We start from the raw sequence: 57,671 nt of genomic DNA, 5'->3' as shown, positions 1-57,671 counted from the left end.
AAATTGAGAAAAAAACAAGGTTTTATAAGTCTGCTTATTCACGCCGGCAATCAAGTTAAAACCCGAAAAGATTATATAATTATGACAAACAGCAAGATCGTGAATATAACAACCCAACGGCGTCGAGAGCTAAACAAAACATATATTTTATAAACATTTGAACCTTACGGGCTCTTTATAATAATTAATAATCCTTGGTTCCAAATTCTTTAAAAAATAAAGGTAATCAGTTTAAATCCCGAAGGGATTACATATTTATAACAATAGGTTTCAAAAAACACTCGACCCTAACGGGGTCGAAAGCTAAACAAAACATATACTCTATAAACATATGAACCTTACGGGGTCTTTATAATAATTAATAATCATTAGTGCCAAGTTCTTTAAAGAACAAAGGAAATCAGTTCAAATCCCGAAGGGATTACATATTTATAACAATAGGTTTCAAAAAGAAACACTCGACCCCAACGGGGTCGAATACACCCGCCTTACATATTTATAGAAATTTTAACTATAAGGTATCTGAATTTTAGGCAAGAGTTTCAAATTGAGAAAAAAAACAAGGTTTTATAAGTCTGCTTATTCACGCCGGCAATCAAGTTAAAACCCGAAAAGATTATATAATTATGACAAACAGCAAGATCGTGAATATAACAACCCAACGGCGTCGAAAGCTAAACAAAACATATACTCTATAAACATATGAACCTTACGGGGTCTTTATAATAATTAATAATCATTAGTGCCAAGTTCTTTAAAGAACAAAGGAAATCAGTTCAAATCCCGAAGGGATTACATATTTATAACAATAGGTTTCAAAAAAAAACACTCGACCCCCAACGGAGTCGAAAGCTAAACAAAACATATACTCTATAAACATATGAACCTTACGGGGTCTTTATAATAATTAATAATCATTAGTGCCAAGTTCTTTAAAGAACAAAGGAAATCAGTTTAAATCCCGAAGGGATTACATATTTATAACAATAGGTTTCAAAAAAAAACACTCGACCCAAACGGGGTCGAATACACCCGCCTTACATATTTATAGAAATTTTAAATATAAGGTATCTGAATTTTAGGCAAGAGTTTCAAATTGAGAAAAAAACAAGGTTTTATAAGTCTGCTTATTCACGCCGGCAATCAAGTTAAAACCCGAAAAGGTTATATAATTATGACAAACAGCAAGATCGTGAATATAACAACCCAACGGCGTCGAGAGCTAAACAAAACATATATTTTATAAACATTTGAACCTTATGGGCTCTTTATAATAATTAATAATACTTGGTTCCAAATTCTTTAAAAAACAAAGGTAATCAGTTTAAATCCCGAAGGGATTACATATTTATAACAATAGGTTTCAAAAAAACACTCGACCCAAACGGGGTCGAATACAATCGCCATAAATATTTTCTACAAACACCTGAACAACTTGGAGCTAATAATCAATCCATTTAAAAAGATAATCTTCTTTAAAATCAACGTTAAATTTCTTCATAAATAAAACATATTCCTCCCGAAATGATAATTTTTTATGATGTTCCTTCTGTCTTTGAATATATGCAATTACATTATCTAACGCAGAATGGCTATAAGAAAAAGCACCATATCCTTCTTGCCATTCAAATTTATATTTGATAAATCTTTTTTCGTTTATAAACTTATTAGAAGATTTTTTGATTTCTCTTACTAAATCAGATAGACAACAAGATGGTTTCATTCCAATCAAAAAATGAATATGATCATGAACCCCATTAATAGCCAGCATTTTTTGATTTTTGTTTTGTACTATTCCTGTAATGTATTTATATAATTCATCTTCCCAAGACGGCAATATCAAACAGTTTCTACCTTTTACGGCAAAAACAACCTGAATATAAATTTGAGAAAAAGTCCCGGCCCCCATGGAATTAAATTTACTTTTTAAAAATACATCATTTAGTTTAATTCCGAAATATTCAATAGCTTAAATTAAAGATAACACCTTAAAATCGTGACTATTAGAATTAATCACTACAATTAACCTTTTTTCTAAAAACATTTGAACCTTTAGTGTTAGAAATAATATTATGAAAACTAATTCTTAAAAATTCATTTTTATAATTACTGTCAATCATTTGAATAAGTATTATTTTAAACACTTGTGCCAATTATAAAAACACATGATTAACTAAAAAAGCTTTACTTAAAATAAATCCCAAAGGATTAAATATTTATAAACCACCGTAAAAGCATAAAAATACGACCCCAACGGGGTCGGATACCATTACTAACCATATTTCTATAAACATTGGAACCCCAAGGGTTCTTAATCAGAAATTTTAATTGGTACTAAACCCAAATTTTGAAGAAAAATAACGTCAACTATTTGCACGTCTAATCAATGTAAATGCAGTTTATTTAAATCCCAAAGGGATACTATATTTATAATAATAGGTTCCAAAAAAATCACGCGACCCCAACGGGGTCGAATATCATTTCTAACATTTTTCTATAAACATTGGAACCCCAAGGGTTCTTAATCAGAAATTTTAATTGGTACTGAACCCAAATTTTGAAGAAAAATAACGTCAACTATTTACACATCTAATCAATGAAAAATGCAGTTTATTTAAATCCCAAAGGGATTAAATATTTATAAACCTCCGTAAAAGCATAAGAATACGACCCCAACGGGGTCGGATACCATTATTAACCATATTTCTATAAACATTCGAACCGCAAGGGTTTTTAATCAGAAATTTTAATTGGTACTAAACCCAATTTTTGAAGAAAAATAACGTCAACTATTTACACATCTAATTAATGAAAAATGCAGTTTATTTAAATCCCAAAGGATTAAATATTTATAAACCTCCGTAAAAGCATAAGAATACGACCCCAACGGGGTCGGATACCATTACTAACCATATTTCTATAAACATTAGAACCCCAAGGGTTCTTAATCAGAAATTTTAATTAGTACTGAACCCAAATTTTGAAGAAAAATAACGTCAAGTATTGAACTCGTTTAATCAATGAAAAATGCAGTTTATTTAAATCCCAAAGGGATAATATATTTATAATAATAGGTTCCAAAAAAATCACGCGACCCCAACGGGGTCGAATATCATTTCTAACATTTTTCTATAAACATTCCAACCACAAGGATTCTTAATAAGAAATTTTAATTGGCACTAAATCCAAGTTTTGAAGAAAAATAACGTCAACTATTTACACATCTAATCAATGAAAAATGCAGTTTATTTAAATCCCAAAGGGATAATATATTTATAATAATAGGTTCCAAAAAAATCACGCGACCCCAACGGGGTCGGATACCATTACTAACCATATTTCTATAAACATTAGAACCCCAAGGGTTCTTAATCAGAAATTTTAATTGGTACTGAACCCAAATTTTGAAGAAAAATAACGTCAACTATTTACACGTCTAATCAATGTAAATGCAGTTTATTCAAATCCCAAAGGGATTAAATATTTATAAACCTCCGTAAAAGCATAAGAATACGACCCCAACGGGGTCGGATACCATTACTAACCATATTTCTATAAACATTGGAACCCCAAGGGTTCTTAATCAGAAATTTTAATTGGTACTAAACCCAAATTTTGAAGAAAAATAACGTCAACTATTTACACATCTAATCAATGAAAAATGCAGTTTATTTAAATCCCAAAGGGATAATATATTTATAATAATAGGTTCCAAAAAAATCACACGACCCCAACGGGGTCGAATATCATTTCTAACATTTTTCTATAAACATTCCAACCACAAGGATTCTTAATCAGAAATTTTAATTAATACTAAACCCAAATTTTGAAGAAAAATAACGTCAAGTATTGAACTCGTTTATTAAATTAAAAATGGAGTTTATTCAAATCTCGATTGAAATATACAATTATAAAAACCGCGAAAGCCCTACCTAACGGAGTCAAATACCTATAAGTTAATTTATCCTAACCTTATTGCTGCTCCAACTCTTCCTTTGTATAGATGTTGGGTAATGAAAGTCTAAAGTATACTGCCAGCAAACGAACTATAAAAACGATCGAACCTGATATTATTACAATAAAGTCTAAAGGAATTACCGTTTTCAACAATATAAAATAAACAACCCCTCCTATAATACAGGCAGTTGCGTAAATTTCTTTTCTAAAAATAATTGGGATTTCATTACATAGAATATCTCGCAATACTCCACCAAAACATGCTGTCATTGTTCCTAAGGAAATACATATAATTGGAGAAAAACCTGCAGCTATACCTTTTTCTACACCTACAATTGTATAAAGTGCTATCCCTATCGTATCGAATAAGAACAAAGATCTTCGAATATAACCTAGTCTTTTTCTAAAAATTACTGAAAAAACTGTAGCTCCAAAAATTACATACACATAAGTTAAGTCTACCATCCAAGCAATTGGAGCGCCTATTAAAACGTCTCGCAATGTTCCCCCACCTACGGCTGCAACGAAAGCAATTATTAAAATCCCAAATGGATCTAGCCTTTTATGAAGTGCTGTAAGCACCCCAGAAATTGCAAAGGCCAATGTTCCTATTATATCTAAAACTAATATTAAACTCACATGTTTTGTGTAAAGTGGTTATAATCTTTTAGTACGGTATCAATATACTGTTTATCGTATAAATCTGATGATGTTCCTAATACGCTTTCAACTTTATTTCGAAGTAATTTCAAGGTATTGAAATCATTAGATTTTAATGCAATAATATAGGTTTCTTTTATTAGTCTCACATCCTTATCTGTAAGATCAGTAACATTCAAGAACTTTGGATGATAGTTGTCCTCAATTTCTTCTAAAATTGTATGACTAATATTTACTTTATTTTTTGTGCTTATCACGACAGTTCCGGCAGCATGGTCTCCAACTCGTTGTCGCTTGTCTGAAAAAATAATAGATAATAAACCAATTGAACCCAAAAATATCCATAAATCCACCAATCTGAGCATCCATAGAATCAGGTAATCACTCCAATGAGCAGGACTACCATCAACCTTTACAACCTTAGTTTTCATTGCCATCTTCCCTACTGTTCTACCATCAAAAAGGATATGCATGTACAAAGAATAAAACATTACTGGTAAAAACAATAGTTGTTGTAGCCCAAATACAGTCCATTGATCACTAAATGCCATATGCATTGCATTTGTAATTAACTCTATAATATAGAAATACACAAAAAATAGAAAGATATCTATCAAAAAAGCTAGAATCCTCTCACCTACACTTACAATCTTGTAGTCTAGATTTACGTTTTGAGAAGTATTTATTTCTAGGTTTGCCATTTAAAAGCAAGTGGTTATATTTATCAAAAAATTAAAAGATGCGCGAGGCAGCATTCGTCAAGCAAAATAAGGCAAAATGGATTGCATTTGAAAAAGCAATTACACTTAATTCAAAAATAAATCCAGATCAGCTTGCCGACGACTATATTCAGCTTACAAACGACCTTGCTTATGCGCAGACATATTACCCTGATAGCAAAACACTTCAGTATTTAAATTCATTAGCTTCACAAGCTCATCAAAAGATTTATAAAAATAAAAAAGAATCCAAAAATCGGCTTGTAAGTTTTTGGAAGGACGAGTTTCCTTTATTCTTTTACCAGCACCACCGAATGCTATTTTATTCGTTTTTACTATTTGCAGTAGCAACGGCTATTGGAGTGATTTCAGCAGTAAACGACGATTCTTTTGTTCGACTAATCCTCGGGGATTCCTATGTAAACGAAACAATAAATAATATTGAAAAAGGCGATCCTACTGCTATTTACAAAAGCGGAAGCGAGATAGGCACGTTTTTAGGAATAACCATCAATAATATTCGGGTTGCGTTTTTGGCTTATGCATTCGGAGTTATCACCTCGGTGGGAACTGCGTATGTGCTGTTTAGCAATGGCGTAATGCTAGGAGCTTTTTTTACTTTTTTCTATAACCGAGATTTACTCTTTGAAGCGTCAAAAAACATTTGGCTCCACGGAACTATTGAAATTTCTGTAATCGTTATTGCTGGATGCGCAGGAATGGTAATGGGAAATAGCATACTTTTCCCAAAAACGTATTCGAGGAAAATTTCATTTTTAAAGGGTGCAAAAGACGGACTTAAAATCGTGGTTAGCACCATACCCTTTTTTATTATAGCTGGATTTATTGAAGGCTTTATTACACGTTATAGCAATATGCCTGTATGGTTAGCATTGACAATTATTTTCTTGTCTTTGATTCTGATTATTTACTATTACATTATATATCCAATTATCCTACATAAAACAAATGCTAAAAAAATACATACCGCTTAAACAACAACGAGATGTAGGTGAAATTATAACTACTTACTTCGATTTTTTTAAACAGAACTTTAAACCCTTTTTAAATATTTTCATTAGTTATAATGGAATATTTATTCTTGGTTTTTTAGGAGTGAGCTACTTGATGGTTACAGGCTTTGTAGGAAGTCTTTCATCCAACACAATTGGGTCTGACTCTTCAATTTATAACATCTATATAGCGCTTGGAGCTCTTGGTTTCCTTTTTCTATTTCTACTTACAGCAATTTTAAACTACAGTTTAGCCGCTGTTTATATTATTCAATATGAAGGAAATAAAGGAAAAGAAGTTGTAAAAAGAAAAGTTTGGGAGGTAGTAAAAGGTAACCTGGGGAAAATTATACTCTTCATTGTAATAATGATGTTGATGTATCTAGTTCTAGTAATCGTAGGTGTAATTATTTCTTTTATCCCTTTATTGGGTACACTCGCTTATTATCTTATGATTCTAGGTTTTACCAGTTGGAGTGGACTTTCTTTTATGGCGTTAATTAACGACAATCGAGAGGTCACTGATGCCTTTGGTGAGGGTTGGAAATTATTAAAACTGTATTTCTGGAAATGTGTATTATCAAATTTAATAATTAGTATTCTCCTTAGCTTACTAATGATGGTTGTACTTATTATCCCAGGTGTTTTAATTAGCGTTTACGCATTTCATTCCCTAGATTCAGGTGTAGATTTAGCAAATTCGGCTCTAGCTAATGTTGTTTGGACAATTGCCCTATCTATTGTACTCATATTATATACACTTAATCAATCAATGCTTCAATTTATAAACGGTATTTTATATTATTCCCTTCACGAAGAAACCTACAATGAAGCAACTCGCGAACGTATAGATCAAATTGGAGCAAGTGAATAGATTTATTTTCATATCATTTTTTTTACTGAATTCATTTGCCGCAACTGCATTTGTAAAAGATTCTCTATCCGTAATTGTCGAAAATGAAAATGTTGTCCGAAAGCAATTTTCTGAAGGCTTATCTGATAAATATTCAGGCAGAGATTTTGATTATGATAAAATTGAAGGAGAAGCCGAGAATTATTTAGGCCGTGCAATCAATTGGTTTTTCAAAACTCTAGGCGAAATTTTTGGATTTGAACTTTCACCTGAAATGTTCGAGCTTATAAAGAATTTCATCTATGGATTATTGATATTTTTTGCTATTTATATTGTTGTTAAATTACTAGTTGGTAATAATGCTTCTTCATTATTCAGTAGAAAAAAGCAAGTAATAGCACCATTAAATATTAAAGAGCAGCATATTGAAAACGTCGATCTTGATAGCTATATAAAAAATGCTCTTCAGGAAGAAAATTACCGACTGGCAATCCGATATATGTACTTAAAATCTTTAAAACTGCTTTCACAAAATAATATTATCGATTGGCACTATGAAAAAACCAACAGCGACTATTACCGAGAGATTGAAAATCAAGGACTAAAAGAAGATTTTAAAAAAGCATCCTACCTATACGACAATATTTGGTATGGAGAGTTTGCACTTAACAAAACTGGATTTTTAAGTGCCCAAAGAGATTTTGAACGTTTAAATCAAAACTTAAATAATGCTAGATAAACGTTCAAAAAGAGTACTATGGATATTTGGGCTAACATTATTGTTAATCCTAATTACAGAAATTGTAAGGCCAAAACCTATCGATTGGAGACCGAGTTACACCTCAGTAGATAAAATCCCTTTTGGTAGTTTTGTGTTTTTTGAAGAAGCTACTTCGCTGTTTAAAGATTCAGAAATAGAAAATATTGACAAAGATCCTTACTCGTTTTTAGTCGATAGCACCTACAACAAAAACTCAGCATATATATTTATAAATGAAGAGTTGAACTTTGATAAAAGACAAACTCAAATATTATTAAAATACGTTGAAAAAGGAAATACAGTTTTTATTTCTTCACGTAGTTATGGGAATATTTTACAGGATACATTAAAAATTAATTTAAATACAAGCTACAGCGTTTTAGAAGAAGAGGTTACTCCAACATTCTTTTCACCTTCTTTAAAAGAAAAACAATTACCAAAATTTAAAAAGGGAATATTTAAAACTTCATTTACAGCAATAGACACCTTAAAAACCAAAGCTTTAGGTTACTATGATTCAAATAAAGATAAATTAGACGACTTAAACTTTATAAAAGTAAAATATGGCAACGGTGCTTTTTTACTTCATACTTTGCCTGAAGCTTTCACCAACTATTACCTCCTTAAAAACAACGAGCAATACGCTGCAAATTTGATATCGTATATTGAAGCAGAGCATATATATTTAGATGAATATTTAAAGTCGGGTCGAAAAATTGTTACTTCACCTATGCGATTTGTGTTAAATCAAGAACCCCTTACTTGGGCATACTACGTTTTAATTTGTGGGTTAATAATTTTCGTTCTTTTTAAAGGTAAACGTGAACAGCGCATTGTAGAAGTGATTGAACCACTAGAAAATACTTCAGTAGAATTCACCAAAACAATTGCCGATTTATATTTTCAGCATAAAGATTACAGCGATATAATTGCTAAAAAAATAAAGTACTTTTCAGAAACACTTCGAGCAAAATACTTTTTGAATACCAATGACATTACAGAAGATTTAATCAAGAAATTAGCTTTAAAAAGTGGAAACACTCTAGAAGACACTCAAAAATTGATGCATCTTATTAAAAACTTAAAAGCAAAAACTGTTCATAGCGAATCCGACTTGCTTGCGCTAAACAAACAAATAGAAGAATTTAGATTGTAAAACTATGGAAGATACACAAGAAAATCCGTTAGAGTTTAACTCGCGAATTGATTTAAAAAATTTACAGGAAGCCACCGAAAGAATAAAAACGGAACTGAGCAAAGTAATCGTTGGACAACACGATATGTTGGAAATGCTAATTATTTCGATACTTAGCAACGGTCACTCATTAATAGAAGGTGTGCCAGGAGTCGCAAAAACTTTAACTGCCAAGCTCTTAGCTAAAACAATGTCGGTAGACTTTAGTAGAATTCAGTTTACACCAGATTTAATGCCTAGTGATATTCTAGGTACTTCAATATTCAATGTAAAAACCAACGAGTTTGAATTTAAAAAGGGTCCTGTTTTTTCCAATATTATTTTAATTGATGAAATAAACCGTGCACCTGCTAAAACTCAAGCCGCCCTTTTTGAAGTAATGGAAGAACGTCAAGTTACTATGGACGGAAAAAAGTATGAAATGAATCCTCCTTTTTTGGTTTTCGCCACTCAAAACCCAGTAGAGCAAGAAGGAACATACGCGCTACCTGAAGCGCAATTAGACCGTTTTCTATTTAAAATAAATGTGCCCTACCCTAGTCTAGAAGAAGAAGTTCAAATTTTAGAAAACGAACACAGTCGTAAGGATAAGCTGGTTTTAGACAATATTTCACCCATACTTAATGCACAAGAAATCGCCGAGTATCAAGACACAATTAAGCAAATAATTATCGAGAGTAATTTACTTAAGTATATTGCCGCTATCGTTGATAATACGCGTTCTAACTCAAACTTATATCTAGGTGCATCGCCAAGAGCTTCTCTAGCAATTATGAATGCTTCCAAGGCACTTGCAGCTATAAACGGGCGTGATTTTGTTACTCCAGACGATATAAAGAAAATCGCTCCATCGGTACTTCGACATAGAATTATGCTTACCCCAGAGCGCGAAATGGAAGGAATTACAGCAGACAAAGTGGTGCAACAGATTATAGAAACTATTGAAATCCCAAGATAGTCTTAAGAACTATTTCACTAAATCTTACTAGCACAAAATGCCCTTTGTAAGTAAAATGAAAATAATAAAATAGAAACCCTGATTAAATTTATAAATTGAAGAAATTCCTTAAAAGCTTATACTTACAACAGCGATTTTTTATCGTGCTGTTCTCACTTGCAGTTTTGTTTGTGGGGGCGTATTTCTTTCCAGAATTGTTTGGTGTAATTAGGCTGTTTTTTTATTTGTTTATACTAGCAGTCATTTTTGATATTTTCTTACTTTATCGAAATAAAATTGGAATTCAAGCTGACCGAGTATTACCTGAAAAACTTTCCAATGGCGACGAAAATCCGATTGAAATAAAGATTATTAATCGATATCAATTTAAAGTTTCACTTAAAATTATTGATGAATTACCCGTACAATGGCAGATTCGTGACTTTAAAATTGAAGCGATATTAAATCCTTCTGAAGAGAAGATTTTCACCTATGAAGTTAGACCTACAGAGCGTGGCGAGTATCACTTCGGAAACTTGAATGTATTTACTTCATCGGTATTAGGACTAGTTGCACGAAAGCAGCAGTTTTCGGCAGAAGGTATGGTTCCTAATTACCCGTCGTTTCTTCAGCTTAAAAAATATGATTTTATAGCTTTTTCCAATAAACTAAAGTTGTTTGGCCTTAAAAAAATAAGGAGAATTGGCCACACTATGGAATTTGAACAAATTAAAGACTATAATATTGGAGACGACATTAGAAACATTAATTGGAAGGCTACTGCCAAGCGCAATAATCTAATGGTTAACCAATTTCAAGATGAAAAATCACAGCCAGTTTATTCTGTAATTGATAAGGGAAGGGTAATGAAAATGCCTTTTAACAATTTAAGCTTGTTAGATTACGCTATAAATTCGACTCTTGTAATTTCTAATATTGTATTAAAGAAGCACGATAAAGCTGGAATGTTCACTTTTTCAAGAAAAGTAAGTGATAGAGTTATAGCCCAACGTAGAAATGCGCAAATGCATTTAATTTTGGAAACACTTTACAATATAGAAACAGATTTTTCAGAAAGCGATTTTTCTCGTTTATATGTAGATGTAAAGCGACACATTAAGCAGCGAAGCCTTTTATTACTCTACACAAACTTTGAAACCATGGATGCGCTTCATCGGCAGTTGCCGTATCTACAGGCAATAAACAAAACGCATCTGTTGGTAGTTATTTTCTTTGAAAACACCGAATTAAAATCATTTTTAAATAAAGAAGCAAAAACCACGCATCAAATTTTTGAAAAGACAATTGCCGAAAAATTCATTTTTGAGAAGAAACTTATTGTAAATGAGCTTCACAAATACGGAATTCAATCAATTTTAACTTCACCTGAAAATCTTACGGTAAATACTATCAACAAATATTTAGAGATTAAAGCCCGAGGAATGATTTAATTGATAATTTCAATTTTGAATATTTATTCACTTCATTATAACTAAGCCTGCTATTATCTTAAGGTGGAAATAGAAATATTTGATAATAGATATATATTTGTATAAATAAAGTTAACGATGACAATCACTCAATTAAAATATGTCTTGGCTGTAGCAGAGAGCCAAAATTTTACAAAGGCCGCCGAAAAAACCTTTGTTACTCAGCCTACGCTTAGTATGCAGATTCAAAAATTGGAGGAGGAACTTGAAATTCAAATTTTTGATCGTACAAAAAAGCCGATTGAACTTACTTCTGTAGGTCAAAAAATTGTAGAACAAGCCCGAAATATCGTTAATGAATCTGAGCGAATGCAGGATGTTGTAGATCAGGAAAAGGGTTTTATTGGTGGTTCTTACAAACTTGGTATTATTCCTACTGTTATGCCAACCTTGTTGCCAATGTTTTTAAAAACATTTTCAACTCGTTATCCAAAGGTTCATTTAAAAATCGAGGAGTTGAATACAGATGAAATAATCACTAAAATTAATGATGGATATTTAGATGCGGCTATTGCTGCAACTCCTTTAAAACAGGAAAGAATCAAAGAACGCCCTATTTATTACGAGCCGTTTGTAGCCTACATCCCAGAAAATCACCGATTAGCATCTAAAGATACTATAGAAGCGAAAGATTTAGACATTGAAGATGTATTATTATTAGAAGATGGTCATTGTTTTAGAGATGGTATTATTAACCTGTGTAAAGCTTCGAAAAATGGTAGCTTCGAAAAATTTCAACTTGAAAGCGGTAGTTTTGAAACGCTTGTAAAACTTGCTGACGAAGGTTTAGGAATGACACTTCTACCCTATCTTCACACATTAGATGTTTCCCCTAATCAAACCAAAAATTTAAAATACTTTAAAGAACCATCTCCTGCTCGTGAGGTTAGTTTAATTTACAGTAAAAGTGAACTTAAAATGCAAATCACTAATGTTCTTTACGACGTTATTTCAGGTATAATTCGCGGTGCGATAGCATTTCAAGATGTTAAGATAATTAGTCCTTTAAAGAAATAATAAACAAACACTTCTAAACTAAAAAGTCCATTTGAAACTAATCAAATGGACCTTTTTGGCTATATAAAAACAATTAATTGTTGAAATAAATTCCACCAGGAACTATTCCTGTTTGAAAATCTTGTATTTGTTGATTTGTAGAAAGGTCATAAATATATAAAGAACCTTTACTAGCAAAATCACCTGCGTCGGTAGCGTAAAGCTTACCATTATTAGCTTGTAGTGCATAAAAGTATCCATCAATAATTTCTGTTCCTGGTAATGTTACTGATGAAGTATTTACTTTGTAAACTTTGCCATCTAAGCTGTATAATAAGTTATCACCATCAATTGTTAAATTACTTGGGTGTTGTGTTGTTTCAAAAGCAAAAGTTTCTGAAACCTGACCCGATGATAGGTCTATTTTCACTAACGAGCCTGCAGTTTCAGTTCCTGCATAACTAGGCATTCCTCCACAAAGTACATATAGATTGTTGTCTTTAACTACCATCGAATTTGGAACATCGCCTACAGTAATAGTACTCTCTACAGAAGTTCCAGAAATTACAGAAATTAAATTATTTTGTCCATAACCTCCTTGGTGAGCTACATATACTTTATTGTTGTGAGAAATCATTTTTTCTGGTCCAAATGCTACTGAAATATTTGCAGAAATTTCGTTAGCTCTCAAATCAACAACGGCAACATAATCGTCTGAGTTGTCGTTTGGATCTCCCCAGTTTGTAACGTATCCCTTATTCCCGTCTATACTTTCAAAAAATCGTGGATTAACAAGGCCTGTTGTAATAGAGTCTATAGCTTCAAAACTATAACGGTTAGCTACCATAATTTTATTCGAATTATTTACTACTATGTAAGCGTTTTCGTTGTTAAAACCCATTGATTGTACAATATTCCCAAGTTCTGTACCATTTACAGTTCTGTAAATATTTTGTGAAACAGTTGCATAATCATTAGATATATAAGTTATTGATCCGCTTCCATTCATAAATGGACCTTCGTTAGTAACTAGAACCCCATTCTCATATGCAGCAGGTTCGTAAACCGGCTGATTGTCATCATCACTACTACAAGCGACAAAAAATAATGTTGATAAAGCAATTAAGAGTGATCTTTTTATTGTTTTCATTTAGTTATATATTAAAGTTTAAAAATATTTCGATACTTCGTGAAGGCATTGGTCTATAGGCTACATTTTCATAATATTTATTGAAAACATTTTTTACTCGACCGCCTAGTTTTATATTCGGATTGAAAGGAAATGCGTAATCTGCACCCAGATTCAACAAAGAATACGCATCCACAACATCACTGTTATCGGTAGTTGTATAAGCTTCTCCATTAAACAATCCTTGTAAATAAATTGAAAGCTTTTTATAGCTATATGTTATTGATCCAGCTGCTTTGTTATAAGGTACGTAGATTAATTGTTTCTCTTTTTTTAAATCCTCAGCTTTAGTATAGGAATAGTGGGCATTCAAATATAAAATCTGTGATTTACCTACTTCCACAGTATAATCAAAAGTAACTTCAGCTCCAAAATTTCTAGTTTCACTTATATTTTCAGGTTCCCAAATACCACCACTTCTTGGCGTCCATTTTATTAAATCCTCAGATTTGATGTAATAAGCAGCAACATCAACATTTAGTTTTCCAAAAAAAAATTCTTGTCCAAGTTCTACTTGATATGAAGTTTCTGGTTTTAAGTCAATATTTCCACCAGCATACCAATAAAGGTCGTTAAATGTTGGGATTCTGTAGTTTTTAGAACCATTTATTCGAAGTGCATAAAAGTCGGAAACCTTATATTTTGCATCTGCTGAATACAGAATCGGATTGTCATATTCATTTAGAAACTCTTTTCTAATGTTTAATCCATAATTAAAATCATCCGAAACTTTATGATTTAACAATAAAACTGCAGCCAAGGTTCTACGGGAGTTATCGCCAACATTATCACCGTTTCCGTTTAATAAAGTGTATTCAGCTTTTCCGTTTAATCGAATATTATTTTTAAATAACACCTCTGTCTGCAATCCACCAATAAAGCTGTTTGCTTGTCCTTTGTCGTAATTTGATTTTTCACTATCTGGAATATACCTAAACTGTTCGTACAGGTGTGCGAAACTAGCTTTTGTATTAAATATTCCAATTTGTTTTTGTAACTGCCATAAATTTCTCGTTGTAATATCTTTATAAGCATCCTTTCCTATGGTATTTAAGCTACCTGAAAAGTTTCTATCGTTATACACGTACTCCGAATTCCAAGTAACAACACCATTTCTTATACGTCGAGCTTCATTTACTTTGGCCGAAAAACGTAAAAACTGCCCGTGTTTATTCATTTTATCCTTTCCTACATAGTAGTAATCATTTTCTGAACGTAAAAAATCTACACCTATATTTAGATAATGATTATCCCAAGTTTGAGTAGTATTTGCATTTGCAGCTATCGTAGAAAAGCTTCCGTAGCGCAATCCTACATTGGTTTTATTTGTCTTTTTAAAAGTATAAGTATTGTTTAGATGAATACTACCACCTACTGCTCCACTTCCATATTGAACTCCACCACCACCACTTCTGATTGATATATCATCGTAGTTTAAAGGAGAAATTACATTAAAATCAGTTTGACCTGTAAAAATTGAATTTATATTAATTCCATTCCAAATAACAGCTGTTTGTGACGCATTTGTTCCTCTAAAGGAAGGAGATGAAACCATCCCATATCCATTTTCTTTAAAATAGATTAAAGAGTTATATGTAAGGGTTTCAGTTAATGACGTAGCGTTTCGTTCAACAATCGAATCATTTACTTTTTCTATTTTGAATCCTTTAGAAAAGTGTACAAGTTTTGCGTCGGTAAGCAATACTTCAGGTAACTGCTGAATAGTATCCAATTGTGCCACAACTGAAGTTGAACACAAGAAAATAGCCAAGATGATATGGTAATGTAAATTTTTCATAATTCAACCTTTATCCCGAAAGTTTGATGATTTTATGTTATGAATCTGGCAGGTCTCCTGGCTTGTCTTTTGTGCTACCTTCCCATCCTAAAAATTATCAAGACAGTGGTTTTGAAGTATGCACGCCTCAAATTGTATCAAGGCCGACTCACAGTTGCGGGAACAGCATAGGATTATTGATTATTTTATAATGCCGAATTAAACATTCGAATAAAAAGCATTAAAATCGTTTACCTATTTCCCTTTTAAGAGCACTTTTAAATATGCTCACCAAAATTCGATGCAAAGATAGTCGTTAATTTCAGCGTTGAAAAGAAATTACTGTAAAGATTAAGGATTGGCATTTCTGAATAATATTTTAAAAAGTGAGCTATTGATTCTTTCTACAACTTTGTGATACCTTTGCGCATCTCAAAACCATTAAACAGCCAATAATGCCAAGTTTTAAAAATCATATTGTTTTATTCTTTTTCACTTTAGTATTTATCTCCTGTAAAAACGAAACTAAAGAAACTATAGAAAGTGTCTCAATTGAAGGCAAAAAACTGGAAGTAAAATACGCTAAGGGCTTTGAAATTGAAGCATTTGAAGGTTATAAGACAATTACTTTAAAAAATCCTTGGCCAGGAACAGATAAAACTTTCACCTATGCTTTAGTTGAGAGAAATGCCTCCCTTCCAAATCCAGAAAGCTATGATGCAGTGGTTGAAATTCCTATTAAGCAAATAGTTGTAACTTCTACTACTCACATTCCCTCCTTAGAAATGTTAGGAGAAATAAATTCTTTGATTGGTTTTCCTAATTTAAACTATATCTCTTCGGAAAAGACTAGAAACCGAATTGCAAACAATGAAATTAAGGAGTTGGGTAAAAACGAAGACATAAACACTGAAATCCTTATCGATCTTTCTCCCGATGCTGTTATTGGTTTTGCTGTTGATGGTAATAACTCTGCGTTTTCAACAATACAAAATGCAAGAATTCCTGTTCTTTATAATTCAGACTGGACAGAGGTTTCTCCTTTAGGAAAAGCTGAATGGATAAAGTTTTTTGGTGCACTTTACAACAAAGAAAAAGAAGCCGACAGCATTTTCAGTAAAATTGAATCGGAATATATTTCAGCTAAAAGTTTAGCTTCTGAAGCTAAAAATAAGCCTACCGTAATTAGTGGTGCTATGTACAAGGATGTTTGGTATATGCCACAGGGAAATAGTTGGGGAGCACAGTTTATAAGAGATGCTTACGGAGATTACCTCTGGATAGATTCTGAGGGAACTGGAAGCCTTTCTTTAAGTTTAGAATCGGTATTAGACAAAGGTATTGAAGCAGATGTTTGGATTGGTCCAGCGCAATTTAATTCTCTAGAAGAATTAAAAGAAGGCAGTAAAGCTTATACCCAATTCAAAGCCTATAGAACTGGGGAAGTATATTCCTATAGTATGAAAAAAGGTGAAAAGGGAGGTGTAATTTATTACGAATTAGCTCCAAATAGACCAGATTTAGTATTAAAGGATTTGATTAAAATTCTACACCCTGAAATGTTGCCAAATCATAAATTTCATTTTTTCGATAAACTAAATTAATGCAGACTTCGCCATCATATCGAATTCATTTTTTGGTAGTTCTACTAATACTGCTCGCTGCATTTTTGGTGAATTTGAGTATGGGTTCTGTTTCAATTCCACTTACAGAAATCATTTCGGTATTCGTTGGAAATGGCGCAACAAAAGCTACTTGGGAATATATACTAATTGATTATCGACTCCCAAAAGCATTTACCGCAATGCTAGCAGGAGGCGGATTAGCAATTTCAGGATTGTTGATGCAAACCTTGTTTAGAAATCCTCTAGCAGGTCCATTTGTTTTAGGTTTAAGCAGTGGAGCAAGCTTAGGAGTTGCTATTTTAATTTTAGGCGCAAGTGCATTTGGAGGCTTTTTTGGAACAATGTTACTAAGTCAGTGGAGCTTAGTTATCGCTTCTGCTTTAGGTAGCTTTTTAGTGTTGTTGGCTGTGCTAGCTGTAACATTTAGAATAAAGGATACTATGGCTATTTTAATTATCGGTCTTATGTTTGGGAGTGTAACTACTGCAGTAGTTTCGGTATTATCATACTTTAGTAATGCAGAGCAATTACAGCAGTATATATTTTGGTCGTTTGGCAGCTTAGGAAATCAATCTTGGCAAGGTGTAACTATATTAAGCATTTGTTTTTTAGCTGGGCTAATCTTAAGCATCATAAGTAGTAAGTCTTTAAACACACTATTATTAGGTGAAAACTATGCGAAAAGTATGGGAATTCACATTAAAAAAACAACCTTTATAATCATATTAGCAACAAGTATTTTGGCAGGTGGAATAACGGCTTTTGTTGGTCCGATTGCCTTTGTAGGTTTAGCAGTACCACATTTGGTGCGACAGTTTTATAAAACTTCAAATCACCTAATTTTACTTCCGGCTGTTTTACTTTGTGGGAGTTTGTTAATGTTAATCTGCGACACTATTGCTCAATTACCCTTTAGCGAGTTCACTTTACCAATTAATGCAATAACCTCATTAATAGGCGCTCCGGTGGTGATTTGGCTATTAGTTCGTAAACGAAAATTATTTTTTTAATGGCTTCAGTAGAAAAAAATATCATTTTAGAAGCTAAAAATCTTGCTGTTGGATACTCCAACAAAAAGAGCGATTCTGTTATTGCTAAAGAGATTAACTTTTCAATTAAAAAAGGTGAATTAGTCGGACTTGTAGGCGCAAATGGCATTGGAAAATCTACACTTTTACGTACATTAACTGGAATGCAAAACCCTTTAAAAGGCGATGTATTTCTGAATGAAAAACACATTAATAGCTATACTTCTTTTGAGCTTGCAACTGAATTAAGTGTTGTGTTAACTGAAGCTCCAGCCTCTAAAAATTTATCAGTTTTAGAAATGATTTCCCTAGGTAGGCAACCTTATACCAATTGGATTGGCACCCTAACAGGAGAAGATAAAAATGCCATAAATTTTGCTTTAGAAGCAACTGAAACCACAACTCTAGCCCATCGAAAATGTTTTGAACTAAGTGATGGACAGATGCAACGAGTGGCAATAGCTCGAGCTATAGCGCAGGATACACCTATAATAATTCTAGACGAACCAACCACACACCTCGACATCTATCATCGCGCTTATGTTCTTAAATTATTAAAGAAACTAGCTTCAGAAACCCTAAAAACGATATTCTTTTCTACCCACGAAATAGATTTGGCAATTCAGCTGACAGATAAAATGGTGGTAATGACAAAAGATGAAAACCATTTTGAAAGTCCGTGTAAACTAATTGAATCGGGGAAATTCGATGCATTATTTCCAAAAGAAACCATTGATTTTGATAGAGAAACAGGGCGTTTTATTATTAAAAGTTAATGATTTTTAATATTTCCGATTAGCTTTTAACTTCTTATCTTTATTCAAAATCAAAAAAAAACTGAAACATCGTTTTCATAATAACTTAATTCTACAAAATTGAACGAAACCCTTGTATTCTTATTTATTGCAGTAGCCTGTCTATTTATTGGAGCACTAATTGGTGGCTATTTTGCTCGTTTAAAAAACAAAGTTGAAACTAGTAAAATTGAAGAAAGACTTCAAAATGCTGAGAAGCTAGAAGATCAGTTAAACGAGAGGTTAAATACCCTTACTTCTGAGAAAGAAAATCTACAAAAAGAAAAAGAACAGCTGAACATTCAGCTATCTCGTCAAAGTGCAGAGTACGATGCACTTTATGCCGAATTGAATAAGGAAAAGGAACGTTTCAAAAACTTCGAGAAGGATTTTGAAGCTAAATTTTCAGTGTTAGCCGATAAAATTTTGATTGATAAAACCGAAAAATTCACTGAAGCCAACAAAGAAAATATTGAAGGAATACTAAAACCATTGAATCAAAAAATTAAGGAATTTGAAGAGAAAGTTGGGAAAAACAATATTGATTTTGTAAAAACACATGCAGAATTAGGGAAACAACTTCAAATACTTAATGAACAAAATATAAAAATAAGTCAAGAAGCCGATAACCTTACTAAAGCATTAAAAGGCGATTCGAAAATTCAGGGGAATTGGGGTGAAATGATTTTATCTAGGGTTTTAGAAGAGTCTGGTTTAGAGAAAGGTCGCGAATACACAATTCAAGATAGCCACGATAATCCAGAGGGTGGCAGATTGCAAACCGATGTTATCATTCATCTTCCCGATGGTAAGAAAATGATAATCGACAGTAAAGTTTCACTTACCGATTTTGAAAGATATGTTTCAGAAGAAGATGAAAAAATGAAACCTGTTTACCTTAAAAAACACATTGAGTCCATAAAAAAACACATCATTACCCTAAGCGAGAAAAAATATTATCACGCTATTAATGATAGCCCAGACACTATATTTATGTTTGTTCCTATTGAACCAGCATTTGCAATTGCAGTTGCCAATCAAAAAAATTTGTACCAAGAAGCTTTTAAACGAAAAGTTATGATTGTTACCCCTTCTACTCTATTAGCCGCTTTGCGATTAGTAGAAAACTTATGGGAGAACGACAACCAAAAGAAAAATACTCTTGAGATAGCAACAGAAGCCGGTAGACTTTATGATTCGTTTGTTAGTCTGTTAGAAGAGCTAAACAAGATAAAACGGCAATTAGGCACCGTTCAAGGCTCTTTTGACAATGCATTGGTAAAACTTGAGGGGAAAGGAAATTTAGTGAGAAGAGTTGAAAAGCTAAAAAAGCTTGGCGCGATTACAAGTAAAAATATTGATCAAAAATTATTGAAAAACTCTGAGGAATAAATAAGGCGGTAATGTTAAATAACACTATATTTTTTTGACAAATATCCTCTTTTAGTCCACACAAAATTTATGTACATTTATTGAATGAAAAAAATTCTATTCATAATTCTAGGAAGTCTAACGGCATTGTTTTTACTATACTTTGCATTTTTGTACTATGTACCGTATAGTGAAGGAACTCGTGCCGGAGAGTTAATAAAATTTAGCAATCGTGGTGTGGCAATAAAAACCTGGGAAGGTGAGATTAGCCAAGGTATAAGCGGCGCTCAGATATTTTCATTTTCTGTTTTAGATAAAGACAAAGAAGTTATTGAAAAGCTAAAAGAATATCAGGGCAGCTACGTTAAGGTAACCTATATCGAACGCTATGCTTCGTTTGCTATTTGGGGAGACACAAAATATTTCATTACGAAAGTAGAAAAAGAAAATTCGCCCCATTTTAACCGAAATTAAACTGAGGCGAATTTTAATTATTTAATCTTTAGTTGTCTATTTTTTAGCAATCTTCAAAGTTGTTTGCATACTTCCTGAAATTATTTTCAGAAAATAAAACCCACTGTTTAGTCTACTCATATCCACTTGAACGTAATTACTCCCTCCTTTTCCTTCAGAAATTAAGGATCCTAAAACATTGTAAATTTGATAACTATCTACTTTAAAAATTGAAGCAATAGTCAAATCTGTTTTTACTGGATTTGGATAAAAGTTCAGGTTTTTAATAAACTTATCTTCAGTTGAAAGTTTATTTACTACCGTTACCTTGCCGCGTAATGTCGAATTACCGTGACTTTGATATTCGGTTACACCCGTTTTATTGAAGGTATATGAAAATCGGCTTTTTGAATCGGTTAATAACCCACTATCAAATTCTTCACTTCCTCCGTAAATACTAGTAACACTTTTTTGAGAATTATCTTTCCAAGTCCACAAAACTGTATCACCAACTTCTATAGTAGGACTTGCAACAGATTCATTAATCCCTTGTCCCCATGGAATTTCCACAACATTCTGCGCAGTGAGAATGTTTACGGTTAAAAAAAATAAGAACAAAGTAATTTTCTTCATAAAAGTTTGACTTGACGGGTTAACAATCTAATTTAATCAAAAAAATTAACATAAAAAATAGATATTAAAGAAGAATACAGGTTCTATTTACTTAAATACATTTTTCTTCTTGCGTATAAATCGTAAAAAGCATCGTCTTTTAAGCTATCAATAAACAAGATACTCTCTCCTGTACTTTTCATTTCAGGCCCTAGTTGCTTATTTACATTCGGAAACTTATTAAAACTAAACACAGGTTGCTTAATAGCAAATCCTTCAAGTTTTGGGTTAAAGTCAAAATCAGTTACTTTATTATGACCTAGCATTACCTTAGTAGCATAGTTTACATAAGGTTCGCCGTAAGCCTTCGCAATAAATGGAACCGTTCTAGATGCACGTGGGTTTGCTTCAATAATATAAACTACATCATCTTTTATTGCAAACTGCACATTTATAAGTCCTACAGTCTTCAAAGATTTCGCAATTTTAATTGTGTGATCTTTTATTTGCTGTAACACAAATTCTCCAATATTAAACGGAGGCAATGTTGCGTTAGAATCTCCAGAGTGAACTCCACAAGGCTCTATATGCTCCATTATCCCTATAATATATACATTTTCACCATCACAGATTGCATCTGCTTCGGCTTCAATTGCACCATCTAAATAATGATCTAGAAGTAATTTATTATTTGGAATAGTACGAAGTAAATCTACAACGTGCTCTTCTAATTCTTGTTTATTGATTACAATTTTCATCCCTTGACCTCCTAACACGTAAGAAGGACGAATTAACAATGGGAAGTCGAGTTCATCAGCAAGTTTTAGCGCTTGATCTGTAGTTTCAGCTACTCCAAACCTTGGATAAGGAATATCATTTTCTTGTAAAAGTTTTGAGAAACTTCCACGATCTTCAGCCAAATCAAGTGATTGATATGTTGTTCCAATTATATTGATTCCATATCTGTCAAGTTTTTCAGCAAGTTTCAGTGCAGTTTGCCCACCTAACTGAACGATTACTCCTTCAGGTTTTTCATGACGAATAATATCGTAAATATGTTCCCAGAAAACTGGTTCGAAATACAATTTATCAGCAACGTCGAAATCTGTAGATACAGTTTCTGGGTTACAGTTAATCATTATTGTTTCATATCCACATTCTGCAGCAGCTAAAACACCATGCACACAGCAGTAATCAAATTCAATACCCTGCCCTATTCTATTTGGACCTGAACCAAGAACAATAATTTTCTTTTTGTCGGTTACTATACTGTCATTTTCAGCATAAGGCTTCTCGCCTTCACGTTGCATATCATTCTCAAAAGTTGAGTAATAGTAAGGAGTTTCAGCTTTAAATTCTGCCGCACAAGTATCTACTAATTTATAAACGCGTTGAATATTCATCTCCTCACGTTTTGTATAGATTTGGCTTTCTAAGCATTTCAACATATGAGCAATCTGACGATCCCCATAACCTTTTTGCTTAGCTTCCAATAACAGTTCTCTTGGAAGTGTATCTAAAGTGTAACTAGAAATTTCTTTTTCAAGCAAGAATAGCTCTTCATATTGACGAAGGAACCACATATCAATTTTAGTGATCTCGTGAATTCTACTTAATGGAATTCCAATTTGAATAGCGTCATAAATCACAAAAACACGATCCCAGCTAGCATTTTTCAACTTATCTAGAATCTGCTCGTAGTTGGTATATCCTTTTCCATCAGCTCCAATTCCGTTTCGTTTAATCTCAAGAGATTGGGTAGCTTTATGAAGTGCTTCTTGGAAAGATCGGCCAATACCCATAACTTCTCCAACAGATTTCATTTGAAGCCCTAGAGTACGGTCAGAACCTTCGAATTTATCGAAATTCCAACGTGGTATTTTCACAATTACATAATCTAAAGTAGGCTCAAATAAAGCTGAAGTAGATTTAGTAATCTGGTTGTTTAATTCGTCTAAGTGGTAACCAATCGCAAGTTTTGTAGCAATTTTAGCAATAGGATAACCTGTTGCTTTAGAAGCTAAGGCAGATGAACGTGAAACACGAGGGTTGATTTCAATTGCAATAATGTCCTCATCATTATCTGGGCTAACTGCAAACTGCACATTACAACCACCGGCAAAATCACCGATACTACGCATCATATGAATTGCCATATCACGCATTTTTTGGAAAGTGCGATCGTTTAGTGTCATTGCAGGTGCAACTGTAATAGAGTCACCCGTATGGATTCCCATTGGATCCATATTTTCAATTGTACAGATAATTACAACGTTGTCGTTATTATCACGTAACAATTCTAATTCGTATTCTTTCCAGCCTATTAAAGCTTTGTCTATCATTACCTCGTGAATTGGAGATATTTCTAGACCTTGCGATAATAGTTCGTCAAAATCTTCTTCTTTATGAACAATAGACGCTCCAGCCCCACCAAGAGTGTATGAAGCTCTAATAACTAAAGGAAAACCAAATTCCTGAGCTATTTCCTTACCTTCTAAATAAGAGGTTGCAGTGGCCTGTGGTGCCATACCAACACCAATCTTCTCCATCAATTCTCTAAACTGCTCTCTATCTTCAGTAATATTTATAGCGTCTATATCCACACCAATAAGTCTTACATTGAAATCCTTCCAAATTCCTTTTTCGTCGGCTTCAATACACAAGTTTAATGCTGTTTGCCCACCCATAGTTGGCAATACTGCATCAATTTGAGGATGCTCCTTTAGAATTTTTATAAGTGATTTTGTGGTAAGGGGTAGTAAATAAATATGATCGGCCATTGAAGGGTCGGTCATAATTGTGGCTGGGTTACTATTAATTAAAATAGTTTCTATACCATCTTCACGCAAAGAACGTAAGGCTTGCGAACCAGAGTAATCGAACTCACAAGCTTGTCCAATTACGATAGGCCCAGAACCAATAATTAAAACGGATTTAATGGAGGGATTTTTAGGCATTTTTTAAAAGGTTTTATTTAGTGCCGCAAAATTACGACGCTCTTGGGTATAAAAAAAGGTGTTGCTTAGATAAACAACACCTTTTTATTTATAACTTATAAACATTATTTTTTGTGACGGCCTTCTGATGAAACAGAAAGTTTCTTTCTGCCTTTCGCTCTGCGGGCAGCTAATACTTTTCTTCCGTTTACAGAAGCCATACGCTCTCTAAAACCGTGTTTGTTCTTTCTTTTTCTCTTTGATGGCTGAAATGTTCTTTTGCTCATTTTAATATGCTTTAACTTCTGTAATATTTTTTTTTAAATACCACTTTACTTAAAGTGGGCGTGTTTACCATAGCTTTTTATCTGCTTAGGCGGGTGCAAATATACAATCAATTTTTATTTTCCCAAATCTAAATATCAATTTATTTTTATTTGTTTTTCATACCTTTGTCGGCCTTTACAAATTCTCATAATTTCAACCAATGAAATCAATCTACTACTTAGTCTTTTTTTTAAGTTTTGTAAGCTTACACAATGTAGCTGCACAAGAAATAATCCAATACAACTTTAAAAAGGGAGATGTATTTATGATTGAGCAAAACGCTATTCAAAATATAACTCAAAATATTGACGATAACGAACACCTTATGACCAATACCTTATACGGAATTTTTAAGATGGAAGTTGTAAATGTTTTAGGTAGTAAATTTGTGTTGGATGTTAACTTTGAAACTTTCAAATTAAAAATAGACTCCAATCTATATGGTGTGTTAACGGATATTAACACTAGTATTCCTGCAAATGAGGACGATGTTGAAGCAAAAATTTTTGAGGGCTTAGTGGGACCAAAGTTTCAAATGATATTATTGCCAACCGGTGAAATAGAATCTATTACTGGAACTGAAAACCTTGTTGAAGGTATGATAAATAATGTTGAAGATATAGATGATTTCACCAAAGCAATGATGAGAAAAAGTGTTGAAAAGGAGTTTAACAACCACGATATGGTTGAAAGCATGCAACAGTTTACATTTATTTATCCTGAAAAGTCAGTAAAAACTAATGAAACTTGGGAAAACACTTACACTGGTGACTTTACAGCAAATAACACATGGAAGTTGATGAATTACTCAAAAACAAACATCAACCTTGAATCTGATGCGATAATTAAACTAAATACCACTGAGGATTCTGTAATTATGGAATTGTCTGGCAATCAAAAAACAAAAGCTATTACAAACACAGCTACTGGATTCATTGAAACGATGACCGTTACTCAGCAACTAGAAGGAGTGTCTATTGCTTTGGAAATGAATAACATAAAAATACCGACTACCCTAACATCTACGATAACTTACAAATCATTATAAAATGTTCAACAAAAACATAAAACTAGTTTTAGCTGCATTAATTATAGGAGCAGCAGTATGGCAATTTACAGAAACAAATATTGGAAATGGAATTATGCTTATTCTCCTCTCTTTAATATTCGTTTTTCTATATTTTAAAAATGAAATTATCCTACTTGCATTTCTTAGACTGCGTAAACAAGATTTTGCGGGTGCCAAAAGTTGGCTAGATAAAATTAAAAACCCTTCAAGCGCATTAGTTCCTAAACAAGAAGGCTACTACAACTACTTAAACGGGTTGATGGTTTCCCAAACCAATATGGTTGAGGCTGAAAAATACTTTAAAAGAGCTGAAACTTTAGGTCTAAATATGGACGCAGACATGGCAATGACAAAGTTGAATCTTGCTGGAATAGCGATGACAAAAAACCGCAAGAGAGACGCTGAAAAGCTCATGGAAGAAGCAAAAAGACTTGATAAACACAATATGCTAGACGATCAGATTAAAATGATGAAACAGCAAATGAAAAAAATGGGGCAGCCAAGACAACAATTTGGAGGCGGTCGTGGAAGAGGCGGAAGACGCTTCTAAACCCTCACAAGCAAACAAACTACTTTTAAGTTTTAACAATATAAATGAACTTAACTCAATTATATTGTTAAAACTTTATTTTTTCATTACCTTTAAGCAAAGCAAATGCTTATGGGTAGAAATCTACTATATCTCCTCTTTTTATTTTCTTTCATCGCACAATCACAGGTTGAGCAACACACCTATTTATCTGAAGCGATTGGAAAGAACATTAAAAAATACACGAAAAATTCTGAAAAAGCGTATTACGATCAGGATTTTAAACGTGCGGACTTCTTATTTGACTCCCTCATAAAGCACGTAGTTACCGGTAGCTATTTAGACAACTTTAAGGTTAGAAAATTATCGGGAAGGAAAACTCAACTTCATAAGTTCGAAAAACCAATGTTTTTAATGACTTATGCTTCTTGGTGTACACCTGGTTCAGGTGAAATCCCTGCATTGAATGAAATCGCTGAAGAAAACAAAAACACTATTGATTTTGTTATTCTGTTTTGGGATTCAAAAGAAAATGTCCGCAAGGTTGCAAAAGCGTACTCAAAAAATATAAACATCATATATATAGACGAAAAAGAAAACACGAACAACCATATTATTGAAGTAATGAAGCACAGTTTAGGCTTCCCTACTTCATTTTTTATGGACAAAAATAAACGCATAGTCGATGTTCGTAGAGGTACACTCCACCCCTACAATGAAAAATATGAGATTTCTTATCAACTAAATTTTAATTCATTCTTAAACGGAATTACCCTACTTAAAAATTTCAATATCGAAGATAATCAACAATTAGTGGTAAAAGAAAACCCGTAAAGTTATTTTACGGGTTCCTTTTAGTTTTCTACTTATTGATGTTATTGATAATAACCATTTTCGGGAATTTCAACAAAATATTCTTTTCCTGAAGCGTTTTTTAAATATGTATCTCTAAGCCAAGGATTGTGAATTTTCAAAATTTTATAATTAATACCATAAGGCTTAACCCATTCAGCCCAATCTTCAACTGGAGTATCAACCATTACTTTGTAAGTGGGAATCGTTTGATATAAATCCTTTTCTCTAAAATTGAATCCATACTTCTTAGGGTTACTCATAATTTCTTTGATAGCAATTATCCTAAACACATATCTACTCGTTTCATCGTTTAACAGCAAGTCGTAGTAACTAGTTTCTTTCTGTCTGTTAATTTGCTTATTCATTCCTCCTACACCTGCGTTATAAGATGCAGCTGCCATAGTCCAACTCCCAAAACGTTTTTTAGACTTTTTAAGGTATTCTGCTGCAACCATAGTAGCTTTTTCTAAATTGTAACGCTCATCCACGTAATCGTTAATTTCAAGTCCATATTCCAAACCCGTACCTTTCATAAAGTGCCAAATACCACTAGCGCCAGCAGGAGAACTCTTATACTCCAAAGCACTTTCAGCTACTGCTAAATATTTAAAGTCATCCGGTAATCCATACTTTTCCAATAATGGTTCAAGTAACGAGAAATACTTATTTGCTCTTTTAAAGAGCAACAAACCATTAGATTGCCAATATGCGTTCACAAGTAATTCTCTATCTATTCTTTCTCGAATATCAGGATTGTGTAAAGGAACTTCTTCTCCTGCAAAATCCAATTTTTCTGGAATTGGCAATGCATAAACATTGTAATCATTTATTATCTTTTTCTCTAAACCTTCATCTGTTTGAGCGTCTTGAACAGCATTGATACTAACAGCACTTACTGCTAAAATCACAACTCCTAAACCTATTTTACTAATCAATTTCATAATGTTATAATTTTCGTTAAAGATACTGAAATAAGAAACCTTCAGAAAATAAGAATCTATTATTCTTTAATAAGTTCGTAGAGTATTTTTGATATTTTTCTTGCTTTATTTAATATCATAATATGAGTTCCCCCCTTAATAATAATTGAGCCATTGATATATTTAATAGGAAACACAGGGTCTTTTTCACCGTGAATATGAATAATCCCTTCTCTTGCCTCTGTGTTATCCCACGTAATCATTTTTTCTAATGCCCAATCTAAATATCGCTTATCTCGAACGTGAAGATATTCTTGGTAAAGCGTTAATCGTTTTTTAGATTTTGGACCTACAGAGAGTTTTGTTAGATCATCTACACTTAACACTAAACTTGTAGGAATTAATTTATAAGCTTTTGTTAGACTAGCCAATTTCATTCTACGCGGAAGTTCTTTGCTTGTTTTAACACTAGATATTATTATTATTATTTTAGGAGTGTAGAAACTGCACATTTCTTGCACCACTACTCCTCCAAAAGAAACACCAATAAGAATCGCATCTGGCACTTTAATACGACTAGCCATCCTCTTAGCATAATCTGCTAGCGATTCCTCTTTCTCAGGAATAAGCCACTCCAATACGTGTGTTTCATAATTATCCGGAAATGTAAGGTTTTTGAAGATTTCGGCTCCAGCGGCCATTCCTGGAACAAAATAAATGTGATTTTTTTGATAACTCATAAGTCTTTTAAGAAGAAAATGGTAAAGCCCAAAGATATTTCGTAAATTTACACATACCAATTTATCATTCTTGCGAAGGATCTGTTAAACTAATTATATTTCTTACAATAGGTTACTTTGAAAACAACTCTAACCAACTTAAATAAGATTTTATTAAAACCTCATTCTATTCTGTGATTTGTGGTGGTAAAGATATTTAACAAACATAATAATTCTTGATATAATACTTAAATAACTCTGTATGACTGAAGATGTAGCAATTACCGACAACGAATTTTTAAGACAATTTGAACTTGAAATCGAAGGCAAAATGGCGCGTATTGAATACGCACTTCAAGACCGAAAAATATTCCTAACAAAATACGAAATGCCTCAAGAGTTAGAAGAAAAAGGGTATCGTGAAGTTTTTATTGAAGCTGTTTTTAAAGAAGTAAAAGACAGAGAAATAAGCTTAGTGCCTACAAGCCCTGAGATTGTTGGATTTATGCGTAAAAATCGTAGAAAATACAAATCATTACTTCCTGTAGGAATTAATATATAACCCGAATAAAAAAAGTTGCGCTAGCGTTTTAAAAATGCTAGCGCAACTCTTTTTATTATATTCCAATTTAGAAATTTAAATGTCTTAAAGTGTTGTATTTGCAACTTCATGTACAACATTCTCAAACCTCACTAATCCATCTTCATCAATTTGTGTTAGTGTGATTTCTTGTAATGTATTTACCAATTCAGGATTCCATGGTGCTTTTACTTTTACGTAGTTTTCAGTAAACCCATGAATATAGCCTTCTTTATTTTCTCCTTCAAAAAGTACGGTGTGCGTAGTCCCAAGCTGGCTTTCATAAAATGCTCTTCTCTTCTTAGCTGAAAGACCTCGCAACATTTTACTGCGCTTATTTCTCACCTTTTTAGGTACAACACCTTCCATTTCGGCAGCAGGAGTATTATCCCTTTCAGAATAAGTAAAAACGTGTAAATACGAGATATCCAATTCGTTTAGGAAGTGGTACGTTTCTAAAAATCGCTCATCTGTTTCTCCTGGGAAACCAACAATAACATCAACACCAATACAAGCATCTGGCATAACTTCGCGAATCTTTGACACTCTTTCAGTATATAACTCACGCATATACCTACGACGCATAAGCTTTAAAATATCATTGCTTCCACTTTGAAGCGGTATATGAAAATGAGGTACAAAAGTTCTCGATTTTGAAACAAACTCAATAGTTTCATTCTTAAGTAAGTTCGGCTCTATAGAAGAAATTCGCAGTCTTTCAATCCCTTCTACCTCATCTAATGCCTTTACGAGATCCAAAAATGTGTGTTCGTGTTTTTTATTTCCAAACTCACCTTTCCCGTAATCCCCAATATTTACTCCAGTTAAAACAATTTCTTTAATTCCTTGTTGTGAAATTTCAAAAGCATTCTTTAAAACGTTTTCTAAAGTATCACTTCTTGAAATCCCTCTAGCTAAAGGAATTGTACAATACGTACATTTATAATCACACCCATCTTGAACTTTCAAAAAAGCACGAGTTCTATCTCCAATAGAATAAGATCCCACATAAAAATCTGCCTCTTCAATTTCGCATGAATGCACTTCACCCGCACCCCTACTGCGCTCTGGGCGCGATAAAAGATCGTTTAAATATGATGTTAATTTAAACTTTTCAGTAGCCCCCAAAACCAAATCCACACCATCAACATCGGCCAATTCGTGTGGTTTAAGTTGTGCGTAACACCCTATCGCAGCAACAAATGCATCCGGATTAACTTTCTGCGCTTGTTTTACAATGGTTTTAAAACGCTTATCTGCATTTTCAGTTACACTACAAGTATTAATCACATAGATATCAGCTTTTTCTGAAAAATCTACACGTTCAAATCCTTCCCCTTCAAAACCTCTCGCAATAGTAGAAGTTTCGCTGAAATTTAATTTACAACCTAGGGTGTAGAAGGCGACTTTCTTATTTTTTTCCATCATGAAAATTATTACGGCAAATATACGGTATTCTGTTTTAATTAGTAGATGATGGATGCGGGGGTTGAAGGATGATTTTAGGTTTAATTGTGTACACAAAGCTGAGTTATATTTGCAAAAAGCAAGTTCATGAGCTTTAGATTTGAAAACCTTGATGTTTAGAAAAGAGCAATTACTTTAGGTGAAGAAAGGAACACAATAGCAGAAGCATTTGCAAAAAAGTGGATTTAAATCTTAAAATTGAATTAAAAAAAGCTGCAGACTCAGTCGCATTTAATACATCAGAAAATTCTATTCTTCAATCAAATCTTAAACACCACTTTGATTTCTCCCATTTTAATCCCAAAAAAAGGCAATAAACATCTATATTCGTGCATTCGTGGTGACATTTAGTTATGATTAGAGCTCTCTTATTTTTTACAATTATATTTTCAATTCTTTCTTGCCAAAATAAAGCAGAAACAGAACGTGATCATCTTGTATTTCGCTATAATGAACACGGAAACATTCCCACTTTAGATCCTGCTTTTGCTCGTAATCCGCAAGCAATTTGGCCAGATAATCAACTTTACAATGGCTTAGTACAACTAGATGATTCATTAAATATTAAACCCGACATTGCAAAGCGTTGGACTATTGACGATTCAACCAACACCTATATTTTCCACCTTCGTACAGATGTTTATTTTCATCAGAATAGAGCTTTTGCACAAGAAGGAACCCAAAATTCAAAGAGCTATACAAGAAAAGTAGTAGCTGAGGATTTTGTTTATAGCTTCGATAGACTGTTGGATGAAAGCGTTGCCTCTTCTGGAAGCTGGGTTATGAATAACGTAGAAAGTTATAAAGCTGAAAACGACTCAACCTTAATAATAAGTTTAAAAAAACCATTCCCTGCATTTCTGGGATTGCTTTCAATGCGCTATTGTTCTGTAGTCCCTAGAGAAGCTGTAGAATATTACGGAAACGAATTTAGAAGAAATCCTGTAGGCACCGGTCCTTTTCAATTTAAGATGTGGGAAGAAAATGTAAAATTAGTTTTTACTAAAAACCCGCTTTATTTCGAGCGTGATAAAAATGGAGAAAGACTCCCTTATCTTGAAGCTGTTGCAATTACATTTCTTCCCGATAAACAAAGTGAATTCTTGCAATTTGCTCAAGGTAAATTAGATTTTATCTCCGGTTTAGATGGAAGCTATAAAGATGAGTTATTAACTACCGAAGGAAAACTGCAGTCAAAATATAACGATATGGCTTATATGATTACGGGGCCATATTTAAATACAGAATACTTAGGTATTTTTCTAGGGAGCAAAACAACCGAAATACAAAACAAGGCCTTACGCCAAGCCATAAATTACGGTTTCGACCGTGAAAAAATGGTTACCTATTTACGAAACGGAATGGGTATTCCTGCCATTCACGGTTTTATCCCAAAAGGGCTACCAGGTTATGAAGAAATAAAAGGATATACTTACCAACCTGAAAAAGCAAAGCAATTAATAGAACAGTACAAAACAGAAACCGGCGATTCTAAACCTGAAATAACCATTGGTACAAACAGTCAATATCTGGATATATGTGAATACGTTCAACGGGAATTAGAGAGAATTGGGATAAGCGTAACCATAGATGTGATGCCTCCTTCCACCCTTAGACAAATGAGAAGCAGTGGAGAACTTGATATTTTCCGAGGTAGTTGGATTGCAGATTATCCTGATGCTGAAAACTATTTATCGCTTTTTTACAGCCAAAACTTCACACCTAATGGGCCAAATTATATGCACTTTAAAAATGAAGTGTACGATAGTCTTTATGTAAACTCACTTTCTGTTTCAAATATTGACGAACGCAAACTACTTTACACAAAAATGGACTCCATTATAGTTGAGGAAGCACCTGTAGTGCCGTTGTTCTACGATATGGCTGTACGTTTTGTAAATAATAAAGTTTCTGGTTTAGGCATTAATCCTCAGAACTTTTTAATTTTAAAAAAGGTCAAAAAAGAAAAGTAAATGGGATTTGGAAGTTCAGGGATGATTCAATCTATTCGCAATAATGCGAAGCAGCTCGTCAAACGAAAAAGTTACTTTGAAAAAGATGTTGATTCTAAAAGTTCTAACTCAAAGAAAATTGTAGATCATAAAAAAATGTCTCCTGCTCAGTTTGTGGCTTTTAAACAGCAATTAAAAGAAAACGAATTACGCCGCCAAAAACGGTTAATTGTGATCTTTGGCGGCGTAATGACTATAATATTAAGTGCAATTATTTACTTCTTATTTTATTATTAATCCTTTCTCCACTTTGCTGTTTCTTCAAATACGTGTTCTAATATTTTTTCATCTGTTTCAGTAAACTCAATATTTCTACGACTCATTACTACTTTAGCTACTTCAAAAGCTTTACTTGTTTTATAAGTTGTAAAACCACTGCTTCCACCCCAACTAAAACTTGGCACAAAATTTCGTGGAAATCCACTGCCAAAAATATTTGCACTTACACCTACAACAGTTCCTGTGTTAAACATTGTATTGATACCACATTTACTGTGATCCCCCATCATTAAACCACAAAATTGCAACCCTGTTTTTGCAAATCCTTCTGATTCGTAATTCCATAGACGAACTTCAGCGTAATTATTCTTTAAATTTGAATTATTAGTATCGGCACCTAAATTACACCACTCTCCTAAAACAGCATTACCTAAAAACCCGTCGTGACCTTTATTTGAAAAACCGAAAATTACTGAGTTACTCACCTCACCTCCCACTTTACTATGTGGACCTATAGTTGTATCTGAATATATTTTAGCGCCCATTTTTAAAGTCGCGTGTTCGCAAAGTGCAAAGGGACCACGAACTAACGAACCTTCCATGATTTCGGCTTCTTTACCTATATATATAGGACCATTAGATGCATTTAGTGTACAAAACTCAACTTTTGCTCCTTCTTCAATAAAAATATCCTCTGGATTTTTTGCCCAAACGCCATCCGGGATTGGTTGTGATTGTCTTCCTTCCGTTAGCATTTCAAAATCGCGTTTTATCGCTTCGCCATTTTTAGAAAAGATATCCCAAGTGTTTTCAATTCGTAACACATCCTTGTGCTCGTATTGGATAACGTCATAAGTATCAAAATCTACTTCTTGACCATCCGAAGTGAAAAAAGCAAGCGGTTCATCATCAAAAAATACGGCTTGATTCTCCTCTAAATTTTTAATAATATTCACTAAATTTTGTGAAGGCAGAAAAGAAGCGTTTATAAAAATGTTCTTGTCTAATTCTAGAAACGGATATTTATCTGAAAGATAATCTTCAGTTACTGTTGTTGTAGTAAAACCTAAATAATGCTCCCATTTTTCACGAATGGTTAAAATTCCAACTCGAATATCGGCTACTGGTCGGGTAAAAGTAAATGGTAAAAGCTGATTGCGGACGTTTCCGTCGAAAAGAATATAGTTCATTTTGATTTTAGATTTTCGATATTAGGTTTGCGATTCTTTAAAAATCGTAGCAGTAAAAATACAAAACCAATTTTACTTAAAAATCTGCAAGAGTCAATTAAATATAACAAATCAAAAAAGCCTTCGATTTCTCGAAGGCTTTTGTAAATTATCTATTTAGAGTGGATTGACTAATTTCAATAAATGATTCTGACCTGTATCAGCATCAATATTAAAATTGAATCGAAACCTACTCTTCAGTTTTTTCTGCTGCTTTTGCAGGTTTTTTAAACTTGTCGTATTTGTTTTTGAATTTATCAATACGTCCAGCAGTATCAATAAGTTTTGCTTTTCCTGTGTAGAAAGGGTGTGATGTACGTGAAATCTCCATTTTTACTAAAGGATATTCAACACCATCAACTTCAATAGTTTCTTTAGTATCAGCTGTTGACTTAGTAAGGAAAATTTCTTCGTTACTCATATCCTTAAAAGCAACTACTCTATAATTATCTGGGTGGATACCTTTTTTCATCTCTGTAAAATTATTTTTTATAAATGGACTCTTCCGACCTTTCGGAATTGAGTTTGCAAATTTAATCAATAATTAGAAAATAGCAACAAAATATTGCACTTTTTTAATTCACACTAAATTCAGTTGCAAATGTAACGTTTTACTATCTTTGTTTACTAACAAACCGAACCTTTTCTACCACCAATTTTGGTAGATTTTTAAACCAATTTATAATTATGGAAAATCAAACCGCATCATTAAAAAAAATCGCTCTTAACTTCGGGGTGCTTTTAGCTTTACTTTCAATCGTATTACAAGTTATATCGTTTGTTCTTGACGCACATATAGATAGACCTTGGTGGCTTACCATTCTACAATTAGTAATATCTATAGGTGTACTTGTTTACGGAATTAAAGCGTTTAAAAATGATAATGCTGGGTTTCTTACTATCGCTCAAGCTTTAAAAACAGGACTAGCAATTAGCCTTGTTGCAGGTATTATATCAGTTATCTTCAATTATATTTTCATCAATTATATAGATCCTGATTTTATCCAGAAAACATTAGATTTCTCTAGAGAGCAAATGATTACTGATTTCCCAAATATGACTCAGGAGCAAATGGAAAATAGTCTTGAAATTTCAGCTAAATTTATGACCCCTACTATTATGTCGGCGATGGGGATTTTAGCAACTTTGTTTTTCGGTTTCATAATATCGCTTGTTGCAGGTATGATTTTAAAGAAAAACCCACCACAACTTTAATTTACTGAATGAATATTTCCATAGTCATCCCACTTCTTAACGAAGAAGAGTCTCTTAATGAACTTTACCGCTGGATTACAACTGTAATGCAAGCAAATGGTTTCGCATACGAGCTAATTTTTATCGACGACGGAAGTACTGATGGTTCTTGGGATATAATCGAGAAAATTTCATCTGAAAATTCGGACGTAAAAGGTATTCGATTTCAAAAAAATTACGGAAAATCACAAGCGCTACACGCTGGTTTTGCTATGGCAAAAGGCGATGTAATAATCACCATGGATGCCGATTTACAAGATAGTCCTGAAGAAATTCCTGAATTATACAAAATGGTTACCGAAGAAGGTTTCGATTTAGTTTCAGGATGGAAAAAGAAACGCTACGATTCTGTAATTAGTAAGAATTTACCTTCAAAGCTATTTAATTATGCTGCTCGAAAAACTTCAGGCGTAAAGTTACACGACTTTAATTGCGGACTAAAAGCGTATAAAAAAGACGTTGTAAAAAGCATTGAGGTAACTGGAGAAATGCATCGTTATATTCCAGTTTTGGCTAAAAACGCAGGTTTTACTAAAATTTCAGAAAAACCAGTTATTCACCAAGCTCGTAAATACGGTACTACAAAGTTTGGCGCTGAACGTTTTATTCGTGGATTTTTAGACTTAATAACCATCTGGTTTTTATCTCGCTTCGGCAAACGCCCAATGCACCTATTTGGAGCTTGGGGGGCTTTAATGTTATTTATCGGGTTTTGTTTTGCGCTGTATTTAGGTATAGACAAGCTGTTCTTAAACCCGACTGGTAGATTAATAGCAGAACGTCCAGAGTTTTTTATAGCTTTAACCGCGATGGTGCTAGGCTCACAACTTTTCCTAGCAGGATTCTTAGGAGAGTTGATTCTTAGAAGCAAAAAAGAATCAAAAAACTATATAATTAAAGAAGTAATAAACACTTAATATTTGTTAAAGGACAAAGTACTTAGAGTATGGAGAGATCCAACTTTAAGTACTTTTTAACTTTAGCAGACTTTAGGCACTATATTTATGCCTATTTTTGCACTTTTAATTTAAGAAAATGATTTACGTAGATCCGAAAATTTTAGACCGCGTTAACCAGTGGCTCACCCCTTTTTTCGACGAGAAAACTCAACACGATATTAAAGAAATGATCGCAAACGATCCTGAGGGGTTGGAAGACAGTTTCTACAAGAACCTTGAGTTCGGAACTGGTGGAATGCGAGGCATTATGGGGCTTGGCGACAATAGAATTAATAAGTATACCCTAGGGAAAAACACTCAAGGTCTTTCTAACTACCTAAAAGAAAAATTCCCTAACCAAGATATAAAAGTAGCAATTGCATACGATTGCAGACACAATAGTAAAACATTTGCAAAAGTTGTTGCTAATGTTTTTTCGGCAAATGGAATAAAAGTTTTCCTTTTTTCAGACTTACGCCCTACTCCAGAGCTTTCATTCGCAGTAAAACACCTAGGATGTCAAGCAGGAATTGTACTTACCGCTTCACACAACCCACCAGAATACAACGGATATAAAGTGTATTGGGAAGATGGCGGGCAATTAGTACCACCTCAAGACGGAGAAATTATTTCTGAAATTAATTCCCTTAAATACGAAGACATAAAGTTTGAAGCAAATGAAGGTTTGATTCAGAATATAGATTCAGAAGTTGATGAAGCTTTCGCCAAGGCATCTGTTGAAAACGGAACTTTTAATACTTCAGAAGAAGCACGTAAAAACCTGAAAATCGTTTTCACTTCACTTCACGGAACTTCAATCACGATGATTCCAAAGGTTTTGAAACAAGCTGGCTATAACAATGTATTAATTGTTGAAGAGCAGGCAGAGCCAAATGGAGATTTCCCTACAGTAAAATCACCAAACCCTGAAGAACCTGCAGCCTTAAAAATGGCTTTGGAACTCGCTGAAAAAGAAAATGCAGATATTGTTATCGGAACAGACCCAGATTGTGATCGATTAGGGATTGCAGTTAGAAATAGCAATAACGAAATGGTTCTTTTAAACGGAAACCAAACAATGGTTTTAATGACGCATTTCCTTATTGAACAGTGGCAAAAAGCAGGAAAACTGAACGGAAATCAGTTTGTAGCTTCTACGATAGTTTCCACTCCAATGGTTGAAAAAATCGCTAATCACTACAACGTGAAATATCTTGAAGGTCTAACAGGCTTTAAATGGATAGCAAAAATGATTAAAGACAATCCTGAGTTAGAATTTATTGGCGGCGGGGAAGAAAGTTTTGGGTATTTAGTTGGCGATTTTGTTCGCGATAAAGATGCTGTTACCGCTACTCTTTTAGCTTGTGAAATTGCAGCCCAGAAAAAACACGCTGGCAACAGTATGTTTCAATACCTCAATGACGTTTACAACCAATTTGGAAATTATCGCGAACATTTAATTTCTCTTACAAAAAAAGGTAAACAAGGTGCTGAGGAGATTTCAAATATGATGAAAGAACTCCGCGCTAATCCATTTAAGGAAATTGCCGGAAGTAAGGTTTTGAGAATGGATGATGTTTCTAAAAATGAAACTACAGACTGCATCAAAAATGAAACTTCAACATTAAATCTTCCAAAATCTAATGTATTAATTTTCTATACTGAAGACGGAAGTAAAATTGCAGCAAGACCAAGTGGTACTGAACCAAAAATAAAGTTCTACATTAGCGTAAATACTTCAGAGAAAGAAAATTTTGAAGGGATTCTTAAAAAGAAAATAGAGGCTATTGCAGCACAACTAAACATTAGTTAATGAATTATTTCAAAAAAATACTGCGTTACGCCTACCCTTACAAGAAATATGCATTCCTCAATATATTTTTCAACATATTGTATGCGTTATTTAGTACACTTTCATTTGTAGCATTAATCCCAGTTTTAGAAATTATTTTTAGCAACCAACGTACACTTGGCCCAAAGCCAGTTTACGAAGGCATTACCAATTTAAAAGATTATTCGCAGGAATACCTTAATTACTTTATTATAGAAAGTATAAACAATCTAGGAGAGTTTAAGGTGCTAATGTATATGGTAGGAATTATCATTTCGCTATTCTTATTGAAGAACTTAAGCAACTACTTAGCTTTGTTTTACGCAACCTTTCTTCGGAATGGGGTATTAAAAGATCTAAGAAATGCTCTTTACAGTAAAGTTGTAAGTTTTCCTTTGGCGTTTTATTCTGAAAAAAGAAAAGGTGACACTATATCTAGATTAAGTGGTGATGTAGATGAAGTTAAAAACTCCGTTCTTTCAGTATTAGAAATGATTGTGAGAGAACCACTAACCATTATTGCATCGCTAATATTTATGCTTTTTATTAGTGCCAAACTTACCCTTTTCGTTTTCTTGTTTTTACCTATTTCAGGATTTTTCATTTCAAAAGTTGGAAAAACATTAAAGAAAAAGTCCTTAAAAGTTCAACAAGAACAAGGTGTTTTCCTTTCTATTTTGGAAGAAACTATGGGAGGTCTTCGCATTATTAAAGCCTTTCACGCCGAAGAACTTTTTCAGAAAAAATTTGAAGACAGCAACGAACGATTCTACAAACACTCTAATCAAGTAATGAACAGGCAAAACCTGGCTTCACCTTTAAGTGAACTTCTAGGGATTATAACAATCGGAATCTTGCTAGTTTACGGAGGGTATTTAGTTTTTATCGACGAAACATTAGAAGCTAGTTTCTTTATTGGGTATATTATGCTTGCTTATAATATTCTTACGCCGGCAAAGGCGATCGCTAAAGCTAGTTACTCTTTAAAGCGTGCAAACGGTTCTGCGGAGCGTATATTAGAATTGTTAGAAGCCGAGAATACAATTACCGATATTGAAAACCCTGTTCAGAAAGAAGATTTTGACAGCACAATTTCGATTAAGAATATTTCGTTTAAGTACGAAGATCAATACGTGCTTAAAGACTTTTCGTTAGAAATTCCTAAAGGAAAAACTGTTGCACTGGTTGGACAATCTGGTAGCGGAAAAAGTACAATCGCCAATTTGTTAACACGTTTTTACGATGTAAACAAAGGGAGTATAGAGATTGATGGTGTTGACATTAAAAATATTTCGAAAAAATCTTTACGCGGTTTAATGGGAATTGTATCACAAGATTCTATTCTCTTTAATGATTCCGTTGCCAACAACTTAAAGCTTGGGAAACCTTTAGCTACCGATGCAGAATTAATGGAAGCTGCTGAAATTAGTAATTCGTATGAATTCATTAAAAATTTACCCGATGGCTTTAATACAAATATTGGTGATAGCGGGAATAAATTAAGTGGAGGCCAAAAGCAACGATTGAGTATTGCTAGAGCTGTACTTAAAAATCCACCAATTATGATATTGGATGAAGCTACCTCGGCCCTAGACACAGAAAGTGAGCGTTTGGTTCAAGATGCATTAGAAAAAATGATGCAAAATAGAACTTCGATTGTTATTGCGCATAGACTTTCTACCATTCAAAATGCAGATAATATAGTGGTACTTTCAAAAGGTGAGATTGTGGAACAAGGTAAACACCAAGAACTATTAGAGAAAAAAGGAGTTTATTACAATTTGGTTGAGATGCAATCGCTAGCGTAATTTAAATAATTAATATCTTCGTATCCCGAAACTTCGGGAGTGGTCGAACCTTCAGAAAAAGAATAAATGAAACTAAAAGCCGAAAACTTAGTAAAATCTTATAAAGGCCGAAAGGTTGTAAAAGGCATCACAGTTGAAGTAAACCAAGGAGAAATTGTTGGTTTGTTGGGGCCGAATGGAGCTGGTAAAACCACCTCGTTTTATATGATAGTAGGGTTAATTAAACCCAATGGCGGAAATATTTATTTAGAAGGAACAGAAATTACCAAATACCCAATGTACAAACGCGCTCAAAATGGTATTGGTTATTTAGCGCAGGAAGCTTCAGTTTTTAGAAAACTAAGCGTAGAAGATAATATTTTAAGCGTTTTACAACTCACTAAACTCTCTAAAAAAGAACAACGTGCCAAAATGGAATCGTTAATCGAAGAATTCGGTTTGGGACATATACGCAAAAACCGCGGAGATCTTTTAAGTGGTGGAGAAAGACGTAGAACTGAGATTGCAAGAGCATTAGCAACCGACCCTCACTTCATTCTTCTAGATGAACCTTTTGCAGGAGTTGACCCTGTAGCTGTAGAAGACATACAACGTATTGTAGCGAAGCTTAAAAACAAAAACATCGGAATCCTTATTACCGACCACAACGTTCAAGAGACGCTCGCTATTACAGACAGAACCTACCTTATGTTTGAAGGAAGTATTCTAAAACATGGAGTTCCAGAAGAATTAGCTGCTGATGAAATGGTACGTAAAGTATATCTAGGTCAAAACTTTGAGCTTAGAAAGAAGAAGTTGGAATTCTAATTTTTCAATCTACCTTATATTAATCTTTACTGATGGAATTTTAAACTTCAATTATAGGTTTAAAGTATAATCATCCTATTTTTCAATTGAAAACTCAATAATCCTTACGAGCAAACATCAAATCTTTTTCCCTAGTAATTTAGCTTTTCCAGAACATTGAAAGCAATATGTAAATCAAGATTATAAAAGGTATTGCTAAAAACTTCAGAAAAACTAAAAGCACAACACACAATAGTAAAAACACATAACGAACTGCATTACTTTTAAAATCCCAAGTTTTAAACTTTAAAGCGAAAAGTGGTATTTCAGCATTTAGCAGTACACAACTTAATAATGTCATCCCAATTAAGAACCATTTATTAAGAATTATCGTTTCAGCTAAATCTGAAAATTGAAACTGTAAAATTAGAGGAAGACTTAAAATCAATAAAGTATTAGCAGGCGTTGGCAATCCAATAAATCCAGAGGTTTGGCGGGTATCAACATTAAACTTTGCCAAGCGGTAAGCAGAAGCAATTACAATCATTAACCCTAAAAGAGGTAAGTAGTTATTAAAACTTACGTTCCACCCGTCTAAAGAAAAAATCTCCGTTAGCGTTTGCATATGTCCGAAGATAGAAAGATTCAATAACTGAAACATTACTACTCCTGGTACTACTCCACTTGTAATAACATCTGCAAGAGAATCTAACTGAAGTCCAATTTCACTTTGTGCTTTTAACAAACGCGCTGCAAGTCCGTCAAAAAAATCAAAGAATATTCCTAGAAATGCAAAAACTGAAGCTATTATTAAATCGCCTGAAACAGCGAAAAGCACTGCTACACATCCACACATAATGTTTAACGATGTGATGATATTTGGTATTTGTTTTATCATAATTTATTGGTAGGAAGTGTAAAAATAACAAAGTATTTTCGTCCTATGCTAATTTAAGGCAATATGTCTATAAATTTTAAGTTTAATATTTTATAAAATAGTGTCATATTTGCCCAAATTTCCAGGCTTGAAAGATAGATTATTCCTACTTATCGTACTTATTTCGGTTTTTGCCCAAGCTCAAACCGCACGTAAATATTCCAACGAATTCATGAACATTGGTGTAGATGCTGCTGCATTTGGTATGGCCAACGCTGTGGTAGCTTCATCTAGCGACGTAAATTCTGGATATTGGAACCCCGCTGGATTAGTAAACCTCGAAGACAAACAGCTATCCTTAATGCACGCATCGTACTTTGCAAACATCGCAAATTACGATTACGCAGCCTTTGCAATGCCGCTAGACGATAGAAGTGCTGTAGCACTTTCTGCTATTCGTTTTGGAGTTGACGACATCTTAAACACCACTCAGCTTATTGACGATGAAGGTAATATAAGATACGATCGAATTAGTAAATTCTCTACAGCAGATTATGGGTTTACATTTTCGTACGCTAGAAGACTCCCTTTAGATGGTCTTAACTATGGTATTAATACTAAAGTGATTAGAAGAGTTATAGGTGACTTTGCATCATCTTGGGGATTTGGATTGGATGCAGCTGTACAGTTTAGAACTGAAAACTGGATGTTTGGAATTATGGCTCGAGATATTACTACAACTTTTAACGCTTGGAGCATAGACGAAGAAAAGTTTGCTGAAATACAAGGAGCCGTAGAAGGTCAAAATCAAGAGTTACCTGAAACCACCGAAATTACTATCCCAAAACTTCAATTAGGGCTAGCTAGAAAATTTATTTATCGTCACGACTTTTCTCTTTTAGCTGAAGTAGATTTAAATTTCAGATTTGCTGAAACAAACGATATTATCTCTACTTCATTTGCAAGTATTACCCCCTCTTTAGGACTTGAATTCGCCTATATTGACATGGTTTATGTTCGAGGTGGAGTTGGTAATTTTCAAAATATTAAACAACTTGATAATTCTGACGCTGTAGGATTTCAGCCTAATATTGGCGTTGGATTTAGATATAAAGGTATACAAGTAGATTACGCATTAACTGATATTGGTGACCAAAGTGCGGCACTGTATTCAAATGTTTTCTCGCTGAAATTAGATTGGGAAATTTTTAGATAATAAAATTGAACTTTTAATAAGATATTTATAAAGCATATAATCGTTTATAAGTGGTGAAAAATTACATAGTATTACTTCTTTTATTTTTTTCGGTTTCAGCAAATGCACAGTTTGCGCAATTATCTGAAGCTTCCGAAATAAGTATTATCACAATTGGTCCCGGAGCTGAACTTTACGACAAGTTTGGACATAGCGCTTTTAGGATTCAAGATAGTATCAACGGAATGGATGTGGTGTTTAACTACGGTGAATACGATTTTAACACGCCGAATTTCTACCTTAAATTCGCTCAAGGTAAATTACTTTATCAACTAGGCGTAGATTATTACAAAAACTTCTATCCTCGTTATGTAGCGCAAAATCGATGGATGAAAGAGCAAGTTCTAAACCTTACGCATTCTGAAAAACAAGAACTCTCCGACTTTCTATGGAATAATGCGCGTCCTGAAAATAAAAAATACAAATACGACTTCTTTTATGACAACTGCGCCACTAAAATGCGCGATGTTGTTTGGACAGTACTCGGAAAGCAATTGGAGTTTAATGACGATCATATCACCGAAGAACTAACTTTTAGGCAATTAATTCAGCTAAACCTTGAAGCAAATTCTTGGGGAAGTTTAGGAATAGACACAGCTCTTGGTGCTATAATAGACACAAAAGCAAAGCCGATTGAATATCAGTTCCTACCGGAATATGTATTCCAAGGAGCCGCTAACGCATATATTAATAGAAATGGAGAAAAAGTTTCATTGGTTAAAACAACCAACACTTTATACAAAAACACTCCTACCCCACCCCAAAGTAATTTCTTTTTAAGTCCACTATTTATTTTAGGACTTATTGGAGCTTTAATCGTTTTTATAACCTACAGAGACTTTAAAACAAATAAACGAAGCCGCTACTTAGACTTAATTATTTTTCTATCTACAGGTATTATAGGAATTCTCCTTTTCCTTCTTTGGTTTGCTACAGACCATAGTGCGACTGCCAATAACTACAATTTGTTGTGGGCTTTTCCTATTTCAATTTTCGTAATTGTAGCGGTTGCAAAAAAGGATATTTCTCCAAATATGAAGCGTTATTTTATGCTTTTATTAGTGCTTTTAAGCCTACTAACCCTTCATTGGATTACAGGCGTACAAGTTTTTGCAATTGGCCTATTGCCATTGCTAATTGCTTTGGCAATTCGCTATATATTTTTAGTGTACTACGTAGGAAAGAAATAGAAAGTTGAACTAAAAAGATGTAAATTATAAGCTAACATCTTTTATCAAAGCCGACATCTGTTTTGTAAGTTGCTTGCGACTAAACCTATCAACTCCTTCGGAAGCAACTTGTAAATCACCTGTCTTATACTGTTTATAAAGTCGGAGAATTTCATTTTTTAATTCCTTGTCTTCAGAGTAATCAAAAAATCTTCCAGATTTTGTTTCATCCACAATCGCTTCTATATCACTTTTATTTGGCCCTAAAGCAATAATTGGACGCTTTGCAGCTAAGTATTCAAAGAGTTTTCCAGGAATTATGGCTCGAGTTTCAGCGCTATTTATTTCAACTAAGAGTAGTACTTGACTTTCATTTTGCAGTTTTAAAGCTTCAGAATGTGATACATACCCTAAAAATTTGCTGTTTTCATCTAGATTAAACTCAGATAGACTTTCTTTTACTTCATCACTAACTGCACCAGCAAATTTCAGTTCTAAATCCTTCTTAAAAGAAGTGTTTTTCTTACATATTTCAGCAAGTATATACCATAGATTTTTTGGATTTCGCTCACTTAATAAAGAACCAATATGAGAAATAGTAAACTTTAAATCTCGGTTGTAGTTCACCTCTTCCGTTATGTCGAAACCATTTGTAATTACTTCAATTGGTTTGTTTGTAATTTCCTGAAATTCTTTTTTAGTGGTGGGGCTCGTAACGGTTACAACATCGGCAGTATTTAGCACAGCAGCTTCCAATGCTTTGTGCTTTTTTTCTGAAGTTTTATTTAACCGAAGTGATTTGTGGTAATGTATCGTTGTCCAAGGATCGCGAAAATCTGCAATCCATTTTACATTTAATTCTTTCTTAAGCTGCTTCCCAATTAAGTGAAGACTATGTGGTGGCCCTGTGGTGATAACAACATCTACAGCATTGTTCTCGAGGTAATCTGATAAATATTTTACCGAAGGTTTCACCCATCCTACTCTAGCATCGGGAATAAAAAAATTACCGCGCACATACAGCATTAACTTTTCAATTGCAGAAGAATCTTTTTTAGGGATAATTCCACTGCTCATCTGCTTAGTTTTCTTTTTTGAAAAGAATTTAGCAAATCGATATGGTTCCTTAATAGGATGTTTTATAATCTCAACATTTGAAGGTATCTCAGAAGAGAAATTTTCATCGACTAATGGATAATTCGGATTTTCCGGGATATAAACAATTGGCTCTACGCCAAATTCTTTAAAATACTTCACGAATTTTAACCAACGCTGAACACCTGGGCCGCCTGCTGGAGGCCAATAATATGTAACTATAAGAGCACGTTTCATTTACTCCTTAATTTCCTTTTTCCGAAATGTAAAATACAACCCGCTTAATAAAATTAATAGAAGAATGATACTACTTATTGTGGATATAGTACTACCAGTCTGAATTACCTTAGGCTCAAATTTGAATTCAATCTTATTATTACCTTCAGGTACAATCATAGCTCTTAAAACATAATTTGCTCTAAAATATTCTGCAGGTTTCCCGTTGATATAAACATTCCATCCTTTAGGATAATAAACTTCCGAAAATATCCCTAGTTGTTCTGTTTTGGTTGAAGCTTCATACACTAAGTGATTTGGTTTATAGCTTACAAGTTCAATAGAAGCTGTACTATCTCTAGCTACATTTTTAGCAGGTATTTTGGAAAGGAATTCCTGGTTGACTACAGCAGTCTTTTTAGTATCTAAACTATCTAAAAGTCGAATTTCCTGATCTGCATTTTCTGCCGGTTGTACGTTATCTACAAACCAAGCATTTCCATTTGCATAAGGATTTCGTTGCGCTACCGGTCCTCCATTTTTATTCTGTGCAATGATGTAACGAACATTCATCATATTCAGAATCCCAATATTTCCTTGGCTGATATAAAACTCAAACAAATCTTGAATTCTTCCAGGCTTTGCAGCGTGATATCCTCCTAATGCCTTGTGATAAAAGCTTGCACGTGCACTGTTGAATGCATTTGTAGTAGCATCATAAACCCTGAAATGACCATCGTCTTCTAAGATTTGAATATCAGCTCCATTTTTCTGAAATGGTTCTTCAACCAATCTAGCTTGAACAAAATCATCCTCGTTTACATATCGTCTATCAACGCCAACTAAATCAACTAACACTAAAACGCAAAGTCCTGCAATTGCAATTCCTTTTTTCAAAGTTCCTTTCATAAAAAACCAAAGAACTGCAGCCGATAAAATCACAAATATTAATGATCGGATAGCATCAGAAGTAAAAAGCGACATTCTATCTTCACGAATTGCTTCTAAAAATGGTAGTCCCATTTCCTCCCTAAAGTAACTATCATATGGACTTGCAAAATCAAAAAGTGTCGATTTAAAAAGAATAAATATCAAAGTAAGGCCTCCTACAATTCCTGTAGAATACAACAATGCTTTTTTCTTTTCCTTCTCCCTTTCAAAATTATTGAAGAATTGGTGAAGCCCAATTACCGCAAGAATAGGAATTATAAGTTCTAGTATTACTTGAATAGAAGAAACGGCTCTAAACTTATTGTAAAGCGGCACGTAATCTATAAAGAACTCGGTGAGCCCACTAAAATTCTTACCCCATGAAAGTAGTAAGATTAAAATAAAAGCAGAAACAGACCACCATTTTAATCTACCTCTAACTAAAAACAGAGCCAATACGGCAAGAAATATCATAATTGCACCAATATATGCAGGTGCACCAACAAACGATTGATCTCCCCAATACATAGGTATCTGACTTAAAACTTGATTTGCTTCTTGAGGTGAAGCGCCCATGCGCAGTAAGACTTCAACAGTTTTTGAATCTTCAGGGAAATCTTCAGTAGAACTTCCTCCCATAAAGCGAGGGATAAATAAGTTGAAGCTTTCAAGCTTTCCGTAGCTGTATTCCGTTATATAGTCGTAATCTAAACCAGTCTTATTGTCTTTTGGAGTACCATTTGCATTAATAGTTAATTCCGATTTTCCACGAGTTGAAGTGTCGGCATATTCTTTTGTTGCTAGAATATTAGTTGCATTTAAACCAATGGCTATTATAACCGAAATACACATTAACCCAACAGCTTTGAAGAAATGAGATAATTCTTTCTTTTTATATGCATCAATTAAATATACGATGCCTATAATTACTACTAAGAGCATTAAATAATATGTCATTTGGAAGTGATTTGCAGTCAACTCCAATCCCATCGCAACTGTTAAAAGCAAAAATCCCCAAAGATATTTTCGTTGAAAAGTGAGAAATATTCCGCTTAACACCAATGGCATATAAGCAATCGCATGTGCTTTAGCATTATGCCCAACCCCCAATATTATTATTAAATACGTTGAAAACCCAAAGGCTAAAGCTCCTAGGAAAGCAAGTTTGTAATCTACTTTCAACACAAGGAAAAGAATATACATTCCTATAAAGTATAGGAATAGATAATCTGCTGGTCTCGGTAAAAAACGAATAGCAAGATCTAATTCTTTTATGTAGTTATTCGGGTATTTTGCACCAAGCTGATAGGTAGGCATCCCACCAAAAGCAGCGTCTGTCCAAAAAGTTTCTTCCCCTGTATTTTTTCGAAAATCATTTTGCTGTTTTGCCATCCCAGTATATTGAACAATATCACTTTGGAATATTTTTTTACCTTGTAAAACCGGGTTAAAATAGGCCAAGGAAGCAACTATGAATAACACGAAAACAACTAAATGTGGAAGTAACTTTTTGTAGTTAAACTGCATAATAAGGCATGTATAATTTGAATCGGGGAAATTAGCAAAAAAATATCATTAATCTATGGCAATAAGCGAGAGTATGAAGCAAAAACAACAGCCATTTTTAATCTTGAAATAAATCTTCTTCAAGAAAATTTGGCGCAATGCCACGGTTAGAATTACTTTGTAGCCTAGATTAAATTTGAAAAAATCTACCAATTCACTTAAACAGAAACTTAATTCGGATTATTTTTCCACAATGATTCACCAATCAAAAAGCTATCTTGAGTTTTTAAGACGTTCTAAGAACAAGCACGGGGTTCACTCCCCCTTTGTGTTCAACCTTATTACGAAATGTTTTAATGATAAAACTAAACATCCTGAATACAAGATTTTAAAGCAGTATAAAAAAACTTTAAAACAAGATAAGTCCGAAATCAACATGACAGATTTCGGTCAAGGCTCAAGAGTTTTTAAAGGAACAAGCAGGAAAACTTCAAGAGTAGCAAAGCAAGCTGGAATGAAATTGAAACGCCAAAAGCTTTTATTTCGCCTAGCTTCCTATTTAGAAACTATAAATAATTTAGAACTAGGAACCTCATTAGGAATTAGCACAGCAGCCTTAGCTTTAGGCACCAAAAAAGGAAAAGTTTTAACTGTTGAAGGTTGCCCAAACACTGCTAAAAAAGCCGAAGGTTTATTTGAAGAATTTAATTTGAATAATATTCAACTTGAGCAAAACACTTTTATTGATTTTTTATCAACTCCTTCTCAAGATAAATACGACTTAATTTTTATTGATGGTGATCATAATGGGGAACGCACTTTAAAGTATTTTGAAAAGTTATTAGCTTTTACACATAATGACACTGTAATTGTTTTTGATGATATTTATTGGAGTAAAGGGATGACCGAAGCTTGGGAAAAAATTATAAAGAATGAAAAGGTTACCGTAAGTATCGACACCTTTCAATGGGGATTAGTGTTTTTTAGAAAAGAACAGCTTAAGCAACATTTTGTAATTAGAGTATAAAATAGACTCACTAAAGCTCGCTCAAAACATTTAAAAACAGAAGTTGTAACAGATATCTTAACTTTGCGTCCTATAGTCGGGATAAACATAGCTCCTAAATCTAGAACTAATAAAATATGAGTTTAGTAATTAAAATTCGAAATATAACTAGAGATTTTCCTTTAGGATCAGAAACCGTAAAAGTTTTAAAAGGAATAGATTTAGACATAGAACGTGGTGAATACGTAGCGTTAATGGGACCATCTGGTTCTGGAAAATCTACATTAATGAATTTACTTGGATGTTTAGACACTCCTACTTCTGGAAGCTACGAGCTTAACGGAAAAGACGTTAGCAGTATGAGTGATGATGAACTTGCCGAAATCCGAAATAAAGAAATTGGCTTTGTATTTCAAACTTTTAACTTACTACCTAGAACAACTGCCCTTGAAAATGTAGCCTTGCCAATGATATATGCAGGAGCATCAAAAGCAGCACGTACCGAAAGGGCTAAAGAAGTGCTTACCAATGTAGGCTTAGCAGACAGAATGGACCACAAACCTAATCAGCTTTCTGGTGGACAACGACAAAGAGTTGCTGTTGGAAGAGCATTAGTAAATAGACCTTCTATTATTCTTGCTGATGAACCAACAGGAAATTTGGATTCTAAAACATCTGTGGAAATAATGAATCTTTTTAATGAAATTCACAAAGCAGGAAACACTGTTATACTAGTTACTCACGAAGAAGATATTGCCGATAATGCGCATAGAATTATTAGGCTTCGTGACGGAAAAGTGGAAAGCGACACTAGGAAAGAAGTTATAACAGAGCAGATATAATTTATTAAATATTACAAATATGATTGATCTTTCAAATCCTATCGTATTAATTGTTGGCGGTGTTATTTTACTTGCATTGCTATATTTCTGGAATAAGAGCAACGCTTCTAAACTGCGTAATCGCAGAAATAAATCCTTCAGAAGCAATTATTACCAACGTAAAAAGGAACGAGAAAAAGAAAAGGAATAGGTGATTCTACAATATAAAAAATTCCTAAATCCTGATTTGCTGGAATAGTAAATTTGCAGCTTAATAGTCCATTGTTCCGAACCATTAAGTTGTTGGCCATTTATACTTCTCCTATAATTGGAATACCCTCCTCAATAACTGGGGGTACAGAAGTAATTTGATTACAAGAGCTGTAAACGGAGACAGATTTAAATCTAATAAAAGCGCTTTAGAATTGTTAAAAGTTGAACGTCTCCAAAGGTTACTTAGGAGCTTTGTCTTTCCATGTACCAACATTATATGAGGATTGTTGAGCATCTGCCTGCCAAATTATAGCAAAGAAAAATTACTAGAGTTTTTTTTTGATGACTTAACTCACTATAAATACTAATTAAAGATATTTGTTTTAAACTCAAAAAAACTTGTCACATATTATAAATTGCTTATTTTTGCACCCACTTAATTCAACCTCTGGCGAAAACCGCGAATGTTGTTTTAAATTAAACCCTATCAATTTAACAAAATGGAAGAGTTAATTAAATTTGTTGAAGACGAATTTGTTACAAAAAACGAATTTCCTGAATTCGGAGCTGGAGACACTATTACTGTGTACTACGAAATCCGTGAAGGTGAAAAAACAAGAACTCAGTTTTTTAGAGGTGTTGTAATCCAAGTAAAAGGAACTGGAACTACAAAAACTTTTACAATCCGTAAAATGAGTGGAACTATTGGTGTAGAGCGTATTTTCCCAATCAATATGCCAGCACTTCAAAAAATCGAGGTTAATAAAAGAGGTAGCGTGCGTAGAGCTCGTATTTACTACTTTAGAGGTCTTACTGGAAGAAAAGCCCGTATCAAAGAAAAGCGTTCATAAGGTATTCTTTGTTGAAAACTCTCAAAAGCCCTGTTTTAACAGGGCTTTTTTTATGAACAATTGTTAACAACTGTTGTTCGTAAACAGTGGATTTTTAATGAGTTATAAATTATTACAATACCGATAAAGAGTCCTATATTAGCAATATCAAATAAAGTTTAAAAACTTTTTATTGATATAAAGTAACGTTCTTTTACACTATTCTTTTCTAATTTAGTATAAAGCTATCAACCTTAATGGATGTTTAGTTTTTAAATTTTAAAAGAGTAACTGAAAACACTTTATTAGCTTTTTTTAATTGTTTGAAGTATTCACGATCTTTAGATTATTAGTACTTAGATTAAAAAAAGTGTTGGGTAAGTTTTAAAATTTAAATTGACCTTCGGGGAAATTAAAATAGCAAAACGAAACCCGTGTAAGTAAACTACAACTGCAAGAATATAATAACCTTGCTTATAATATACCATAGAGTATATTGGTTGGTAAAAGTTTACATACAAGGAGCCATATCATTAGTATTTATACTTTGATATGGCTTTTCTTGTTTTTGGAAACCTTCTTTTTTACTCAATATTAAAGGTGGATTTTAAATCTTTGCAAATCCTTAACTTTTAAACTACTATACTCTCTTTTAAAACCCCCACCAAATAGCTATATTTGCATTCCGAAAATTTTAGATATTTATTTCTTATAAAAAACATTTCAATGACAAATTCTTCAAAAATTATATACACCAAAACTGATGAAGCACCGGCTTTGGCAACACACTCGTTTTTACCAATAGTTGAAGCATTCACTTCTCCAGCAAATATAGAAATGGAAAGTCGCGACATTTCATTAGCTGCTCGAATTCTAGCTGTATTTCCAGAAGCTCTTACTGAAGAGCAACGTGTAAGTGATGATCTTGCTTATTTGGGAAAACTTGCCAAATCTCCGGAGGCCAACATTATTAAACTTCCAAATATCAGTGCTTCTATTCCACAATTAACAGAAGCAATTGAAGAATTACAGAAGAAAGGATTTGACATTCCAAATTATCCTGAAGACCCACAAAATTCAGAAGAAAAAGAAATAAAAGCAAAATACGACAAAGTAAAGGGAAGTGCTGTAAACCCAGTTCTTCGTGAGGGTAATAGCGACAGACGTGCTCCTAAAGCCGTAAAGAACTATGCTAAAAAACACCCGCACAGCATGGGTGCTTGGAGCAGTGACAGCAAAAGCCACGTTGCAACAATGCAAGAAGGTGACTTCTTTCACAATGAAAAATCGCTAACCTTAGCTTCAGACGATACTTTAAAAATTGTATTGGTTGAAAACGACGGTAATAAAACTGTCTTAAAAGAAAACTTAAAAGTTTTAAAAGACGAAATCATCGATGCAACGGTGATGAGCAAAAAAGCTTTAATTTCATTCTTAGAAGCTCAAGTTGAAGATGCAAAAGCGAAAAACGTTCTGTTTTCTGTGCATTTAAAAGCTACCATGATGAAGGTAAGCGACCCTATTATTTTCGGGTATGCTGTAAAAGTTTACTTTAAAGACCTTTTCGAAAAGCACGCTCAAACTTTTAAAGAGTTAGGTATCGATGCAAACAATGGTCTTGGAGATCTAGAAAATAAACTTTCAGAATTAGCTACAGATAAGAAAAACGAGATTCTTAACGATATTAAAAATATAATCGACACGAATCCTGATTTGGCAATGGTAAACAGTGACAAGGGAATTACAAACCTTCACGTTCCTAGCGATGTTATTATAGACGCATCTATGCCAGCTATGATTCGTAACTCTGGTAAAATGTGGGGTCCCGATGGAAAAAGCCACGATACTAAAGCGGTAATCCCTGATAGTAGTTACGCAGGTGTTTATCAATCTACTATAGATTTCTGTAAAAAACATGGTGCATTCGATCCTACTACAATGGGAACAGTACCAAATGTTGGATTAATGGCTCAAAAAGCTGAAGAGTACGGAAGTCACGACAAAACTTTTGAAATTCCTGCAAATGGAAAAGTTCAAGTTATAAATAACTCCGGTGAGGTAATTATCGAACACACTGTTGAAGAAGGTGATATTTGGAGAATGTGTCAAGTAAAAGATTTACCAATTCAAGATTGGATTAAATTAGCAGTTTCTCGTGCTAGTGCAACTGGAAGTCCTGCTGTTTTCTGGCTAGATGAAAATCGTGCACACGATGCTGAATTAATTAAAAAAGTAAATACTTACCTACCAAATCACGATACTGAAGGTTTAGAAATAAAAATTCTTTCTCCAGAAAAAGCAACTGAATATACTCTAGAGCGCGTGAAAGCTGGTGAAGATACTATTTCAGTAACTGGAAACGTATTACGTGATTATTTAACAGACCTTTTCCCTATTTTAGAATTAGGAACTAGTGCTAAAATGCTTTCTATCGTTCCTTTAATGAACGGAGGAGGATTATTTGAAACTGGAGCTGGAGGTTCTGCACCTAAACACGTTGACCAATTTTTAGAAGAAAACCATTTACGTTGGGATTCTCTAGGAGAGTTTTTAGCTTTAGCTGTATCTTTAGAACATCTTGGAAGTAAGAATGACAATCATAAAGCAATAGTTTTAGCTGAATCTTTAGATGAAGCAACTGAAAAATATTTAGACAATAGTAAGTCTCCTTCACGTAAGGTTAAGGAAATTGACAATCGCGGAAGTCACTTCTATTTAGCTATGTATTGGGCAGAAGCACTTTCTAAGCAAGATAAGGACCAAGAATTAAAAGATATATTCACTCCAATTGCTGAACAATTAAAAGAAAACGAGAACAAAATTAATGAAGAATTGACAATGGTTCAAGGGCATTTAGTTGATATAGGTGGTTATTACGAGCCAACTGAAAAATTAGTATTTGAAGCTATGCGACCAAGCAAAACTTTTAATAATATACTTTCAAAAATAAATTAAGATTATAAAACGTTATAAAACCTTCAGCATTGCTGGAGGTTTTTTTATAACTAATAATATTTCAATTGAAAAAAATACTCGTATTCTTATTTTTTTTTACAAGTGTTGTAATCTTTTCTCAAGAAAAATTTACACTTAGTGGGACTGTTTCACAAGCAAGTTCTGGCGAAACACTTTTTGGAGTAAACGTTATTATTCCCGAATTACAAACAGGAACGGTAACTAATCAATATGGATTTTATTCAATTACACTTCCTAAAGGGAATTATAATGTTACCTATAGCAATATAGGGTTCGCATCCCAAACTATTGATGTTGCTCTTTCAGAAAACATAAAGTTAGACTTAGAACTTGCTACAGATACTGAAAACTTAGATGAAGTGGTTATTAAAGCAAATGCAGAAAACTTAAGTGTTCGCAGTTCTCAAATGAGCGCAAACACTCTTTCATCTGGAACAATTAAAAAAATCCCAGTGGTTCTAGGTGAAGTTGACGTTATAAAAGCCATTACATTACTTCCTGGAGTTACCAGTGCGGGTGAAGGAGCTAGCGGTTTTAATGTTAGAGGTGGTGCGTCTGATCAAAATTTAATACTATTAGACGAAGCTACCATTTATAATTCCTCACATTTATTTGGTTTCTTTTCTGTCTTCAATCCAGATGCTATTAAAGACCTTACATTGTATAAAGGGGGAATTCCTGCTCGATATGGAGGAAGAGCATCTTCAGTTTTAGATATTTATCAAAAAGATGGTAATAGACGAGAATATCACGCAAGTGGAGGAATTGGTTTAGTTGCAAGCAGATTATTATTAGAAGGCCCAATAAAAAAAGATAAAGCTTCTTTTTTGATTGGAGGCAGAAGTAGTTATGCACACTTATTTCTTCCGTTATTTGATAACGATAACATTGCCTACTTCTACGATCTAAATACAAAACTAAGCTATAATATAAACGACAATAATCGTCTTTTCCTATCCGGATATTTTGGAAGAGATGTTTTTGAAATTTCAGATAGTTTTACAAATAACTTTGGAAACACAACTTTAAATCTTCGTTGGAATCACCTTTACTCCGATAAGTTGTTTTCAAATTTATCTTTAATCTACTCAGATTATTATTACGGCCTAGCGCTGAAATTTGTTGAATTCGATTTTGATAGTGGTATTCGTAATTTCAACTTAAAATACGATTTCACGCATTATATATCAAATAATATTGATTTGCGTTACGGACTAAATAGTATTTACTACAAGTTTAATCCAGGAGATGTAAATCCAACCACTGAAGATTCAGGAATTAATCCTTTTAAGCTAACCGATAAATACGCATGGGAGAACGCGGCTTACGTGGATGCTAAAATAGATTTTTCCGATAAAATTTCAGTTCAGGCTGGACTTCGACTATCTACATTTAATCGTTTAGGACAAGATGAATTGTTTCTTTATGAAAACAACAATCCTTTAAATTACGATTCTAATCTTAAAATATACCGAAAAGCAAAACCTATCGATACAGTATCATATAGCAGAAGTGAAACTATTAAATCATTCATAAACTTAGAACCTCGATTTTCTATTTCCTATTTATTAAATGAAAATTCTTCTATAAAGGCGAGTTACAACAGGATGTCGCAATATATTCACCTTATAAGTAACACTACCTCTCCTACTCCTTTTGATATTTATGCACCAAGTGGAAAGTATATTGACCCACAATTGGCAGATCAGGTGGCTTTGGGATATTTCAGAAATTTTAAAAATTATTCTTTAGAGATTGAAACATTTTATAAGGAAGTAAAAAACAGACTAGACTATATAGATGATGCCGATTTAATTGCAAATAATGCCATTGAGCAAATTTTATTAAACGGGGAAGCAAGAGCTTATGGATTAGAGGTCTTATTCAAAAAAACAACTGGTAGGTTTCAAGGTTGGCTAGCTTATACATTGTCTAAAAGTGAACAAAGAACACCTGGGCGTACGGAATTTGAAAGCGGTATAAATAATGGTAAATGGTATAATAGTCCTTGGGATAAATCGCATGATATATCGGTTACAGGACAATATGAACTTTCAAAAAAATGGTCTTTTGGTGCCAATTTTATTTTCCAAACAGGGATACCAACCACTTATCCGGAAGGACAATATGTATATAACGGAATGGTTGTTCCAGTTTACGAAGCCCGTAATAGTAGTCGTCTATCTCCGTTTCATCGTTTAGATCTATCAGCCACTTGGACTCCAAAACCTGAAAGTACAAAACGCTGGAAAGGCGAATGGGTGTTTAGCCTCTATAACGCTTACAATCGTAAAAATGCAGCGTCTATTAGATTTAGCGAAAATACAGATATCGGAAAAAATGAAGCGGTTAGACTATCTATATTTGGTATAATTCCGTCAGTTACTTATAATTTTAAATTTTAATACTATGAAGAAAATATATTTATTAGTTTTTTTCTTCGGAATTCTTACTTCTTGTCAAGATGTTATAGAAGTTGAACTTAATGACGCTCCTCCCCGATTAGTTATAGAAGCCAATATTAATATTCTAGAAGATGGCTCTTCATTAAATAGTTTGGTGAAACTTACAACTACAGCTCCATTTTTTGATAATGTTGTCCCTATAGTTGAAGATGCAATTGTTCTAATTACTGATGAAAATGGCGTTGAATATCCGTTTGAATACCGCGGTGAAGGACTTTATCAAGGAACTTTTCTACCACAAGAAGACATAGACTATTCCCTTAAAATAATTTACGACGACGAAGTTTATACAGCTACAACACAACTTCAAACAACAGCTACCTTAGAATATGTTAATCAGCGTGACGATGGAGGTTTTAGTGGAGAGGATATCGAACTAAAAGTCTTTTTTAATGATCCTATTAACGAAGAGAATTTTTATTATTTTACCGGAATTACAGAAAAAGGGACTGTACGTAGCGTTTACAACGATGAGTTTTCTAACGGAAATTTAAATTTTGGATATTTTGTAGTAGAAGATTTAGCTCCTGGAGATAGTGTTATTTTTAATCTTTATGGTGTTGATGAAGACTTTTATAATTATATGTTTGTTCTTTTACAACAAATCGGTGGAGGAAGCGGTCCGTTTGACACGCAACCAGCGACTGTAAGAGGAAACATAATTAATGAAACAAATCCTGAAAACTATCCGCTAGGATATTTTAGAATATCTGAAGTATCGATACTCAATTTTATAGTTCAATAAAATTAATATTAGCCTTAACTTTATAGATGAATTTTTTAAAAACCACTGAATCAGATTCAAAATACAATCATTTAGAAAAAATGAGTGTGCAAGAACTGCTTCAAAATATAAATAATGAAGACAAAACAGTAGCTTTTTCTGTTGAGAAAGCGCTACCTGAAATAGAAACTTTAACCGAAAAGATAGTTGAAAAATTAAATACTGGTGGTAGATTATTCTATATTGGAGCAGGAACAAGCGGTAGATTAGGAATTGTAGATGCAAGTGAGTGTCCTCCTACCTTTGGAGTATCTCCAGATTTGGTTATTGGGTTAATCGCGGGAGGAGATTCAGCCATACGTAACGCTGTTGAGTTTGCTGAAGATTCTGAAAACCAGGGATGGGAAGATCTTAAAAAAGAAAATATTACCGAAAAGGATATTGTAATTGGTATCGCTGCTTCTGGTACAACACCTTATGTAATTGGTGCCTTAGAGAAGTGTAATATAAATAATATTGCTACAGGTTGCATCACTTGTAATGAAGGAAGTCCTTTAGCCTTAACTGCACAATTTCCAGTAGTTGTTACTGTAGGTCCAGAATTTGTTACAGGAAGTTCACGTATGAAGGCTGGTACAGCCCAGAAACTTGTTTTAAACATGATATCAACTACTACAATG

49 protein-coding genes and 1 riboswitch (1 of these 50 running past the window's edge) are annotated in these 57,671 nt (G+C 33.5%); of the genes, 33 read left to right on the top strand and 16 right to left on the bottom strand.

The genetic code is table 11. The features are described from left to right. Positions 1 to 1,441 precede the first annotated feature (1,441 nt). The 3 genes from tnpA to H4O20_RS01515 form a co-directional block, all read right to left on the bottom strand. A complete protein-coding gene (gene tnpA / locus H4O20_RS01525; protein ID WP_185098065.1) occupies positions 1,442 to 1,909 on the bottom strand; it encodes an IS200/IS605 family transposase in 468 nt (155 codons plus the stop codon). Between the two features lie 2,063 nt (positions 1,910 to 3,972). Further along, positions 3,973 to 4,596: a trimeric intracellular cation channel family protein gene (locus H4O20_RS01520; RefSeq protein ID WP_185098064.1), complete on the bottom strand. Its 624-nt coding sequence runs from the start codon at positions 4,594 to 4,596 to the stop codon at positions 3,973 to 3,975. After that, a complete protein-coding gene (locus tag H4O20_RS01515) occupies positions 4,593 to 5,318 on the bottom strand; it encodes an RDD family protein (RefSeq protein ID WP_185098063.1) in 726 nt (241 codons plus the stop codon). The genes H4O20_RS01520 and H4O20_RS01515 overlap by 4 nt, the downstream gene beginning before the upstream one ends. A 38-nt stretch (positions 5,319 to 5,356) precedes the next feature. Between H4O20_RS01515 and H4O20_RS01510 the strand changes: the two genes are divergently transcribed. From H4O20_RS01510 to H4O20_RS01480, 7 genes are all read left to right on the top strand, one after another. Beyond that, complete coding sequence (locus H4O20_RS01510; RefSeq protein ID WP_185098062.1) at positions 5,357 to 6,331, top strand: stage II sporulation protein M; 975 nt, start codon at positions 5,357 to 5,359, stop codon at positions 6,329 to 6,331. Further along, the gene (locus H4O20_RS01505; protein ID WP_185098061.1) at positions 6,306 to 7,223 is read left to right on the top strand and encodes a hypothetical protein; all 918 of its coding nucleotides are present in this window, start codon (positions 6,306 to 6,308) and stop codon (positions 7,221 to 7,223) included. The genes H4O20_RS01510 and H4O20_RS01505 overlap by 26 nt, the downstream gene beginning before the upstream one ends. Then, positions 7,216 to 7,941, top strand: coding sequence for a hypothetical protein (locus tag H4O20_RS01500; protein ID WP_165149936.1), 726 nt, complete (start codon positions 7,216 to 7,218; stop codon positions 7,939 to 7,941). Before H4O20_RS01505 ends, H4O20_RS01500 begins: the two co-directional genes overlap by 8 nt. After that, entirely contained in the window at positions 7,931 to 9,118 is a 1,188-nt protein-coding gene (locus H4O20_RS01495; protein ID WP_185098060.1) for a DUF4350 domain-containing protein, read from the top strand. Before H4O20_RS01500 ends, H4O20_RS01495 begins: the two co-directional genes overlap by 11 nt. 4 nt (positions 9,119 to 9,122) lie before the next feature. Beyond that, positions 9,123 to 10,115, top strand: coding sequence for a MoxR family ATPase (locus tag H4O20_RS01490; RefSeq protein ID WP_185098059.1), 993 nt, complete (start codon positions 9,123 to 9,125; stop codon positions 10,113 to 10,115). A 95-nt stretch (positions 10,116 to 10,210) separates the two neighbouring features. Further along, on the top strand, positions 10,211 to 11,545 hold the full coding sequence (locus H4O20_RS01485; RefSeq protein ID WP_185098058.1) for a DUF58 domain-containing protein: 1,335 nt from the start codon (positions 10,211 to 10,213) through the stop codon (positions 11,543 to 11,545). 117 nt (positions 11,546 to 11,662) lie between these two features. Beyond that, positions 11,663 to 12,601, top strand: coding sequence for a hydrogen peroxide-inducible genes activator (locus tag H4O20_RS01480; RefSeq protein ID WP_139856463.1), 939 nt, complete (start codon positions 11,663 to 11,665; stop codon positions 12,599 to 12,601). 73 nt (positions 12,602 to 12,674) lie between these two features. On the opposite strand, the gene H4O20_RS01475 is transcribed toward H4O20_RS01480, so the two are convergent. Further along, positions 12,675 to 13,730, bottom strand: a complete 1,056-nt coding sequence (locus H4O20_RS01475; RefSeq protein ID WP_185098057.1) for a DUF5074 domain-containing protein — start codon at positions 13,728 to 13,730, stop codon at positions 12,675 to 12,677. Positions 13,731 to 13,734: 4 nt separating this feature from the next. Further along, on the bottom strand, positions 13,735 to 15,567 hold the full coding sequence (locus H4O20_RS01470) for a TonB-dependent receptor (RefSeq protein WP_185098056.1): 1,833 nt from the start codon (positions 15,565 to 15,567) through the stop codon (positions 13,735 to 13,737). A 29-nt stretch (positions 15,568 to 15,596) separates the two neighbouring features. Next, positions 15,597 to 15,857, bottom strand: a riboswitch (cobalamin riboswitch). Between the two features lie 144 nt (positions 15,858 to 16,001). On the opposite strand from H4O20_RS01470, the gene H4O20_RS01465 reads away from it, so the two are divergent. The 5 genes from H4O20_RS01465 (at position 16,002) to H4O20_RS01445 (ending at position 20,838) form a co-directional block, all read left to right on the top strand. Continuing rightward, positions 16,002 to 17,150, top strand: a complete 1,149-nt coding sequence (locus H4O20_RS01465; protein WP_185098055.1) for an ABC transporter substrate-binding protein — start codon at positions 16,002 to 16,004, stop codon at positions 17,148 to 17,150. After that, positions 17,150 to 18,181 (top strand): iron ABC transporter permease, encoded by a 1,032-nt coding sequence (locus H4O20_RS01460; protein ID WP_185098054.1) that lies wholly within the window; start codon positions 17,150 to 17,152, stop codon positions 18,179 to 18,181. The genes H4O20_RS01465 and H4O20_RS01460 overlap by 1 nt, the downstream gene beginning before the upstream one ends. Continuing rightward, positions 18,181 to 18,975 carry an ABC transporter ATP-binding protein gene (locus tag H4O20_RS01455; RefSeq protein WP_185098053.1) on the top strand — a complete coding sequence of 265 codons (795 nt, stop codon included), beginning with the start codon at positions 18,181 to 18,183 and terminating at the stop codon, positions 18,973 to 18,975. The genes H4O20_RS01460 and H4O20_RS01455 overlap by 1 nt, the downstream gene beginning before the upstream one ends. Positions 18,976 to 19,074: 99 nt before the next feature. Beyond that, positions 19,075 to 20,385, top strand: a complete 1,311-nt coding sequence (rmuC, locus tag H4O20_RS01450) for a DNA recombination protein RmuC (protein WP_185098052.1) — start codon at positions 19,075 to 19,077, stop codon at positions 20,383 to 20,385. Between the two features lie 84 nt (positions 20,386 to 20,469). Beyond that, positions 20,470 to 20,838 (top strand): 6-phosphogluconate dehydrogenase, encoded by a 369-nt coding sequence (locus H4O20_RS01445; RefSeq protein WP_139856456.1) that lies wholly within the window; start codon positions 20,470 to 20,472, stop codon positions 20,836 to 20,838. Between the two features lie 36 nt (positions 20,839 to 20,874). Here H4O20_RS01445 and H4O20_RS01440 read toward each other — a convergent pair whose 3' ends face one another. The 3 genes from H4O20_RS01440 to rpmH form a co-directional block, all read right to left on the bottom strand. Then, the gene (locus H4O20_RS01440) at positions 20,875 to 21,450 is read right to left on the bottom strand and encodes a T9SS type A sorting domain-containing protein (protein WP_185098051.1); all 576 of its coding nucleotides are present in this window, start codon (positions 21,448 to 21,450) and stop codon (positions 20,875 to 20,877) included. A gap of 83 nt (positions 21,451 to 21,533) precedes the next feature. Continuing rightward, positions 21,534 to 24,386, bottom strand: a complete 2,853-nt coding sequence (carB, locus tag H4O20_RS01435; RefSeq protein WP_185098050.1) for a carbamoyl-phosphate synthase large subunit — start codon at positions 24,384 to 24,386, stop codon at positions 21,534 to 21,536. A gap of 104 nt (positions 24,387 to 24,490) precedes the next feature. Then, on the bottom strand, positions 24,491 to 24,652 hold the full coding sequence (gene rpmH, locus H4O20_RS01430) for a 50S ribosomal protein L34 (RefSeq protein WP_139856453.1): 162 nt from the start codon (positions 24,650 to 24,652) through the stop codon (positions 24,491 to 24,493). Positions 24,653 to 24,852: 200 nt separating this feature from the next. Here rpmH and H4O20_RS01425 point away from each other — a divergent pair, with 200 nt between their 5' ends. The 3 genes from H4O20_RS01425 to H4O20_RS01415 all read left to right on the top strand — a co-directional run bounded on the left by H4O20_RS01425 (position 24,853) and on the right by H4O20_RS01415 (position 27,124). After that, the gene (locus tag H4O20_RS01425) at positions 24,853 to 25,740 is read left to right on the top strand and encodes a DUF6263 family protein (protein WP_185098049.1); all 888 of its coding nucleotides are present in this window, start codon (positions 24,853 to 24,855) and stop codon (positions 25,738 to 25,740) included. 1 nt (position 25,741) lies between these two features. Then, a complete protein-coding gene (locus H4O20_RS01420; protein ID WP_139856451.1) occupies positions 25,742 to 26,311 on the top strand; it encodes a DUF2892 domain-containing protein in 570 nt (189 codons plus the stop codon). Positions 26,312 to 26,422: 111 nt separating this feature from the next. Next, complete coding sequence (locus tag H4O20_RS01415) at positions 26,423 to 27,124, top strand: redoxin domain-containing protein (protein WP_185098048.1); 702 nt, start codon at positions 26,423 to 26,425, stop codon at positions 27,122 to 27,124. Between the two features lie 41 nt (positions 27,125 to 27,165). On the opposite strand, the gene H4O20_RS01410 is transcribed toward H4O20_RS01415, so the two are convergent. Together H4O20_RS01410 and H4O20_RS01405 are read right to left on the bottom strand one after the other, a co-directional pair. Beyond that, complete coding sequence (locus tag H4O20_RS01410) at positions 27,166 to 28,086, bottom strand: lytic transglycosylase domain-containing protein (protein WP_185098047.1); 921 nt, start codon at positions 28,084 to 28,086, stop codon at positions 27,166 to 27,168. Positions 28,087 to 28,145: 59 nt separating this feature from the next. After that, entirely contained in the window at positions 28,146 to 28,805 is a 660-nt protein-coding gene (locus tag H4O20_RS01405) for an alpha/beta hydrolase (RefSeq protein WP_185098046.1), read from the bottom strand. 241 nt (positions 28,806 to 29,046) lie between these two features. Between H4O20_RS01405 and H4O20_RS01400 the strand changes: the two genes are divergently transcribed. Next, positions 29,047 to 29,346, top strand: coding sequence for an N-acetyltransferase (locus tag H4O20_RS01400; protein ID WP_139856447.1), 300 nt, complete (start codon positions 29,047 to 29,049; stop codon positions 29,344 to 29,346). A gap of 84 nt (positions 29,347 to 29,430) precedes the next feature. Here H4O20_RS01400 and mtaB read toward each other — a convergent pair whose 3' ends face one another. Continuing rightward, positions 29,431 to 30,789 carry a tRNA (N(6)-L-threonylcarbamoyladenosine(37)-C(2))-methylthiotransferase MtaB gene (mtaB, locus tag H4O20_RS01395; protein WP_185098138.1) on the bottom strand — a complete coding sequence of 453 codons (1,359 nt, stop codon included), beginning with the start codon at positions 30,787 to 30,789 and terminating at the stop codon, positions 29,431 to 29,433. Positions 30,790 to 31,184: 395 nt separating this feature from the next. Between mtaB and H4O20_RS01390 the strand changes: the two genes are divergently transcribed. Together H4O20_RS01390 and H4O20_RS01385 are read left to right on the top strand one after the other, a co-directional pair. After that, on the top strand, positions 31,185 to 32,804 hold the full coding sequence (locus H4O20_RS01390) for an ABC transporter substrate-binding protein (protein WP_185098045.1): 1,620 nt from the start codon (positions 31,185 to 31,187) through the stop codon (positions 32,802 to 32,804). Continuing rightward, positions 32,805 to 33,080, top strand: a complete 276-nt coding sequence (locus tag H4O20_RS01385) for a hypothetical protein (protein WP_139856445.1) — start codon at positions 32,805 to 32,807, stop codon at positions 33,078 to 33,080. It begins immediately after the preceding gene. On the opposite strand, the gene H4O20_RS01380 is transcribed toward H4O20_RS01385, so the two are convergent. Both H4O20_RS01380 and H4O20_RS01375 read right to left on the bottom strand, forming a co-directional pair. Further along, a complete protein-coding gene (locus H4O20_RS01380) occupies positions 33,077 to 34,252 on the bottom strand; it encodes a GlmU family protein (protein WP_185098044.1) in 1,176 nt (391 codons plus the stop codon). The genes H4O20_RS01385 and H4O20_RS01380 overlap by 4 nt on opposite strands. A gap of 229 nt (positions 34,253 to 34,481) precedes the next feature. Next, the gene (locus H4O20_RS01375) at positions 34,482 to 34,763 is read right to left on the bottom strand and encodes a type B 50S ribosomal protein L31 (RefSeq protein WP_139856443.1); all 282 of its coding nucleotides are present in this window, start codon (positions 34,761 to 34,763) and stop codon (positions 34,482 to 34,484) included. A gap of 215 nt (positions 34,764 to 34,978) precedes the next feature. On the opposite strand from H4O20_RS01375, the gene H4O20_RS01370 reads away from it, so the two are divergent. The 5 genes from H4O20_RS01370 to lptB all read left to right on the top strand — a co-directional run bounded on the left by H4O20_RS01370 (position 34,979) and on the right by lptB (position 40,929). Further along, entirely contained in the window at positions 34,979 to 35,506 is a 528-nt protein-coding gene (locus tag H4O20_RS01370; protein ID WP_139856442.1) for a DUF4199 domain-containing protein, read from the top strand. 8 nt (positions 35,507 to 35,514) lie between these two features. Further along, positions 35,515 to 36,462, top strand: a complete 948-nt coding sequence (locus tag H4O20_RS01365) for a glycosyltransferase family 2 protein (protein ID WP_139856441.1) — start codon at positions 35,515 to 35,517, stop codon at positions 36,460 to 36,462. 118 nt (positions 36,463 to 36,580) lie between these two features. Beyond that, complete coding sequence (locus H4O20_RS01360) at positions 36,581 to 38,296, top strand: phospho-sugar mutase (protein ID WP_185098043.1); 1,716 nt, start codon at positions 36,581 to 36,583, stop codon at positions 38,294 to 38,296. Then, complete coding sequence (locus H4O20_RS01355) at positions 38,296 to 40,122, top strand: ABC transporter ATP-binding protein (RefSeq protein ID WP_165149884.1); 1,827 nt, start codon at positions 38,296 to 38,298, stop codon at positions 40,120 to 40,122. Before H4O20_RS01360 ends, H4O20_RS01355 begins: the two co-directional genes overlap by 1 nt. 66 nt (positions 40,123 to 40,188) lie before the next feature. Beyond that, a complete protein-coding gene (gene lptB, locus H4O20_RS01350; protein WP_139856438.1) occupies positions 40,189 to 40,929 on the top strand; it encodes an LPS export ABC transporter ATP-binding protein in 741 nt (246 codons plus the stop codon). A gap of 139 nt (positions 40,930 to 41,068) precedes the next feature. Here the strand turns inward: lptB and H4O20_RS01345 are convergent, their stop codons facing one another. After that, positions 41,069 to 41,806, bottom strand: coding sequence for a phosphatidylcholine/phosphatidylserine synthase (locus H4O20_RS01345; RefSeq protein ID WP_139856437.1), 738 nt, complete (start codon positions 41,804 to 41,806; stop codon positions 41,069 to 41,071). A 127-nt stretch (positions 41,807 to 41,933) separates the two neighbouring features. Here H4O20_RS01345 and H4O20_RS01340 point away from each other — a divergent pair, with 127 nt between their 5' ends. Beyond that, positions 41,934 to 43,001: a PorV/PorQ family protein gene (locus H4O20_RS01340; protein ID WP_185098042.1), complete on the top strand. Its 1,068-nt coding sequence runs from the start codon at positions 41,934 to 41,936 to the stop codon at positions 42,999 to 43,001. 50 nt (positions 43,002 to 43,051) lie between these two features. Continuing rightward, positions 43,052 to 44,230, top strand: a complete 1,179-nt coding sequence (locus tag H4O20_RS01335) for a DUF4105 domain-containing protein (protein WP_185098041.1) — start codon at positions 43,052 to 43,054, stop codon at positions 44,228 to 44,230. A 24-nt stretch (positions 44,231 to 44,254) separates the two neighbouring features. On the opposite strand, the gene H4O20_RS01330 is transcribed toward H4O20_RS01335, so the two are convergent. Further along, on the bottom strand, positions 44,255 to 45,541 hold the full coding sequence (locus H4O20_RS01330) for a glycosyltransferase family 4 protein (protein ID WP_185098040.1): 1,287 nt from the start codon (positions 45,539 to 45,541) through the stop codon (positions 44,255 to 44,257). Beyond that, complete coding sequence (locus H4O20_RS01325) at positions 45,542 to 47,977, bottom strand: YfhO family protein (RefSeq protein ID WP_139856433.1); 2,436 nt, start codon at positions 47,975 to 47,977, stop codon at positions 45,542 to 45,544. A gap of 232 nt (positions 47,978 to 48,209) precedes the next feature. Between H4O20_RS01325 and H4O20_RS01320 the strand changes: the two genes are divergently transcribed. The 8 genes from H4O20_RS01320 to murQ form a co-directional block, all read left to right on the top strand. Further along, positions 48,210 to 48,983: an O-methyltransferase gene (locus tag H4O20_RS01320; RefSeq protein WP_139856432.1), complete on the top strand. Its 774-nt coding sequence runs from the start codon at positions 48,210 to 48,212 to the stop codon at positions 48,981 to 48,983. 116 nt (positions 48,984 to 49,099) lie between these two features. After that, positions 49,100 to 49,804 (top strand): ABC transporter ATP-binding protein, encoded by a 705-nt coding sequence (locus H4O20_RS01315; RefSeq protein WP_139856431.1) that lies wholly within the window; start codon positions 49,100 to 49,102, stop codon positions 49,802 to 49,804. Positions 49,805 to 49,823: 19 nt separating this feature from the next. Continuing rightward, positions 49,824 to 49,994, top strand: coding sequence for a hypothetical protein (locus tag H4O20_RS01310; RefSeq protein WP_185098039.1), 171 nt, complete (start codon positions 49,824 to 49,826; stop codon positions 49,992 to 49,994). Positions 49,995 to 50,496: 502 nt separating this feature from the next. Next, complete coding sequence (rplS, locus tag H4O20_RS01305) at positions 50,497 to 50,847, top strand: 50S ribosomal protein L19 (protein WP_139856429.1); 351 nt, start codon at positions 50,497 to 50,499, stop codon at positions 50,845 to 50,847. Between the two features lie 705 nt (positions 50,848 to 51,552). Beyond that, the gene (locus H4O20_RS01300; protein ID WP_185098038.1) at positions 51,553 to 53,781 is read left to right on the top strand and encodes an NADP-dependent isocitrate dehydrogenase; all 2,229 of its coding nucleotides are present in this window, start codon (positions 51,553 to 51,555) and stop codon (positions 53,779 to 53,781) included. A 65-nt stretch (positions 53,782 to 53,846) separates the two neighbouring features. Then, positions 53,847 to 56,207 (top strand): TonB-dependent receptor, encoded by a 2,361-nt coding sequence (locus H4O20_RS01295; protein ID WP_185098037.1) that lies wholly within the window; start codon positions 53,847 to 53,849, stop codon positions 56,205 to 56,207. Between the two features lie 4 nt (positions 56,208 to 56,211). Beyond that, the gene (locus H4O20_RS01290) at positions 56,212 to 57,012 is read left to right on the top strand and encodes a DUF4249 domain-containing protein (RefSeq protein WP_185098036.1); all 801 of its coding nucleotides are present in this window, start codon (positions 56,212 to 56,214) and stop codon (positions 57,010 to 57,012) included. A 26-nt stretch (positions 57,013 to 57,038) separates the two neighbouring features. Next, positions 57,039 to 57,671 carry the 5' portion of an N-acetylmuramic acid 6-phosphate etherase gene (gene murQ / locus H4O20_RS01285; RefSeq protein WP_185098035.1) on the top strand. 183 nt of this gene lie beyond the right edge of the window, so the window shows 633 of its 816 coding nt (coding positions 1–633); its start codon is at positions 57,039 to 57,041; its stop codon lies off the right edge, out of view.

This window comes from Aequorivita sp. 609, assembly GCF_014212065.1.
Taxonomy (GTDB): Bacteria; Bacteroidota; Bacteroidia; order Flavobacteriales; family Flavobacteriaceae; genus Aequorivita; species Aequorivita sinensis.
Note: the sequence above shows the minus strand (reverse complement) of the source record. Positions and strands in the feature narration are given on the sequence as shown.

Bases quoted from the DNA above. Each gene is read 5' to 3' on its own strand.
- tnpA (WP_185098065.1), bottom strand. From the start codon at position 1,909: ATGGGGGCCGGGACTTTTTCTCAAATTTATATTCAGGTTGTTTTTGCC.
- H4O20_RS01515 (WP_185098063.1), bottom strand. From the start codon at position 5,318: ATGGCAAACCTAGAAATAAATACTTCTCAAAACGTAAATCTAGACTAC.
- H4O20_RS01510 (WP_185098062.1), top strand. From the start codon at position 5,357: ATGCGCGAGGCAGCATTCGTCAAGCAAAATAAGGCAAAATGGATTGCA.
- H4O20_RS01505 (WP_185098061.1), top strand. From the start codon at position 6,306: ATGCTAAAAAAATACATACCGCTTAAACAACAACGAGATGTAGGTGAA.
- H4O20_RS01495 (WP_185098060.1), top strand. From the start codon at position 7,931: ATGCTAGATAAACGTTCAAAAAGAGTACTATGGATATTTGGGCTAACA.
- H4O20_RS01490 (WP_185098059.1), top strand. From the start codon at position 9,123: ATGGAAGATACACAAGAAAATCCGTTAGAGTTTAACTCGCGAATTGAT.
- H4O20_RS01480 (WP_139856463.1), top strand. From the start codon at position 11,663: ATGACAATCACTCAATTAAAATATGTCTTGGCTGTAGCAGAGAGCCAA.
- H4O20_RS01475 (WP_185098057.1), bottom strand. From the start codon at position 13,730: ATGAAAACAATAAAAAGATCACTCTTAATTGCTTTATCAACATTATTT.
- H4O20_RS01470 (WP_185098056.1), bottom strand. From the start codon at position 15,567: ATGAAAAATTTACATTACCATATCATCTTGGCTATTTTCTTGTGTTCA.
- H4O20_RS01465 (WP_185098055.1), top strand. From the start codon at position 16,002: ATGCCAAGTTTTAAAAATCATATTGTTTTATTCTTTTTCACTTTAGTA.
- H4O20_RS01460 (WP_185098054.1), top strand. From the start codon at position 17,150: ATGCAGACTTCGCCATCATATCGAATTCATTTTTTGGTAGTTCTACTA.
- H4O20_RS01455 (WP_185098053.1), top strand. From the start codon at position 18,181: ATGGCTTCAGTAGAAAAAAATATCATTTTAGAAGCTAAAAATCTTGCT.
- H4O20_RS01445 (WP_139856456.1), top strand. From the start codon at position 20,470: ATGAAAAAAATTCTATTCATAATTCTAGGAAGTCTAACGGCATTGTTT.
- H4O20_RS01440 (WP_185098051.1), bottom strand. From the start codon at position 21,450: ATGAAGAAAATTACTTTGTTCTTATTTTTTTTAACCGTAAACATTCTC.
- carB (WP_185098050.1), bottom strand. From the start codon at position 24,386: ATGCCTAAAAATCCCTCCATTAAATCCGTTTTAATTATTGGTTCTGGG.
- rpmH (WP_139856453.1), bottom strand. From the start codon at position 24,652: ATGAGCAAAAGAACATTTCAGCCATCAAAGAGAAAAAGAAAGAACAAA.
- H4O20_RS01425 (WP_185098049.1), top strand. From the start codon at position 24,853: ATGAAATCAATCTACTACTTAGTCTTTTTTTTAAGTTTTGTAAGCTTA.
- H4O20_RS01420 (WP_139856451.1), top strand. From the start codon at position 25,742: ATGTTCAACAAAAACATAAAACTAGTTTTAGCTGCATTAATTATAGGA.
- H4O20_RS01415 (WP_185098048.1), top strand. From the start codon at position 26,423: ATGGGTAGAAATCTACTATATCTCCTCTTTTTATTTTCTTTCATCGCA.
- H4O20_RS01410 (WP_185098047.1), bottom strand. From the start codon at position 28,086: ATGAAATTGATTAGTAAAATAGGTTTAGGAGTTGTGATTTTAGCAGTA.
- H4O20_RS01405 (WP_185098046.1), bottom strand. From the start codon at position 28,805: ATGAGTTATCAAAAAAATCACATTTATTTTGTTCCAGGAATGGCCGCT.
- H4O20_RS01400 (WP_139856447.1), top strand. From the start codon at position 29,047: ATGACTGAAGATGTAGCAATTACCGACAACGAATTTTTAAGACAATTT.
- mtaB (WP_185098138.1), bottom strand. From the start codon at position 30,789: ATGGAAAAAAATAAGAAAGTCGCCTTCTACACCCTAGGTTGTAAATTA.
- H4O20_RS01390 (WP_185098045.1), top strand. From the start codon at position 31,185: ATGATTAGAGCTCTCTTATTTTTTACAATTATATTTTCAATTCTTTCT.
- H4O20_RS01385 (WP_139856445.1), top strand. From the start codon at position 32,805: ATGGGATTTGGAAGTTCAGGGATGATTCAATCTATTCGCAATAATGCG.
- H4O20_RS01380 (WP_185098044.1), bottom strand. From the start codon at position 34,252: ATGAACTATATTCTTTTCGACGGAAACGTCCGCAATCAGCTTTTACCA.
- H4O20_RS01375 (WP_139856443.1), bottom strand. From the start codon at position 34,763: ATGAAAAAAGGTATCCACCCAGATAATTATAGAGTAGTTGCTTTTAAG.
- H4O20_RS01370 (WP_139856442.1), top strand. From the start codon at position 34,979: ATGGAAAATCAAACCGCATCATTAAAAAAAATCGCTCTTAACTTCGGG.
- H4O20_RS01365 (WP_139856441.1), top strand. From the start codon at position 35,515: ATGAATATTTCCATAGTCATCCCACTTCTTAACGAAGAAGAGTCTCTT.
- H4O20_RS01360 (WP_185098043.1), top strand. From the start codon at position 36,581: ATGATTTACGTAGATCCGAAAATTTTAGACCGCGTTAACCAGTGGCTC.
- H4O20_RS01355 (WP_165149884.1), top strand. From the start codon at position 38,296: ATGAATTATTTCAAAAAAATACTGCGTTACGCCTACCCTTACAAGAAA.
- lptB (WP_139856438.1), top strand. From the start codon at position 40,189: ATGAAACTAAAAGCCGAAAACTTAGTAAAATCTTATAAAGGCCGAAAG.
- H4O20_RS01345 (WP_139856437.1), bottom strand. From the start codon at position 41,806: ATGATAAAACAAATACCAAATATCATCACATCGTTAAACATTATGTGT.
- H4O20_RS01330 (WP_185098040.1), bottom strand. From the start codon at position 45,541: ATGAAACGTGCTCTTATAGTTACATATTATTGGCCTCCAGCAGGCGGC.
- H4O20_RS01325 (WP_139856433.1), bottom strand. From the start codon at position 47,977: ATGCAGTTTAACTACAAAAAGTTACTTCCACATTTAGTTGTTTTCGTG.
- H4O20_RS01320 (WP_139856432.1), top strand. From the start codon at position 48,210: ATGATTCACCAATCAAAAAGCTATCTTGAGTTTTTAAGACGTTCTAAG.
- H4O20_RS01315 (WP_139856431.1), top strand. From the start codon at position 49,100: ATGAGTTTAGTAATTAAAATTCGAAATATAACTAGAGATTTTCCTTTA.
- H4O20_RS01310 (WP_185098039.1), top strand. From the start codon at position 49,824: ATGATTGATCTTTCAAATCCTATCGTATTAATTGTTGGCGGTGTTATT.
- rplS (WP_139856429.1), top strand. From the start codon at position 50,497: ATGGAAGAGTTAATTAAATTTGTTGAAGACGAATTTGTTACAAAAAAC.
- H4O20_RS01300 (WP_185098038.1), top strand. From the start codon at position 51,553: ATGACAAATTCTTCAAAAATTATATACACCAAAACTGATGAAGCACCG.
- H4O20_RS01290 (WP_185098036.1), top strand. From the start codon at position 56,212: ATGAAGAAAATATATTTATTAGTTTTTTTCTTCGGAATTCTTACTTCT.